Origin of the sequence: Microbulbifer sp. ALW1 (assembly GCF_009903625.1) — a bacterium.
GTDB lineage: Bacteria > Pseudomonadota > Gammaproteobacteria > Pseudomonadales > Cellvibrionaceae > Microbulbifer.
Genome location: NZ_CP047569.1, coordinates 3,540,665 through 3,585,000, shown reverse-complemented (window position 1 = coordinate 3,585,000; position 44,336 = coordinate 3,540,665). Strand labels below are relative to the sequence as shown.

General features: G+C 55.4%; 38 protein-coding genes (2 of these 38 running past the window's edge). 27 read left to right on the top strand and 11 right to left on the bottom strand.

Annotated features, from left to right (window positions below; all coding sequences use genetic code 11):
• The 7 genes from GRX76_RS14915 to GRX76_RS14885 all read left to right on the top strand — a co-directional run.
• Positions 1-123, top strand: partial view of a TolC family outer membrane protein gene (locus GRX76_RS14915; protein ID WP_236250388.1) — the end only. It extends 1,116 nt beyond the left edge of the window; 123 of the gene's 1,239 nt are visible here — the last part of the coding sequence; the start codon falls outside the window, past its left edge; it ends in the stop codon at positions 121-123.
• On the top strand, positions 120-2,393 hold the full coding sequence (locus GRX76_RS14910) for a type I secretion system permease/ATPase (RefSeq protein WP_160154037.1): 2,274 nt from the start codon (positions 120-122) through the stop codon (positions 2,391-2,393). Before GRX76_RS14915 ends, GRX76_RS14910 begins: the two co-directional genes overlap by 4 nt.
• Positions 2,393-3,685, top strand: coding sequence for an HlyD family type I secretion periplasmic adaptor subunit (locus GRX76_RS14905; protein ID WP_160154036.1), 1,293 nt, complete (start codon positions 2,393-2,395; stop codon positions 3,683-3,685). The genes GRX76_RS14910 and GRX76_RS14905 overlap by 1 nt, the downstream gene beginning before the upstream one ends.
• 137 nt (positions 3,686-3,822) lie before the next feature.
• Entirely contained in the window at positions 3,823-4,035 is a 213-nt protein-coding gene (locus GRX76_RS14900) for a hypothetical protein (RefSeq protein WP_160154035.1), read from the top strand.
• Between the two features lie 29 nt (positions 4,036-4,064).
• Positions 4,065-6,173, top strand: a complete 2,109-nt coding sequence (locus GRX76_RS14895) for a CapA family protein (RefSeq protein WP_160154034.1) — start codon at positions 4,065-4,067, stop codon at positions 6,171-6,173.
• A 122-nt stretch (positions 6,174-6,295) separates the two neighbouring features.
• A complete protein-coding gene (locus GRX76_RS14890; RefSeq protein WP_160154033.1) occupies positions 6,296-7,300 on the top strand; it encodes a hypothetical protein in 1,005 nt (334 codons plus the stop codon).
• Positions 7,301-7,441: 141 nt separating this feature from the next.
• A complete protein-coding gene (locus GRX76_RS14885; protein ID WP_160154032.1) occupies positions 7,442-8,557 on the top strand; it encodes a serine hydrolase in 1,116 nt (371 codons plus the stop codon).
• Between the two features lie 25 nt (positions 8,558-8,582).
• Here GRX76_RS14885 and GRX76_RS14880 read toward each other — a convergent pair whose 3' ends face one another.
• The 3 genes from GRX76_RS14880 to GRX76_RS14870 form a co-directional block, all read right to left on the bottom strand.
• The gene (locus GRX76_RS14880; RefSeq protein WP_201276831.1) at positions 8,583-10,919 is read right to left on the bottom strand and encodes a hypothetical protein; all 2,337 of its coding nucleotides are present in this window, start codon (positions 10,917-10,919) and stop codon (positions 8,583-8,585) included.
• A gap of 243 nt (positions 10,920-11,162) precedes the next feature.
• Positions 11,163-13,193 (bottom strand): NADPH-dependent 2,4-dienoyl-CoA reductase, encoded by a 2,031-nt coding sequence (locus GRX76_RS14875; protein ID WP_160154990.1) that lies wholly within the window; start codon positions 13,191-13,193, stop codon positions 11,163-11,165.
• Between the two features lie 328 nt (positions 13,194-13,521).
• Positions 13,522-14,412 carry a LysR family transcriptional regulator gene (locus GRX76_RS14870; protein WP_160154031.1) on the bottom strand — a complete coding sequence of 297 codons (891 nt, stop codon included), beginning with the start codon at positions 14,410-14,412 and terminating at the stop codon, positions 13,522-13,524.
• Between the two features lie 196 nt (positions 14,413-14,608).
• On the opposite strand from GRX76_RS14870, the gene GRX76_RS14865 reads away from it, so the two are divergent.
• From GRX76_RS14865 to GRX76_RS14825, 9 genes are all read left to right on the top strand, one after another.
• A complete protein-coding gene (locus GRX76_RS14865; RefSeq protein ID WP_160154030.1) occupies positions 14,609-15,280 on the top strand; it encodes a histidine phosphatase family protein in 672 nt (223 codons plus the stop codon).
• Between the two features lie 27 nt (positions 15,281-15,307).
• On the top strand, positions 15,308-16,522 hold the full coding sequence (locus GRX76_RS14860; RefSeq protein ID WP_160154029.1) for an acyl-CoA dehydrogenase family protein: 1,215 nt from the start codon (positions 15,308-15,310) through the stop codon (positions 16,520-16,522).
• Positions 16,523-17,572 carry a phosphotransferase gene (locus GRX76_RS14855; RefSeq protein WP_160154028.1) on the top strand — a complete coding sequence of 350 codons (1,050 nt, stop codon included), beginning with the start codon at positions 16,523-16,525 and terminating at the stop codon, positions 17,570-17,572.
• Positions 17,573-17,664: 92 nt separating this feature from the next.
• Positions 17,665-18,441 (top strand): SDR family oxidoreductase, encoded by a 777-nt coding sequence (locus GRX76_RS14850; RefSeq protein WP_160154027.1) that lies wholly within the window; start codon positions 17,665-17,667, stop codon positions 18,439-18,441.
• 2 nt (positions 18,442-18,443) lie between these two features.
• Positions 18,444-19,238, top strand: a complete 795-nt coding sequence (locus GRX76_RS14845; RefSeq protein WP_160154026.1) for an SDR family NAD(P)-dependent oxidoreductase — start codon at positions 18,444-18,446, stop codon at positions 19,236-19,238.
• 46 nt (positions 19,239-19,284) lie between these two features.
• Complete coding sequence (locus tag GRX76_RS14840) at positions 19,285-19,743, top strand: MaoC family dehydratase (protein WP_160154025.1); 459 nt, start codon at positions 19,285-19,287, stop codon at positions 19,741-19,743.
• 55 nt (positions 19,744-19,798) lie between these two features.
• A complete protein-coding gene (locus GRX76_RS14835) occupies positions 19,799-20,725 on the top strand; it encodes an SDR family NAD(P)-dependent oxidoreductase (protein WP_160154024.1) in 927 nt (308 codons plus the stop codon).
• Between the two features lie 27 nt (positions 20,726-20,752).
• Entirely contained in the window at positions 20,753-21,934 is a 1,182-nt protein-coding gene (locus GRX76_RS14830) for an acetyl-CoA C-acyltransferase (RefSeq protein WP_160154023.1), read from the top strand.
• Between the two features lie 29 nt (positions 21,935-21,963).
• Positions 21,964-22,947, top strand: a complete 984-nt coding sequence (locus tag GRX76_RS14825) for an NADPH:quinone oxidoreductase family protein (RefSeq protein ID WP_160154022.1) — start codon at positions 21,964-21,966, stop codon at positions 22,945-22,947.
• Positions 22,948-23,078: 131 nt separating this feature from the next.
• Here the strand turns inward: GRX76_RS14825 and GRX76_RS14820 are convergent, their stop codons facing one another.
• The 4 genes from GRX76_RS14820 to dinB form a co-directional block, all read right to left on the bottom strand.
• The gene (locus GRX76_RS14820; RefSeq protein WP_160154021.1) at positions 23,079-23,534 is read right to left on the bottom strand and encodes a hypothetical protein; all 456 of its coding nucleotides are present in this window, start codon (positions 23,532-23,534) and stop codon (positions 23,079-23,081) included.
• Complete coding sequence (locus GRX76_RS14815) at positions 23,531-24,268, bottom strand: RNA polymerase sigma factor (protein ID WP_160154020.1); 738 nt, start codon at positions 24,266-24,268, stop codon at positions 23,531-23,533. Before GRX76_RS14815 ends, GRX76_RS14820 begins: the two co-directional genes overlap by 4 nt.
• A 151-nt stretch (positions 24,269-24,419) precedes the next feature.
• Entirely contained in the window at positions 24,420-24,740 is a 321-nt protein-coding gene (locus tag GRX76_RS19210) for a DUF6116 family protein (RefSeq protein ID WP_201276830.1), read from the bottom strand.
• 188 nt (positions 24,741-24,928) lie between these two features.
• Positions 24,929-26,014, bottom strand: coding sequence for a DNA polymerase IV (dinB, locus tag GRX76_RS14805; RefSeq protein ID WP_160154019.1), 1,086 nt, complete (start codon positions 26,012-26,014; stop codon positions 24,929-24,931).
• A gap of 91 nt (positions 26,015-26,105) precedes the next feature.
• Here dinB and GRX76_RS14800 point away from each other — a divergent pair, with 91 nt between their 5' ends.
• The 4 genes from GRX76_RS14800 to GRX76_RS14785 all read left to right on the top strand — a co-directional run bounded on the left by GRX76_RS14800 (position 26,106) and on the right by GRX76_RS14785 (position 31,503).
• A complete protein-coding gene (locus GRX76_RS14800; RefSeq protein ID WP_160154018.1) occupies positions 26,106-26,630 on the top strand; it encodes a hypothetical protein in 525 nt (174 codons plus the stop codon).
• Between the two features lie 243 nt (positions 26,631-26,873).
• Positions 26,874-28,901, top strand: coding sequence for a protein-disulfide reductase DsbD (locus tag GRX76_RS14795; RefSeq protein WP_236250387.1), 2,028 nt, complete (start codon positions 26,874-26,876; stop codon positions 28,899-28,901).
• Between the two features lie 55 nt (positions 28,902-28,956).
• Positions 28,957-29,583 carry a thioredoxin family protein gene (locus GRX76_RS14790; protein ID WP_160154017.1) on the top strand — a complete coding sequence of 209 codons (627 nt, stop codon included), beginning with the start codon at positions 28,957-28,959 and terminating at the stop codon, positions 29,581-29,583.
• A 222-nt stretch (positions 29,584-29,805) separates the two neighbouring features.
• Positions 29,806-31,503: a glycoside hydrolase 43 family protein gene (locus tag GRX76_RS14785; RefSeq protein WP_160154016.1), complete on the top strand. Its 1,698-nt coding sequence runs from the start codon at positions 29,806-29,808 to the stop codon at positions 31,501-31,503.
• 12 nt (positions 31,504-31,515) lie between these two features.
• On the opposite strand, the gene bioA is transcribed toward GRX76_RS14785, so the two are convergent.
• The 3 genes from bioA to GRX76_RS14770 form a co-directional block, all read right to left on the bottom strand.
• Entirely contained in the window at positions 31,516-32,787 is a 1,272-nt protein-coding gene (gene bioA / locus GRX76_RS14780) for an adenosylmethionine--8-amino-7-oxononanoate transaminase (RefSeq protein WP_160154015.1), read from the bottom strand.
• Positions 32,788-33,002: 215 nt separating this feature from the next.
• Complete coding sequence (locus GRX76_RS14775) at positions 33,003-35,456, bottom strand: ABC transporter permease (RefSeq protein ID WP_160154014.1); 2,454 nt, start codon at positions 35,454-35,456, stop codon at positions 33,003-33,005.
• Entirely contained in the window at positions 35,456-36,208 is a 753-nt protein-coding gene (locus GRX76_RS14770) for an ABC transporter ATP-binding protein (RefSeq protein ID WP_160154013.1), read from the bottom strand. Before GRX76_RS14770 ends, GRX76_RS14775 begins: the two co-directional genes overlap by 1 nt.
• Before the next feature lie 55 nt (positions 36,209-36,263).
• On the opposite strand from GRX76_RS14770, the gene GRX76_RS14765 reads away from it, so the two are divergent.
• The 7 genes from GRX76_RS14765 to GRX76_RS14730 all read left to right on the top strand — a co-directional run bounded on the left by GRX76_RS14765 (position 36,264) and on the right by GRX76_RS14730 (position 43,984).
• Positions 36,264-36,980 carry an arylesterase gene (locus GRX76_RS14765; protein WP_160154012.1) on the top strand — a complete coding sequence of 239 codons (717 nt, stop codon included), beginning with the start codon at positions 36,264-36,266 and terminating at the stop codon, positions 36,978-36,980.
• Positions 36,981-37,238: 258 nt separating this feature from the next.
• Complete coding sequence (gene ttcA / locus GRX76_RS14760) at positions 37,239-38,180, top strand: tRNA 2-thiocytidine(32) synthetase TtcA (RefSeq protein WP_160154011.1); 942 nt, start codon at positions 37,239-37,241, stop codon at positions 38,178-38,180.
• A 796-nt stretch (positions 38,181-38,976) separates the two neighbouring features.
• Entirely contained in the window at positions 38,977-40,452 is a 1,476-nt protein-coding gene (gene putP / locus GRX76_RS14750) for a sodium/proline symporter PutP (protein ID WP_160154010.1), read from the top strand.
• 14 nt (positions 40,453-40,466) lie between these two features.
• Positions 40,467-41,030, top strand: a complete 564-nt coding sequence (locus GRX76_RS14745) for an O-acetyl-ADP-ribose deacetylase (protein ID WP_370463928.1) — start codon at positions 40,467-40,469, stop codon at positions 41,028-41,030.
• Positions 41,031-41,285: 255 nt separating this feature from the next.
• The gene (locus tag GRX76_RS14740; RefSeq protein WP_160154008.1) at positions 41,286-42,845 is read left to right on the top strand and encodes an HNH endonuclease; all 1,560 of its coding nucleotides are present in this window, start codon (positions 41,286-41,288) and stop codon (positions 42,843-42,845) included.
• A complete protein-coding gene (locus GRX76_RS14735; protein WP_160154007.1) occupies positions 42,845-43,366 on the top strand; it encodes an SMI1/KNR4 family protein in 522 nt (173 codons plus the stop codon). The genes GRX76_RS14740 and GRX76_RS14735 overlap by 1 nt, the downstream gene beginning before the upstream one ends.
• 153 nt (positions 43,367-43,519) lie before the next feature.
• Positions 43,520-43,984, top strand: coding sequence for a DUF962 domain-containing protein (locus tag GRX76_RS14730; protein ID WP_160154006.1), 465 nt, complete (start codon positions 43,520-43,522; stop codon positions 43,982-43,984).
• 39 nt (positions 43,985-44,023) lie between these two features.
• Here the strand turns inward: GRX76_RS14730 and GRX76_RS14725 are convergent, their stop codons facing one another.
• On the bottom strand, positions 44,024-44,336 hold the 3' end of the coding sequence (locus GRX76_RS14725) for an efflux RND transporter permease subunit (RefSeq protein WP_236250386.1). The gene runs 2,879 nt beyond the window's last position; 313 of the gene's 3,192 nt are visible here — the last part of the coding sequence; the start codon falls outside the window, past its right edge — the gene reads right to left on this strand; the stop codon is at positions 44,024-44,026.

Genomic DNA, 44,336 nt, shown 5'->3' with positions numbered 1-44,336 from the left:
AAAAGTAACACTCAGTATGACCTTTATCGGTTACACGTTGACTGTCTTTATACCGTAGGGCAAATCCGTAACGCGTTTGACCTGGAGGGGCGCGCCATTCAGGGCGTCGAAGTGCTGCCATGATAGAAACCGATCAGCAAACATCTGCGCCACAAGGACAGAAGCAACCTATTCAAGGTGATCCAACTGAGCCTCGAGAATACAAGCTGTGGCTGAGCGCCATTGTAACCGTGGCAAAATTCTACCGGCTTGAGTTCTCTGAGGAGAATGCCCGTATTGCTTCCGACAGGGGAGGTGATGAGCCGGTAGAAAATGTGGTGCGCAGTATGGCCCGTCAGGCTGGCCTGGTCGCAAAATTCTGTGATTTTGAACCGGATATGTTGAGTCCCTGGCGGTTGCCGATTGTGGTGCAACTTCGCGACGGTCAAGTCGGTGTAATCGAAACCACGGATAATAAAGGTTTGTTATCAGTATCTTTCAGCGGCGACCGTGGTGCGGCATCGCAGGTTAAGGCGGAGATACTGATCCGCCATGTGACTTCCGCGGTCATTTTACGCCCTGCGCATAATGTGGCGGATGCACGGGTTGATGACTACGTAAAACCACAACAAAAGCACTGGTTCCGCTCCATCATCCTGCGAGATCTCAGGCCTTATGGTCATGTGATGATCGCTACTGTCGTCGCAAATATTCTCGCCCTCGCCGGCATCTTATTTTCAAAGCAGGTCTATGATCGGGTAATTCCCGCAGAGTCATTGCCGACGCTCTATGTGCTGTTCAGTGGTGTCATGATTGCGGTGCTGTTTGATTTTTTCATGCGTATTAATCGTATTCGGGTGACCGATCTACTGGGCAAGCGCGCAGACATTCGCGTATCTGACCTCGTATATGGGCACGCGGTTCGCTTGCGTAACAGTGCACGTCCGAAGTCGACTGGCGCATTTATATCCCAGATCCGCGAGCTGGAACGTGTGCGGGAAATGGTAACTTCCAGCACCATTCTCGCCCTAGCAGATCTACCGTTCTTTTTTCTCTTCCTGTTTGTTATGTGGTACATCGCCGGGCCCTTGGCTCTGGTACCGCTGGGTGCGCTTGCTGCACTGATTATCCCGGGACTGCTTGCCCAGCAAAAACTGGCGCGATTAGCCGGGGAGTCCATCCGCGAGTCCTCGCTGCGCAATGCGATGCTGGTGGAAACAATACAAGGTATGGAAGATATCAAGACACTTCAGGCAGAACAGCGCTTCCAGCAGCAATGGAATCACTACAACGCCGTTACTGCGGAGTCTAATTTGCGTCTTCGTGGCCTGATCGGTCGGCTTGTAACCTGGACACACAACGTGCAGTCATCGGTATTCGCACTGATTGTATTGTTTGGCGCCCCGATGGTGATGGCTGGGGATATGACAACTGGTGCATTGGTGGCTGCCTCCATTCTTGGTTCCCGAATGATGGCGCCAATGTCGCAGATCACGCAGGTTCTGAGTCGCTGGCAGCAGGCTAAATATGCTCTAAAGGGGTTGGATCAGATAATGCAGCTGCCTGTTGATCACCCCGAGGGACGACGCCGGGTACATCTGTCCTCCATTGATGGTAACTACCAGCTCCGACAAACCGCGTTCAAGTACGCTGGATGCGATGGGTCGCCCGCGCTGCAGGTGGAATCCCTGGACATCCGCGCAGGGGAAAAGATTGCAGTACTCGGCCGTAATGGTGCGGGCAAGTCAACGTTGCTGCAGGCCCTGTCTGGATTTATGGAGGCTAGTGAGGGAGAGATCACCCTGGACGGGGTGAGCATGGAGCATATCGATCCCGCGGATACACGCCGGGACATCGGCTTACTCACCCAGAATGCCAATCTCTTTCACGGTACCTTACGTGAAAACGTAACGTTGGGCGCGCCCGGTGCTACCGATCGGGAAATTATTGCCGCGTTGGATATGTCTGGTGCGATGGAATTTGTACGCAAGCTACCGAAAGGTATGGATCACCTGATATTGGAAGGCGGCCTGGGATTGTCCGGTGGTCAGCGACAATCACTGATGCTGGCTCGTCTATTTATCCGCAACCCCCAGATCATTCTGCTGGACGAGCCGACCGCATCCCTGGATGACCTCACAGAAAAACGATTTATCGGAAAGCTAAAGCGCTGGGCGACAGGGAGAACACTGATCGTAGCCACCCATCGCAGCAGTACTCTGCAGCTGGCGGACCGTATTCTGGTGGTTGAGAACGGAAAGCTGATTCTGGATGAACCCAAGAACATAGCGCTAGAGAAACTGGCGCAAGCCAGCTCCAGGGCCAACACGGGTACTAGCGAGAGTGCGGGCGAGAGTGTCGGTCAGGCAGCGGCGTCCGCGCGGGATGTCAGTAAAGATGAACGGGTGAACTAATGGCAGATTCACAGCAGCATCGGAATAATCTCTTGGCCCTTCAGGAATCGGCCATCTCTCGGAGAGCGCGTGCACCGAAAGTCGCTGCTAACGTGGCTATTCTGGAAGCAGATTTTCACAATGCTGGAGCCTACTACAGTGAGGACTCGGACGACAGTGAGCTGACCAAGTCGAGACGTGTTATCTGGATTTTCTTCATGCTGCTGGTGTGCTTTATCGCCTGGTCTTACTTCGCCAAGGTAGATGAGGTTTCAAAGGGGGCTGGAAAGGTTGTTCCCACTTCGCGCGCACAGATTATTCAATCTCTTGAAGGTGGTATTTTGGCGCGTCTCAATGTGTCAGAAGGGGATATTGTTGAGCGCGGGCAGATCATCGCCCAACTGGATCCCACTAAAATACGCTCCAATGTGGAAGAGAGCGAAGCGCGGTATCGGGCGGCGTTAGCCAGTGTCGCGCGTTTGAGTGCAGAAGTGAACGGCACCGCTCTTGAGTTTCCCACGGCACTTGATAAATACGAAGAGCTGCTGGCAAAAGAACGCAAGCTGTACCAGACCCGTCGTAAGGGCCTGCAGGATTCTCTAAGCAGTCTTGAAGAAGCGAGGGAGCTGGTACAAAGAGAGCTATCAATTACCCGATCTCTTGTGAACTCCGGAGCGGCGAGTAATGTCGAAGTACTACGTCTCAGTCGTCAGAAGTCCGAGCTGGATCTGAAAATCAAGGATGTACGCTCCGAGTATATGGTGCGCGCACGTGAAGAGCTTGCCTCCGTGAGCTCGGAAGTAGAAGCGCTGCGCTCGGTCATTGAGGGGCGTGCGGATTCCCTGACAAGGCTTACTCTGAAATCACCGGTACGCGGTATTGTCAAGGATATTGAAATAACGACGATCGGTGGTGTGCTGCCGCCCAATGGTCGTTTGATGGAGATAGTCCCTCTGGATGATCGTCTGCTGATTGAAGCAAAAATTTCCCCGAGAGACATTGCATTTATTCACCCTGGACAAGAAGCCAAAGTAAAAATTACTGCGTATGAATATTCGGTCTATGGAGGGCTGGATGGCAAGGTCACAACAATTTCACCTGACACCATCCAGGATGAAACACAACCTGGTGAGTACTTCTATCACGTGATGATTCTGACGGACTCTGATGCGCTCATCAACCGTGCCGGTAAACAGTTTCCTATTGTGCCAGGGATGGTAGCTACCGTGGATGTTCGCACCGGTTCGAAAACCGTATTCGACTATCTGGTAAAACCTTTTAATCAGGCCGGTGAGGCGTTACGCGAACGTTGAGTGATATTTTGGATGGCCATTGATCAGGCCCTTTGCGTTGTCTTTTGGGCTGGTGAAATATTTGGCGCAGGCCTTATCGAGGCTTCTCTTTAATTGTGATTTGTAAAACGGCCTTGTTTAGTAAAAAGGAATAATCGATGGCTAGAAAAATTTATGATGTAGAAATACCTCTCGGGACCTACTCCGATCGTGAAGGTCGGCAAAAAACGCGCTGGCAAAATGTTGGCGCGGTAATGGAAGGCGATAAGGGACCCTATCTTTTACTAGATCGCTGGTTCAACCCTGCCGGGATGCCCAATCCAGACGATCGCACCAGCGTAATTCTCTCGCTCATAGAGCCAAAGCGCTGAAGCTTCACTGTTTATAGGTGGCTCATTTCATGACGGCCAATTTTGATGCTCTCGCTGTCGCTCAATCTGGTGCATTGCGCTTGGCAGCACTTACCGGAAAGGATGGTCGACTCCGGTACCGTTACGACTCAGAGTCAGATAGAGATCGGACTGGTTATAACGTACTTCGCCATGCTGGAACGATCTGGGCAATGCTGGATGTTTACTGTACGACTCGAGATTCGGCGTTACTCACCTCGGCAAAACGAGCCACTGCGTTTCTGCTTGACGAGTATCTTCGATTTTACAAGGATGTGCGGGGAGCATGCATCTGTGAAGACAATAAGATAAAGCTCGGCGGAAATGCACTGTCTGCGCTTGCACTACTAGAAGTCCATAGGCTGACAGGTGACAATTTTTTGCTCGCTGTTGCAGAAAGGCTCTGTCATTTTATGCTTGATCAGAGGCGTGAGCATGGAGACTTCGTACACAAGCGATATTATAAATCGGGAAAAATTTCGGATTTCACTTCTGAGTACTACGTGGGAGAAGCATTACTGGCATTAATTTCCTGTTATGAATTGACGGGAAATGCTGAAATTTTGAATGAGGTGAAGTCGGTTGAAGCGGAATTGGCGAAACAGGATTATGGGGTAAAGGAGCATTCTCACTGGATGCTCTATTCATTGGAGAAGCTTCAGCGCCATGATGACTCCCCGCACATTTACCATCATGCCGCCAAAATTTCTCGTGAGATCATTTTCGACCCCAAGTATATTCACTGGGGCCGAAGTACTCCTACCGCCTGTCGCTCTGAAGGATTACTCGCCTTTCTGCGAATGGATCACGAAAGCAACCATGATGGCGAGCTTGTTCGAGCAGCGAGAGAAAGAGTCGAGGCGAACCTAGTTGAGCAAATGAACTTCTTTCTGGAAGATGGCAGCTTCGTTCGGGGTGGTGGTGATCGCAGGGATAGGGAAGTTAGAATCGACTATATACAGCATAATATTTCGTCTTTCTTGCACTACGCGAGAATGGCGCCAGCAGAAAAGCTTGATTGTAAGGTTGAGGTTGATTCTGCCAGTGGTGGCTACTCGAGTAATAAGTATGTGTTAACTATTTGTGGTGATACCAATCCAGGAGATAGCTATCAAGAGCGCCAAGCACTTAAGGGCAAAAGTAATATTCTTGCCGATCATGGGCACGCATATAGCTTCACAAATTTCAGAAGAATGCTCGCGGATTCAAATTATTGTGTCTTGAACCTGGAAGTTAGCATGACCCAGCAAAGAGAGTCATGTTTGTCTGGGATTAAGCCCTACTTAGATTGGACTGATCCCGATGAAACGATAACCGTGCTGAGCGATCTTTCGGTGGATGCGGTATGCCTATCGAATAACCATACGATGGATTTCGGCGAATATGGCCTCGTAGACACGCTGGAATACCTTGATCGAGCGGGCATCGGTCGCTTTGGCGCCGGAAGAAGCCCGGAAGAGGCATTGGCAGTACAACATATATACCCGGACGACGACTCGCAGTTGGAACACATCATATTCGTTGGTGGTTTCGAGTACAGGGCTAATCATGTTGAATGGGGCTATTACGCAACTGCCGAAAATCCGGGTGTCAATTGCTGGTCAAGCCAGAAAGCATTTGATCAGATAAGTTCACTTAGAGCGCAATATCCCAAGGCATTCATCGTGGCATTTCCTCATTGGGGGAGTAACTATGCCCATGTAAAAGACAAGCAGCGACGGATAGCCGAGAAAATTGTAGAGGCTGGCGCCAATTTGATTTTGGGGCATGGATCCCATGCATTGCAGGAGGTTTCCCGGTGTCGCGATGTTTGGGTTTGTTACAGTCTTGGAAACTTTGTTTTCAATTCTCCGGGACGTTTCTCGCGAAGTGATGTGCTGCCCTATGGGCTAATTTCACAGCTTTGCGTGCCAAAGGAGCTGGGCGAAAGCGTGCAACTCAAGTTATACCCAATACAATCGAACAATCTCAAGACGAATTATTTGCCGGACTTTGTTGAGGAGAGCGAGTTTCGGGCAGTGATCGAGTACCTATTGGCCGCCTCCCGCGAACAGGAACTGGCTGACATATCTTTTTCGAAAGACCAATACGGATATTTTTGTGCGATCGATTTAACCTGAATTAATTGATCGCTATGAATTGCATGTGAATTAAACGTATATAATTGAAAATTGATGCTTTTTTTAAATTAGTTTGTATCGGATATCGAATAGTCGAAGCGTATTCCGGAAGGTGAATGCATATGACGGAGCTAGTAAGAAACGAATTTCCAGCGGGTGACTATCTTTCACAAGCACAACTGTTCCGTAAGCACTTCAAGAGCAAGGGTTGTTCTGTAAAGCGAATTGGCCGTCTTCTCGAGGTTGAGTATAACGGTAGAGTCTGCCACATGCTTGAGACGGAAACTACGAATACCTCTCTTCTTGCTTACAGAATGCTCAAGGATAAGCGTGTAGCAAGGTCGTTGTTTGAGCGAATTCGTGTAAATACCGCGGTCGGTGCCGCATTCAGTTCGCAAGACCGTTCTGCCGCGCTAGAAAAGGTAAAGGAGCTAGGACTTGCAGTAATAAAGCCGGCTGATGGAAATAAGGGGCGTGGTGTATCGGTCGGGGTAACCGCTGAAAATTTTGATGATGCGTGGCGATCTGCCGTGGCGGCTACGCATTCACAGGTCTTGGTGGAGCAGTGTTTTGAAAATGGTGTCGAGGCCAGATACTGCGTGATCGATGGAGAGTGTGTCGCGGTGCATTCTAGGATGCCTCCGTCTGTGACCGGCGATGGCGTAAGCTCTATACAGGAGCTTAATGACAGGCGCAACGAATTGCTCTTGAAACTTAATCCTAGCCGGCGCAACACTGAAGCAATAATCGATGAACATCGAAAGAATCTACTGGCTGGTTTGGGTTTTAGTCTCGATAGCGTGCCAGCTTTTGGTGAGAAGGTTTTATTGGACTGGAAGGCTGGCATTTCTACCGGTGGTGATGCTCAGAACATCACGAGTCAAGTACACCCTGAAATGATTCGGATCGCTGAATCGATCGCGCTTGCCATTCCGGGATTGGATATATGCGGCGTAGATATTCTCGCAAGAGATCATGCGATTAAACCCTCAGACGAAAATTACATTGTGTTGGAGGCTAACACGCGTCCAGGTCTTAGTGGTCATCAGTACCCTGACTTTGGAGAACCGATTGACGTAAGCAAACTGGTTGTGGAATCGGTGATGCGTCGCATGCGTATCGGATAGATCGTGTGTGCCGGATGGATCATGTGTATTGGAAGGATATGGACGCTTTGATTATCTGGACAGAATAAGTGATTTTTATTTGGCTTATTTTTAAATGCTGAGAAATTGGTTTGTGGAGGCGATTATTGGAGGTCTCTCCGATTGATTATAAGTTGGGCGGCGATATGTCTCATTGCGGGCTCGATCCTTGCGCTACTTTCGTCAGGATCCTATGCCGATACTGCATCCGGCGCGGCGACTGAGTGGTTAGAAAACTACGATTCGACTAAGCACTATTATCCTGGAGCGCGCTGGCAACAGCTGCGCGATCCAGATTCGGCTGGGTGGAATGGTGCACACCTTGCAGAGATCCGGAATATACACAAACAAATAGGTACCGATGCCGCCTTGATTGTACATCGCGGTATCATTATCTACAGCTTCGGTGAAATAAGCAGTAAATATCAGTTGTATTCCATTAGAAAAAGTATAATGAGTCTCTTGATTGGTACTGAAGTTGACGCCGGCCGACTGAGAATTACTCAAACTATTGAGGACCTGGGAATAGAAGATAAACCAGCGCTGACTGCTTCAGAGAGGTCGGCATCGGTTGAACATTTACTGACTTCGCGTTCCGGTGTGTATCACCCCGCCGCTTTTGAGACCCCTAGGATGCGTGAGAGGCGGCCTAAGCGTAGCTCTGCAAAGCCAGGCGAAAGATGGTATTACAATAATTGGGACTTTAATGCGCTGGTGGCAGTATTCAATCGGAGTAGTCCGCAAGATTTTTTTGAGGCTTTTGAGGCGAGAGTTGCTGATTCTTTAGGTATGGAATACTTTTCGGTAAAAGATACTGAATACCGATATGAACTCGAAAAGTCTCAGCACCCCGCATATCTCTTCAGAATGTCAGCTCTCGATTTGGCTCGAATAGGGTTGCTTTATTTGAGGGGTGGTAGGTGGATAAAAGATACAGTTGTATCCAAGCGTTGGATCATGGACAGTACTCGCGTATCTCATGCTTGGAATAATAGCGATCCTCGCTTTGGATATGGTTATACGTGGCACGTGAAAGATTATGGTTACTATGCTGCGGGGAATGGTGGCCAACGAATTTACGTATTTCCGGATTACGACCTGGTGCTCGTTCATCTGGTGGACAGATCTTCAGGAAAAAGAGTGGATGGCAAACAGTTGCGCCGCATCAATGGTTTGCTTCTTCGGGCACATCCGGATAGGTCATGCACTGAAATTTCTGTGTGTAGAAAGGTCCAATAAAATTTCAGTAGGTCGGGTGCAAGTATTATGGCATTTCGACAGGCTCTTCTTTATTCACCAATAAGAGAGGTTTGATCTGTTCGAGCTTTGGTGGTTCGTTTAGTCCCATCAAGAGGTGCACCCGATTTTTGTTGTCGGGGTCTAAATTGGTTGCCCTGTGCTCTACGTCCACCCTGACCAGCCATGCTGAGCCGTCAGCCGGCAAGTGTACGCGTTCTATGCTTCCATCTTTTCTGCGCCACTCAAAATAGGATTCTGGGTTGGTGTTGATTGGAATGTGTAATCTCCAGGCCTCTTTCTTCTCATCCACGTGAAATGGCATTTCTTTACCGTTACTTTTCAGTTGCATTATTCTCGCACGGTAAGGTTGTAGGTTCTTGCTTTTTATCGATTGTAAAACTTCATTGAGATATCCATTGCAAATTTTGGTTTTTTCTTTTCCGCGCTTGTTGTTTTTGTCATTCGATGATATGCGCCTGACACCGTCATTTAGTGACCCGTCTCTGCTGGTTACTGCCCAGCCGATATATTCAATGTTGTTATCCCGATAAGGTGTCGATGGTTCATTGGAAATGTTATCGTTAAATTGTTGTTGTAATTTTTTTATATCAACATGAAAATTCTTTACTTTTGCAAACATTATTTCATTTGTTTCGCTTTCAATGTATGGGAGATTTTTACTTTCACTCTTTGATATTTTGTGTTCATTTTCTAGAAGGTACTTCCTGTAGGCCACAAATCCAGACAGGTAGTGCTCCACATCGTCAATGCGTACCCGAAAGGCGTGGTGTCGAATATAAAAGCTGCCGACAATTTTTTCCGGGTTTTTAAAGTACATGGCATACTCGGGCCAGAAGTAGCCGTTGAGTAGATACATGGCCCGCGTGTGTAGAGCTCGGTAGAATTTTGGTAGGTCCAGCTGATTCAGAAGATAGGAAAATGCCTTTTCCTGGCGCAGGCGGCTGACCATCCGCTCTGCGGCCATCATCAACTCCAGCAGAGTAGGGAAGGTGGTGATGCGTTCAATGATGAAATCCAGATGACCGATCACATTCTGAATGCCAAACTGGTAGTAGCGCGCTGAAGGTCTGTACAGGGTCAGCTCGTTGACACAGTAGCTCAGCCAGTGGTCGTGCGCTTGCCAGTGGTTGTTGGCAATAAAGTACTCGAAGGCTTTCTCAACAATGTTTAGCCAACGTTCATCCTTTGTCAGACCGTACAGCCGCATCAGGCCGAACGCGGCTTCGCCATCGTAATAGATGATCCGGAACTCCTCTTTCAGCGTGAGCTCAGGGTACTGCAGGACATGCACAAATTTCCCGCTTGCCTGATCCTGCATAAAGCGGATGCCGAGCGCCAGTTGCTCCATCAAACCATCGTAGTTGTCGCTGCCAGTGAGCTCGCAGTATTTCACCAGTGCCAGCAGGCAGACGGCGTTACCTCCGAGTTTTATTTCACCGTTGGCCTCCACCAGGAAAGCGCCTTCTTCGCCGGAGGGAAGCTGCACCTTTTTGATCAGCTTTTCCGTGAGGTGTGCCAGCGCCCGATCGATAGCGCGTTTGGTGGCTTGGTCGCGGGTCACTTCCCAGCCTTCCGTCATGGCGTAGGTGGAGCTTGCGTGGCGCAGGGTGTTGTAGGTGCCAATGGCGCGGTCGAAACAGCAGTGCCAGCCGTACTCGAAACGCCCATTCTTTAGTACTTGAGAAGCCAGGTAGCGGCTGCTGGTGTCTACCAGGTGGAAGGCTATCGGCTCATCCAGTGCCTCTATGACACGACGTCCTGCATTTCGCCCGGGTCCGTAGAGTAGCTGTGGATTCGTTTTTCTATCGAGGAAAATGCCTTTTGTGTGCAGCACCTCCACCGTGGCTTCTTCCGTAAAATTTAGTGGTGTATTGGGGCCGAATCGACGGTCGGTGTAACTGCGAAACTGACTCTCATTGACCACAACATGGGCAACAGTGCTGCCACCATAGAGCATGGCGTTGCCATTCAGTTCCTGTTCGAGGAAGGCGACTTTCCGTTGGCTGTCGAGGGCCAGTCCGTAGCGGAAGTATCCGCGCTTGGTATTTTTGAACCGCTCGAGCAACGCTGCCCAGTTCATGGGCTCGCTGTCGGTGACCCAGTCAATCCGCAACCACTGGCCTTGTATTTTTGCGCCGGTCAGTAATTTTCGTGACTGATTGGCAAGTTTCAGCCACAGGGCGCGCAGGTCTTGTCCACTCGCGTGGCATACCTTTGCACGCTGTTTACCGTCGCTGACGGAAAAAAACAGAGTATAGGGCGGCGTCAGGTTTTGCAGTTCCCGTTCCACCATGGGACGCGCGCGCGAAAATAGATCAGACAGCGGGTTGGAGTTGGCCATGGCGCTAGAGCTTTCCTGTCGGTCATTATTGTGACGTGCAGGGAAGGCGGGGATGTGGCGTGAAAACGCTGGAAAACGAGGTATCGACGCACTTCCCTGGCAGGCGATTCCGTACCAACGAGTATAGATCTGTGATGGGGTTATCGTGGGCTAGCAGCGGGGGAATCTGCGCCATGGGTGGCCCGTGAAGAGCCACCCGTGAACACAGACTTGGGGGTTAGACCGGAGTGATACCCGATCTATTTAAAGTTCTGCCGCCAGGCGTGATCCCTGGTCAATCGCGCGTTTGGCGTCCAGTTCTGCCGCCTCGAAGGCGCCACCGATCAAGTGGCTGGATTGACCGCGTGCCTGAAGCTGGTCGTGGAGAGCGCGCAGTGGCTCCTGACCGGCACAGATGATCACATTGTCCACTTCCAGCAGCTTCTGCTCGTCGCCCAGGCGGATGTGCAGGCCCTGGTCGTCGATCTTCTCGTAGGTCACTCCCGCCAGGTTCTGGACCTTGCGGTGCTTCAGGCTGGTGCGGTGAATCCAGCCGGTGGTTTTGCCGAGGCCAGCGCCCACCTTGGAGGCTTTACGCTGCAGCAGGAATATCTGGCGCGGGCTGGCGACTGCCTGTTGCGGCTTGAGTCCTGCGCGGTGTTCCAGGGCAATATCAACCCCCCACTCATCGAAGAACTCCTGCTTGCTGCTGGCGATCAGTTCGCTGGCGTGGTCATCGCTGTGGGTGAGGTACTCGGCTACGTCGAAGCCAATGCCACCAGCACCGATGATGGCCACGGTTTTACCAACGGGCTTCTTGTGTTTCAGCACGTCCAGGTAGGTGAGTACCTTGGCGTGCTCGATACCCTCGATGGGCGGAGTGCGCGGAGAAATCCCGGTAGCAATGATCACCTCGTCGAAATCCGCGAGGTTCTCTTCTGTCGCTGTGGTATTCAGGCGTACTTCCACGCCAGTGAGTTCCAGCTTGCGCTTGAAGTAGCGCAGGGTCTCTTCAAACTCCGCCTTGCCCGGGATTTGCTTGGCGATATTGAACTGGCCGCCCACCTTGTCGCCGGCTTCAAACAAGGTCACCTGATGGCCGCGTTCTGCGGCGACGGTAGAGGCGGCGAGGCCGGCGGGGCCAGCACCGACAACTGCAATTTTCTTGGCCGCTGATACCGGCAGGTAGTTCAGTTCCGTCTCATGACAGGCGCGCGGGTTCACCAGACAGGAAGTGAGTTTGAGCTCGAAGGTGTGGTCCAGGCACGCCTGGTTACAGCCGATACAGGTATTGATTTCATCTGCGCGGTTTTCTGCCGCCTTGTTGACGAACTCCGCATCTGCCAGAAACGGGCGTGCCATGGACACCATGTCGGCCTTGCCTGCCGCCAGTACATCTTCGCCCACCTGGGGCATATTGATGCGGTTACTGGTAATGACCGGCACGCTCAGGTGCTGTTTAACCTTGGCAGTGATATCCGCAAACGCTGCGCGGGGAACACTGGTGGCGATGGTGGGCACCCGTGCTTCGTGCCAGCCGATACCGGTATTGATGATGGTGGCGCCGGCCTTTTCGATCGCCTGTCCGAGGGCGACCACTTCGTCGAAGTCGCTACCGCCCTCTACCAGATCCAGCATCGACAAGCGATAAATGATGATGAAGTCCTCGCCCACCGCTTCGCGAATGCGGCGCACGATTTCAATCGGCAGGCGCGTGCGGTTTTCAAAACTACCGCCCCAGCGGTCTTCCCGGTGGTTGGTACGGGAGACAATGAACTGGTTGATGAAATAACCCTCGGAGCCCATGACCTCGACGCCGTCGTAACCGGCCTCGCGGGCCAGGGTGGCGCAGCGCACATAGTCGTCGATCTGTTGCTCGACTTCCGCGTCGCTCAGCTCTTTTGGAGTAAACGGGTTGATGGGCGCCTGAATGGCCGAGGGGGCGACCAGAGCCGGGTTATAGGCATAGCGACCAGCGTGCAGGATCTGCATGCAGATCTTACCGCCCTCCTTGTGCACCGCGTCTGTAATCGCACGGTGCTCCAGAGCTTCTTCTGCAGTAGTCATCTTCGACGACCCCTGGAAAACCCCACCTTCCTCATTCGGCGCAATACCACCGGTGACGATCAGGCCCACGCCACCTTTGGCACGCTCGCCGTAAAAAGCGGCCAAACGGTCAAAACCGCCGGGATGCTCTTCCAGGTTAGTGTGCATGGAGCCCATCAGAACGCGGTTCTTGAGGGTGGTAAAGCCCAGATCCAGTGGGGCCAGGAGGTTGGGGTAGGCGTGTGTCATGGTGGTCATTCTCTTTCTGTCCGACTCTTGTGTGCCGACGGGGCCTGATAATGCGTCTTGTATGCAATCTCATATGCAAAAAGTTGCATAGTGTTGTCCAAGGATAGCAATTGCCCGAAGGAACCTGCAGTGACCAATTCGACCGATTCCTCTGGCTTTCAGTGCGCCAGAGCTGACGAGAAGGTGCCGCTATCGGGCAAGGCTTTGCGAGACCTTCCGCGAGAGGGACCTTGCGGAAGAGTCCCCATGGATGGGTTCACGACGTGTCTCGCAAAGCCTTGCCCGGTAGCGGGACCGCCGGTTGACTGGAACTGAGCGTCACCGAGAACTAGCCAAATAAATCGAGCACTTGCTCCCGCAACCACCGATTGGCCCCTTCCTCATCCTGGCTGCGGTGCCACAGCAGGTGCCAGTCCATCTGGGGAATCTGAAAGGGTAGTTCGAAACACTTCGCCGGGTACTGTCGTGCCAGACTTACCGGTACCGTCAGCGCTAGGTCCGTCTTCAGCACCACCAGTGGCGCCACCCGGTAATGCTGCACCCGCAGCTTCACCTTGCGCCGGCGCCCCAGCTTGTTGAGGGCCATATCCGCGATGCCCGGGCCACTGCGGCGGCTGGAGACATGGATATGCTCAAGCTCCAGATATTGCTCCAGCGTCAGGCTGGCTTCCCCGGCCAGGGGATGGTCCGGGCGCAACATACACTGGTAACGGTCCGCCGAGAGGCGGTGCTGATTTAGCTGGGTGGCGGAAACCATCGGCACATCCAGCGCAAAATCCAGGCTGTTGGCCGCCAGCTCCTTCACCAGCTGATCCCGCGGCACATAGTAAGACTCCACACTGATCCCCGGCGCCACCTCCTGCAAGTGCTCCAGCAACCGCGGTAATACGAGTGTCTCCGCCATATCGTTCATGGAAACCCGCAGGGTCTTCTGCGCGCTGGCGGGTTCAAACCGGTGATGCTCCGTCACACTGCTACCCAGCAACGCCAACGCCTGCTGCACCTTGGGCATGATGCCTTCGGTCAGGGGCGTGGGGCTCATACCGTTGGGCGTACGGATAAACAGCTGATCGTCCAGAGCCCGGCGCAAGCGGGCGAGGGCATTGCTCACCGCGGGTTGGGTGATGTGCAGGCGCTCGGCAGCGCGGGTCAAGTTGCGGGTGTTGTAGATGGCATCGAGTACCGGGAAGAGATTCATGTCGATTTGTTGTAACTGCACGGTCACGTCGCTCCTGATCCGGGTCCCCCCGATTGGTATCACTGCTGTGAATGTTTGGATATTTACATAATAAACTTTGATGATCCACACGGAATCGCTAGCTTTATCTCCCAGCAAAGGGCGCGAGTGAATAACCCGCGACGTAATTCGAAACCTTTCCGGCATCGTTTACTGTGCCGTCAACGGGAGAGAGGCCGTGCCAGAAATATTTGTTGTGCGCCACGGACAGGCGTCATTTGGCAGTGACAACTACGACCAGCTGTCAGAGCTCGGCTGGCAGCAGGCGCGCTGGTTAGGGGAGCACTGGGCGCAGGAGGCGGCGCAGTTCGACCATATCGTCAGCGGCGATCTGCAGCGCCATCGGGAAACCGCCCAGGGTATTTGCGAAGGCCTGGGACTGGATCGCCACCGTGTGGAAGAGCTGCCGCAGCTGAATGAATTTGACTTCAAGCGGGTGATGACCGCCTACGGTGAAAAAAATCCGCAGGCTGCCCCGCAAACCGGCGCCACACGGGCGGACTATTACCGATTTCTGAAAATGGCCATGCACGCCTGGTCCGCGGGCGAAATTGTTGGCGCGGAAAGTTGGCAGCAGTTCGAACAGCGCATTGAAGAAGTGTTGGGCGTTTTGGCTGCCGGTGCCAAGGGTGGAAAAACCCTGGTGGTGAGTTCCGGTGGCGCCATTGCCATGATGGTGCGGCAGATACTGGGGGCGCCGTCCCACAGCGTGACGCAGCTGAATATGCAGATAAAAAACACCGCAGTCAGTCATTTCTTTGCCGGCCGCAGCGGTGTCAGTCTACACAGTTTCAATCACGTTCCGCACCTGGATAACACCAAGCGCCGCGAATTCATTACCTACAGTTAACGCAAGATAATAAAACGGGAAAGCAACATGAATTTTGAATATTCCCCGAAGGTACAGGACCTGCTCTCACGCCTGAAACAGTTTATGGCGGAAGAGGTCATTCCTGTCGAGCAGACCTATTACGAGCAGCTCGAACAGGATCGCTGGGGCGAGCCGCCGATCATGGAAACCCTCAAGCGCAAGGCCAAGGATGCCGGCCTGTGGAATCTGTTTTTGCCCGACACCAAATGGGGTGCCGGCCTCTCCAATCTCGAATATGCACCGCTGGCCGAAGAGATGGGGCGAGTGGGCTTTTCTTCCGAGGTCTTCAATTGTAGCGCGCCGGATACCGGCAATATGGAAGTGTTGACCCAATACGGGTCACCGGAGCAACAAGAGCGCTGGTTGAAGCCTCTGCTCGAAGGCGAGATCCGCTCTGCCTTCGCCATGACCGAGCCCAAAGTGGCTTCTAGCGATGCCACCAATATTGAAACCGAAATCGTGCGCGATGGTGATGACTACGTTATCAACGGCCACAAGTTTTATATCAGCGGTGCCCTGAACAAGCGCTGCGAAATTCTGATTGTGATGGGCAAGACGGCACCCGACAGTGAAGACCGCTACCGCCAGCAATCTCAGATTCTGGTACCGATGAACACGCCGGGAGTAAAGGTCGTCCGCCCCATGACCGTATTTGGTTATGACGACGCGCCGGAAGGCCACGCAGAAATTATTTTCGACAATGTCCGGGTACCGAAAGAAAACCTGATTCTCGGCGAGGGTCGCGGATTTGAAATTGCCCAGGGCCGCCTAGGCCCGGGTCGCATCCACCACTGCATGCGCCTGATCGGCCAGGCCCAGCGTGCACTGGAAATGATGTCAGTGCGGGCAGAAAGCCGGGTAGTCTTTGGCCGCCCGATGATCAAACAGGGTTCCGTACGCGAGGATATCGCCAAATCCGCCTGTGACATCGAACAGGCACGTCTGCTGACCCTGAAGGCCGCCGATCAAATGGATCGCCACGGCAACAAAGCCGCGCGAGACCTGATTGCGATGATCAAAATTGTCGCACCGCAAATGGCCTGCAATGTGATTGACCGCGCTATCCAGATTCACGGTGCCGCCGGCCTCGGTCAGGATTTCCACTTGGCCCGCGCCTACAGTTACGCGCGCACTATCCGTCTCGCGGATGGTCCGGACCAGGTGCATATGATGCAACTGGGGCGCAACTTGGCGGCGGCCTACGCTGCGGAGGAGGGCTGAATGTCGGCAGTAGATAGTCCCTCTCATGTCCTGCTGGATACGGAAAAACTCTCCCGCTACCTGAATGGCAAAGTGGCCGGGTTTGACGGTGAGGTACGCGCGAGCAAATTCTCCGGTGGCCAGTCCAACCCCACTTTCAAAGTGGAAACCAGCGCGGGCACTTACGTGCTGCGCCGCCAGCCGCCGGGAAAATTGCTGAAGTCTGCACACGCGGTAGACCGGGAATATCGTGTGATGCAGGCACTGGCCGGCAGCGATGTACCGGTACCCAAAGTGCTGCACCTGTGCGAAGACCGCGAAGTGATCGGCTCCATGTTCTATTTGATGGAGTATTGCGAGGGGCGGATTTTCTGGGATGCAGCGCTACCGGAATTGAATAACGGTGAGCGCAGTGCCTTTTACGAAGAAATGAACCGGGTACTGGCCGCATTGCACAGTGTGGATCTGGACGCGGCAGGGCTTACCGATTACGGGCGCCCGGGCAACTATTTCGAACGCCAGTTCGAGCGCTGGCAGGGACAGTATCGGGCTTCGGAGCTGCAGGCGATTACGGCCATGGATCAGTTGATCTTGTGGTTGGGTGAGAATCTGCCGGAAGACGATGGCCGCGTATCCCTGGTGCACGGTGATTACCGTCTCGACAACATCATGTTTCACCCGACAGAGTCGCGTGCGATCGCGGTGTTGGATTGGGAGCTTTCCACCCTGGGGCATCCATTTGCAGATCTCGCTTACCAGTGCATGCAGCTGCGTATGCCCGCAGATAGCGGCAATATTTCCGGATTGATGGGAGTAGATCGCCGCAGCCTGGGAATCCCGAGTGAGCAGGAATACGTGGCGCGCTACTGCGAGCGGATGGGAATAGACCGTATTGATAATTGGGCGTTCTATCTCGCGTTCAGCTTTTTCCGCCTCGCCGCCATTATCCAGGGCGTCGCCAAGCGCGCCCATGATGGCAATGCATCCAGTAAAGATGCGGCCAAACTCGGGGCCTTTGTGGGGCCACTGGCGATGTTGGCCCTGGATGTCATCGAAAAAGAATCGAATTAAACGTCTACATAAACATCCACATAAATATCGACATAAACAACGATATAAATAACGACATAAACAGCGACAAAAACGACTGTTGGGAGAACACTATGGCGACCAATCTTTTTGATCTGAGTGGAAAAATTGCCCTGGTTACCGGGGCCAGCCGCGGAATCGGTGAGGCCATTGCCAGGTTGCTGGCGGAGCAGGGGGCCCATGTTCTGGTTTCCAGTCGCAAAATTGAGGGCTGCCAGGTCGTAGCCGATGCCATCAATGAGGCCGGAGGCAAGGCCGAAGCTTTGCCCTGTCATATCGGCAATATGGAAGATATTACGCAGGTGTTCAGCCATATCCGCGATCAGTACGGCAAGCTCGATATCCTGGTGAACAACGCCGCGACCAATCCCTATTTCGGACACATCCTGGACACGGATCTCGGTGCCTTTGAAAAAACCGTAGCGGTAAACATCCGTGGCTATTTCTTTATGTCGGTGGAAGCGGGCAAGCTGATGCGGGAAAACGGCGGAGGTTGCATCGTCAATACCGCCTCCATTAATGCACTGCAGCCGGGTGTGGGGCAGGGTATCTATTCCATTACCAAGGCAGCAGTGGTCAACATGACCAAGGCGTTTGCCAAGGAGTGCGCCCAATTCAATATCCGCGTCAATGCGCTGTTGCCGGGTCTGACCAAAACCAAATTTGCCGGTGCGCTCTTTTCCCACGAGGAAATCTACAAAACCGCTGTTAGCCATATTCCCATGCACCGCCACGCGGAGCCGGAAGAAATGGCCGGTACCGTGTTGTATCTGGTTTCCGATGCCGGTAGCTACACCAACGGCGAATGCGTGGTGGTAGATGGCGGCCTGACTTCCTGCGGGGGGCTGTGATCATGGTGGAATCTAACAAAGACCCGATGCTGGATTTCACTGGCAAAGTCGCTTTGGTCACCGGTGCCGCAAGTGGCTTCGGTGCGCTGATTTCCGAAGAACTGGGCCGCCGCGGTGCGCGCCTGGTACTGGGCGATATCAACGAAGCGGGCCTCGAGCCAGTTGTGGACAAACTGACGGCACTGGGCGTGGAAGTGCAGGCCGTGGCCTGTGATGTGTCCTCGGAAACCGACTGTGCCGCCATGGTGGCACTGGCTCGGGAGAATTTTGGTGGGCTGGATATCGCCATCAACAACGCCGGCATCGCGCCGCCGTTGCAATATTTCGAAGAGGTGGATGAAGAAACCTTTGATCTGCAACACCGGGTGAATGTGAAAGGTGTTTTCTTCGGTATGAAGCACCAGCTGAAAGTGATGCGCATCCAGGGCAGTGGTGTGATCCTCAATGTCAGTTCCATGGCCGGCCTCGGCGGTGCGCCCAAGGCCTCGTCATACTCTGCCGCCAAGCACTCGGTGGTTGGCCTGACCCGCACTGCAGCAGTGGAGTATGCCCGTCACAACGTGCGTGTTAACGCCATCTGTCCTTTTTACACCCTGACACCGATGGTCGCGGATATGCAGGCGCCGGAAGGTGCCACAGTGGAACAGGTACATTCCATCTTTGCCGCAGGTTGCCCGATGAAACGCTTGGGTAAACCGGAAGAAGTGGTCAGTGCCATGTTGATGCTGTGCTCTCCGGCGCTGACTTATGTTACCGGACAGGCACTGGCAGTAGACGGTGGTGTATCCGCATTCTGATTTTGAATTGAAGAATAAATTTAACACTTTGCGATAGGGAGTTCCCATGCCAACCATTATTTCCCCCAGCGATTACGCGCGTGCCATCGGCAGTGAAACCCAGGCTACCGACTGGTTCCAGATTGACCAGGAACGTATTAACGCCTTTGCCGACTGCACCCTGGATCACCAGTTTATCCACGTGGACCCGGAAGCTGCAGCCAAGTCTCCTTTTGGTAGCACCATCGCCCACGGCTTTCTGTCCCTGTCCATGTTGTCCTACTTCGCCGAGCAACTGGAAGTGGTGATGGAAGGGGTAAAAATGGGAGTGAACTATGGCCTGGACAAGGTGCGCTTTATTAACCCGGTAAAGGTGGATCAGCGTGTGCGGGCCCGCGCCAAAGTACTGGATATTCTCGAAAAAAATCCGGGCCAGTTCCAGTTGAAACTGGAGGTCACCGTGGAGATTGAAGGCCAGGAAAAGCCCGCGCTGATCGCCGAGTGGCTGGTGATGCAATTTGTATAAATAGTATTCCAATCAAAATTTCGTATTCAAATAACAAGCGTTAATGGAGAGAACCATGTCTATTTCATTTGACGGCAAGGTGGCGATTGTCACTGGTGCGGGTAACGGCCTCGGCCGCTCCCACGCACTGGAATTGGCGCGCCGGGGTGCCAAAGTGGTGGTGAACGATCTTGGCGGTGCCCGTGACGGTTCCGGCGGGTCCCTGAGTGCCGCGGAAACCGTGGTGCAGGAAATTATCGCTGCCGGTGGCGAAGCCATTGCCAACGGTGCCAACGTTACCGACTACCTGCAAGTACAGGAAATGGTAAGGGAGGCGGCAGAGCGCTGGGGGCGAGTGGATATTCTGGTAAACAACGCCGGTATCCTGCGCGACAAATCTTTCGCCAAGGCACCCATGGACGATTTCAAACTGGTCGTCGATGTACACCTGATGGGCAGCGTCAACTGTACCAAGGCGGTGTGGGAAATCATGCGCGAGCAGCAGTATGGCCGCATTATCATGACCACTTCTTCTTCCGGATTGTACGGCAACTTCGGGCAGTCCAATTACGGCGCGGCCAAGACCGGTGTGGTGGGTTTTATGAATACCCTGTGTCTGGAAGGCGAAAAATACGGTATCAAGGTCAACTGCCTGTCGCCCACTGCGGCTACCCGCATGACTGAAGACGTTATTCCCGACCCGAAAGCACTGGAACTGCTGACACCGGAGTCTGTAACCGCGGGACTGGTTGCACTGGTGGCAGAAGATGCGCCCAATCGCTTTATTCTCTGCGCCGGTGCCGGCGCTTATGCTAAGGCCCGCATTCTCGAAACCGAAGGCATTTATCTGCCGCCGGAACAGCAGACGGCAGAAAACGTGCTTTCTAACCTCGATGCAATTGCCGATGAGCGGGGCCAGCAAGAACTGGTGGGCGGTTTGAACCAGACCGTGAAATTTATCCAGAAAGCGGCCCAGGGTATGGGCGTCAAGCTGGACGGTTGATCGAAGGGATATTCGGGAGAAATTCTTATGAAAGAAGCAGTGATTGTTTCCACCGCGCGTACACCAATCGGTAAGGCGTATCGCGGCGCATTCAATAATCTGGAAGGCGCCAGCCTCGGCGCCCACGCGGTACGCGCAGCGGTAGAACGCGCAGGTATTGCACCGGGTGAAGCGGACGATTGTATTTTCGGGGTGGCACTGCAACAGGGTACCACCGGTACCAACGTTGCCCGCCAGGTCGCGCTGCGTGCGGGGCTTTCCCCCACGGTTGCGGGTATGACCATCGATCGCCAGTGTTCTTCCGGTTTGATGGCAGTGGCGACCGCGGCCAAGCAGATCACTCAGGACGGGACCCCAATCGCCATTGCCGGCGGCATGGAGTCTATCTCGCTGGTACAGAACCAGACGATGAACAGCTTCCGTGTGGCTGATCCGGCATTGTTGGACATGCACCCGGCGGTGTATATGCCAATGATCGATACCGCGGAAATTGTCGCAAAGCGCTACGGTATCAGCCGCGACCTGCAGGATGAATATTCGCTGCAATCACAGATGCGAACGGCTGCGGCCCAGAAAGCGGGTTTGTTTGCCGATGAAATTATCCCGGTCACTACCCGAAAAATTGTGGTGAACAAGGAAACCGGCGAGCAATCGGAAGAAGAAGTTACCCTGTCGCTCGACGAAGGCAACCGTCCGTCAACTACCATTGACGGTCTGCGCGGATTGAGCCCGGTACGCGAAGAGGGCGTGATTACCGCAGGTAATGCATCCCAACTTTCTGACGGCGCCGCTGCCATGGTACTGATGGACAGCAAACTGGCGGAGCAGCGCAATCTCAACCCGCTGGGTATTTACCGCGGCATGGCGGTGGCCGGTTGTGAGCCGGACGAAATGGGTATTGGTCCGGTATTTGCCATTCCCAAACTACTGCAGCGCACCGGTCTCAGTATCGACGACATTGGCTTGTGGGAGCTGAACGAAGCCTTCGCGGTACAGGTTCTCTATTGCCGCGACAAACTCGGCATCGATAACGAAAAACTCAACGTCAACGGCGGAGCCATTTCCATTGGTCACCCTTACGGCATGAGTGGCGCGCGTATGGTGGGCCACGCCTTGCTGGAAGGTAAACGCCGGGGCGTAAAGTATGTGGTGGTCACCATGTGCGTGGGTGGCGGAATGGGCGCAGCCGGCCTGTTTGAAGTCGTTTGATCCATTGATTCGGTAACAGGAGGGCAGCGATGCAAGCTCTGGTATGTGAGGCCTTTGGCCCGGTAGAAAATCTGAAAATCCGCGATTGGCAATTGCCCGCTCTGCAGCCTCACGAGGTACGGCTGGAAGTGCACGCCGCGGGCGTGAACTTTCCCGATGGCCTGATGGTGCAGGGAAAGTACCAGGTGAAACCCGAGCTGCCGTTTGTGGCCGGTGGCGAATGTGCCGGTATTATTCGCGAAGTAGGCGAATCGGTGAAGGGTTTCAAGGCTGGTGATCGGGTAATTGCGATGCCGGGGCTTGCGGCCTTTGCGGAACTGGTCAACGTGGATCACAAGTTACTGATGCCGATGCCCGAGCAGCTGGACTTCCCGCAGGCGGCGGGATTCTGCATTACCTACGCCACTTCCTACTATGCGTTTAAACAGCGCGCGCAGCTGAAACAGGGCGAAACCCTGGTGGTGCTGGGTGCAGCCGGTGGTGTCGGTGTAACCGCGATCCAACTGGGTAAACTGATGGGGGCTCGGGTTATCGCCTGTGCTTCCAGCGCTGAAAAGCTGGCTTTTTGCCGCGATGTGGGCGCCGATGAGGTAATCAATTACAGCGATGAAAACCTGAAGGACCGTATTCGCGAGTTGACGGATGGCAAGGGTGCTGATGTGATCTACGATCCGGTGGGGGGCGCCTTCACGGAAGAGGCCTATCGTTCAATAGCCTGGGGTGGTCGCTATCTGGTGATCGGTTTTGCGGCCGGGGATATCCCCAAACTGCCGTTGAACCTGCCCCTGCTGAAGGCCGGTGATATTCTCGGAATTTACTGGGGCGGCTGGGCTGCGCGGGATCCCAAGGGGAATATGCAAAACTTTGCCGAACTATTGGGATTTGTCGCGGAGGGACGCCTTCAACCGATGACCACGGAAGTCTACGCACTGAGCGAATTTTCCCGTGCCTTCTCCGCCATTGGAGAACGCAAGGCCCGGGGCAAGGTAGTACTGACCATGGATCACGCTTAAGCGGTTGTTGTTGTAAATATCGGTGGAGTTTTCCCGGAAAGGAATATCCGGTAAACGAGAAAGGGGATACTGTCCGCGACAGTATCCCCTTTTTTAATCTGGTAACTAATCTGGTAACTACCTTAAAGGATTTAAGGCAAAATTCGACAGTGTTGCCGTGCTTTTGCGGTTAGATCTGCAGGCAGTTGCTCGCTGCCACTGGATCTCTGTACACGGCGCCATTGGGCGCAGAGCTCGATATAATTTCCCGCCTCGACCTCTGTTCTCAACCCGTGCCATGCATCCGTTTTCGGCGTGATCAGGCTCGGCTTGGGCCGGTATCGATCCAGTCCGGATGCCTTGTCCTGTGGAGTCAATTGCCCCGGTGCGGCACCGATATACTGGGCGGGGTGCAGCAGCACAATGGCGAGTGCTACGGCACTGAATCCGGATGCCACTTTCGACAGCAGGCGATTACCTGGCGCTGCAGAAGGCTTGATGGGTTTTATCCCTTTTAATCCGGATAGAACTTTTTCGTCCAGTGGCTTTGGCGAGTGGATTCGCTCGGCGGCCTGCCGGTACGAAGATTCCCAATGATTGCTGTTCATGCTTGTGCTACCTCAACAGAACCTTGTGCAGTCGCGGGCTTTGCCGCCGAAATCGTTGGACGCGTTTCCCGATGGCCCCAGGGTCGCACCGGCTTGGGTGCGTCTGTGGTTTGCGGCGCAACCACTGCTGTGCCAGTTTCTGTCTCTGCTGCTGCCTGTGCCGCTGCAGCCTCGGCCGCGCGGGTTGCTGCAGATTTCCAGGGTTTGCGGGCACTGCCGTTCAGCGTGAATTCTATCGCTTGTCTGCTTCCGTCGAGTGCCTGTCGGCACTGAGCCAGTGTCAGCCTTTCGATATCGGCCACTGTCGCCAGGGAAAGACCGCATTCCGTGAACAGCAAAAACACGTTGCGTTGCTGGCGCGGAAGCTGCTGGATGGCACTCAGCGTATCGGAGCCTTCCAGCGCGGAACGCAGTTCAATTCCCGGTTCTACTTCAGACGTGCTGGAGCCCGGATTTGAGGTCGGGGGAGCAGGGTTCCGGAGCAATTTATTGATCTGGATGTAGAGCCAGTTTTTCAGGTGGCGCCCGTGCAGTGTTGGTGGCTGCTCCAGTAGCAACCCCCAGAGTGTCTCCATAACCTGGATGCAATCACGGGGAGTCATTTGCGCACAGTAGCGAAACAGCGCGTCTTTGTAGCGCTGATAGATTTCCCGAAAGGCTTTTTGACTGCGCGTCTGACAATAGAGACTGAGTAAGTCTTCATCACTGAGACTGCACAACTTGTCCGCAAACATGGGATTTGCCTCCTTGGCCTTAATTCCCATTGTCACTTACCCGGTTGCACATCCTCCTGGAAATTCCTTTCCCGAGGTAATTCGTTGAACGAGTAAATTGTCTGTTAACGTTATTTCGCTGAATACTACCGAGCGAATACCACTCTCTGACTCAGTGTTTACCGTGTCCGGCTTGGGAGCCCGGATGTTTTTCTGTATCGACCACTTTTTCCGCGTGGCCGGTTACCACTTTTTCCTGCCTGGTTTGATCGTCCTCAGGGAAATCCGGTACTGCCTTGGCGTGTTTTTTCCACGCCGCCAGGAATAAAGTGGCGAGCCCCAACAAAATTTCATCCACAAAGGGAACCAGGTCGGGAATGAGCAGGTCAATCAAGAAGAGGGCGCAGATCCACTTGAACAGCTGTGGGTGTTTTAGCCGGCGGGCATAGTTCAGAAACCAGCCAACTAGGGCGCTGGGGAGTACGCGCTTCATAATCTCGCTTGAAAACCGCTTTCAGTACCGTGTTGGGAGTATAGTCCGCGGCATAAAACCCGAGTGTCAGGCCGCTGGGCTTTGGGTGTGTTTTGGGCGTGAAAAGGCGCTCTCACAGCGGATGCTGTCGCTTAAATTTTGATCTGTTTTGGGGCGCTCGGCGCGGTTGTAGTCCGAAAAGTGAGCAATTATCGAGGGGTGGAGCGTGTTTTGCCCTTGAAGGGAAGAGGGAGTTGTTCTGGGTCCAATTCGGCGCGTAAATCCCTGAGTTTGACCCCAACCCCCAGCAATCGAATGGGGTCTCTGCGCTTTTCCCAACACTGTTCAAGCAGTTGTTTGAATTCACTGATGCGGGCGGCTTTACTTCCTCTCTCCTGGGTGGACTGAGTGAAATCTGCGTACTTGATTTTGACGACAGCGCTACTAATCGCATAGCGGTCTCCCAATTGCTCCAGACGCTCGTGCAGCCGACCATAGAGTGTTGTCATTTCTTCCAGCCATTTTTCCTTTTCGTGCAGATCCTGGGTAAAGGTGTGCTCCACACTGACACTTTTGCGCGAGCCGTCGCCACTGACGGGCCGGTTGTCGATACCCCGGCACAGTTGATACAGCCGTTCGCCAAATTTTCCGTATTTTTGCACCAGCTCGATTAAGCTAAAACGCCGCAGGTCACTGCAGGTCCGGATACCCTGGCGGTGCATTTTCTCTGCGGTCACCCGCCCCACGCCATGTATCTTGTTAACCGGCAGGCGCAGGGTGAAATCTTCCACCGCGTCAGGGTTTATGACTGTCAGTCCATTAGGCTTTTGCCAGTCGCTGGCAATTTTGGCCAGGAACTTGTTCGGGGCGACCCCGGCAGAAATGGTGATCTGGAGCTCTTTCTCAACACGGGCGCGAATTTCGCGAGCGATCAGGGTTGCACTGCCATTGCAGTGGGGGCTGTCAGTGACATCGAGAAAGGCCTCGTCAAGGGATAAAGGCTCTATAAAATCGGTGTACGATAGAAAAATTTCCCGGATTTGCGCGCTGACCTCCCGATATTTTTTCATGTTACCCGGTACTACAATCAGGTCAGGGCAGAGCTTCTTTGCCTGCGCTGTGGGCATGGCCGAGCGCACGCCAAAACTGCGCGCTTCGTAGTTACAGGTGGAAATCACCCCGCGCCGGTCACTGGCGCCGCCCACGGCGATGGGCCGCCCCCGCAAGTTGGGGTCGTCCCGCATTTCTACCGAGGCGTAGAAACAATCGCAGTCGCAGTGGATGATTTTTCGCATGCTGGGATTATATCCAGTATTTTGGGTGGCCAACCACATTTGATTGGTCTCGATATAAGCCAAGGCCGGCTCCGCAACGCTGGAGGTCAATATGAGCAGAATCCCCCTGGTAGAAGTACCTTCCGATGAAGCGGTCGTCACTACATTGAGCGAAGTCCGTACCCAGCTGGGGTTTGTTCCGGCGGTGTTTCGGGCTTTTGCGAATAATCCGACGCTTCTTACCCAGCTGTGGAACAGGTATCAGCACGTGATGTTGACCGGCTATTTGAGACCTCAATTAAAAGAAGGAATTGCGCTGATGGTTGCCGCTGATGAGCACAGTGATTACGGCATCCGCCTGCACAGTAATGCCCTGGAGAAATTGGGGGTAGATCCCCACGAGGTGCTGAAGATCCGCACGGATCCGGATCATGCGCACTACAACCCAAAAGATCATGCCCTGTTGGAAGTGGCTCGTCATGGCAACAGCACACCTTACGATCACGGTGACAAAGTTCTGGACGCGGCTAGAAGTGCCGGCGCGGAGGATGCCGAGATTATAGAGGCGCTGGCAGTGGCTGGATTGGCGTCGGAGATTAGTCATATCTCGGCCATTCTGAATCTTCCCGGTGACTGACGCCGAATTGACGTGTCACTGTGACTTGATGCACTTCCGTTATCAGCATGCCCCCTGAGCGGTTGCGAACTGCGGTATCCGACTTGCAGCCGCAGACGTAATCCATTTGAATGAATGCCATCGTAGAAAACGGTATTTCAGGCTTTCGGCTCAGGCGAGGATTGCGTGCTAACGCGGACATTACCCCCAAACTCTTTTAACCGTGCACTGCTGTGGCTGGTGTATTGCTGCGCGGCATTTTTATTGAGTCAGGCTCAGGCTTACGCTCAGGAAACCGCCAGCGGGGATCATGTCCGCGTGCGCTGGCTGGCACCGGAGCAATTTGGCCCGGCAACCGAAACCATCGGTTTCTATTTTGAAGTCGACCCCGGTTGGCATGTGTACTGGCGCAATGCGGGTGATTCCGGTGCCGCACCGCGTTTCGATTTCGTTGGTGCCAGTGGTGAGGTCGGGGAAATCCTGTGGCCGTCGCCCGTGCGCCTGCCCATCGAGCATCTCACCAACCTCGGCTACGAAGGTGACGTCGCCTACCTGTTCCAGGTAACACCCGATGCACCGCGCATGGAGCTGGTGGTGAATCTGGAATGGCTGGTGTGCAAGGTGGATTGCATTCCGGGCTACGGCAATATGTCCTTGTCGCGCGCAGTTGCAGACGAGGTGCAGTGGGTGCCAAAGGATCTCGCGCTGCGCGACCGGTTTGCGGCGCAGGTACCGCAAACCGCAACTTCCGCCAGCTTTCCCTGGTCGGTGCAGCGGGTTACTGCGGCCGCCGAGCAGGACACGCTGCAACTGGAATTGGCCGCGGGCAGCGACGGCGCAGAACCGACGCCTCCGGAAGTATTCCCTCTCGATGGCGCTCTGCTGACCGCAAAGGCGCCGCAGATAGAACAATCGGGTAACACCCTTCGCTATACATTCGAGCGCGTGCCCGGGGCACCGCTCCTGCCAGCAGCGTCGCCGACCACCGGGTTTGTCGTCAGCGACGGCACACGCGCCTGGCAGCTGGACGACCTCGAAATCCAGTCCGTCGCCAGCGCACCACTGGCGGTCGACGGCGGTCAGCCTCTCTGGTTATTGATACTGGCCGCCATTGCCGGCGGCGCCATTCTGAATCTGATGCCCTGCGTATTTCCGGTGTTGTCGATCAAACTTTTCGGCCTGATGGGGCCCGGCACAGGCCCGCAGGAGCGGATAAAAGCGGGCGCGCTCTACGGCGCGGGTGTGCTGGTGACCTTTGCTTTGCTGGGCGGGCTGCTGCTGGCGCTGCGCGCCGGTGGTGCGGCCATCGGCTGGGGTTTCCAGTTGCAGTCGGCACCGGTGGTACTAGCGCTGATCCTGCTGTTTTGGCTGATGGCGTTGTCGTTCAGCGGGGTTTACGAGTTCGGCCACCGACTGATGAACCTCGCCGGGCACAGTCGCGGCGGCAGTTTTGCCACCGGTGTGTTGGCGGTGTTTGTCGCTGCACCCTGTACGGGGCCATTTATGGGCGCTGCGTTGGGTGCGGCAACCCTGTTGCCAACCCTTTCGGCCATGGCGATTTTTATCGGCCTGGGTATCGGCCTGGCACTGCCGTTTGTGTTGTTGTGTGTTTTCCCCGCACTGCTCCAGCGCCTGCCACAGCCGGGACCCTGGATGGAAACCCTGCGCCAGTTTCTCGCTTTTCCGTTGTATGCCACGGTGATCTGGCTGCTGTGGGTACTGGGTCGCCTGGTGGGTGAAGATGGCTGGCTGCTGGGCAGTCTGGTCATGCTGGCCGTGGTGCTGGCCCTGTGGCTGGCACAACACCTGCACCGGTTTGGCAAACTGTTCGCCTGGCTATCGGTGCTGGCGGTAATTGTCCTGGGGTTGTTTGGCGCCAGATATCTGCAAGATCACCAGTCACCGCCAGAGGCCAAGGTCAGTTCCGCGGCGGGTGCTTGGCAACCCTACGACAAGACCGCCATCAACCAAGCGTTCACGCAGGGGCAGGGCGTGTTTATTGATTTCACCGCCGCCTGGTGCATCACCTGTCAGGTGAACAAGAAGCTGGTGCTGGATACCGATGCGGCGGCTGCACTGTTTGCAAAGAATAATGTCTACCTTGTACGGGCGGATTGGACCGATCAGGATCCGGCGATCACCGCGGCGCTGGCCCAGCTTGGACGCAATTCGGTTCCGGTGTACGCCTGGTACGCGCCGGGAGAGAAAACCCCGGTGTTGTTGCCGCAGATTTTACAGCTGAGCATGATCGAGGCGCTGTTTGCCAGCAATTTAGGCTCAGACGTTGAGTAGTCCATTGACAGGTAAGTGATCGCAAACAAGAAATAACAGGAAAGAGGACGGTTTTATGAAGATGCAAAAAGTTCGAGTAAAACGGCTGTTGAATACCCTGGGCGCATTGTTGATTACCGCCCCGGCACTGGTCATGGCCGCGGCCACCCCGGGCGAAAAAGCCCCGGCTTTCTCCGAGATAGATGCGGTCGGTAAAACCCACAGCCTGGAGGATTACAAGGGCCAGTGGCTGGTGCTGGAGTGGTTCAATAAAGATTGTCCCTATGTGAAGAAACACTACGGTAGCGGCAATATGCAGGCGCTGCAGGAAAAGTACACCGGCCAGGACATTAACTGGCTGACGGTGATCTCTTCCGCGAAAGGCAAGCAGGGTTACCTGGAGCCAGCGCAGGCGGTGGCCGTGGCGGAGAGCCACAAACTGAAGGCCAGCGCGCCTTTCCTGCTGGATGTCGATGGCAGCATGGGCCGAGCTTACGGGGCCAAGACCACTCCGCATATGTTTATTATCAACCCCGAAGGGCAGGTGGTTTACGCGGGTGCGATCGACGATAACGACTCGGCAAACCCTGCGGTAATCCCCCAATCCGCCAATTACGTGGCTGCCGCGTTGGATGCGTCTATGACTGGCGGTGCGATTGAAGTGGCTTCCTCCCGCGCTTACGGTTGCAGCGTTAAGTACTGATTTTCTTAGCAAAGGGTCGCCACTCAATATTTGAGCGGTGACCTCTCTCCCTACGCACCTCCACGCCTTTTCTGTGCGCTATTCACATCTCTTATTTCCCTGATCCTGCATCGCGATGATATTGGGGTTTTGGCCTGACCAAAGATAAGATGGTCGACCAATTTCTGAGGCCGTCTTGGCCCAGCTCTCCAGCATAAATAGCGATAAGAAGACGGGAAGACCATGAAGTTTGATGTGAGCCTTGTGCGGCCGGCGCTCTCGACGTTGCTCTTAGTTTTTACACTCAGCGGTTGTGATAACAACGAAAAAGCCAGAGATCACGAATCTGATCTGGCCAGTGAGCGCAGTGCTCCGTGGCAGGCGGATCTTGGCAATGGCCGCTATAAAAACCCGGTGTTGTACGCGGACTATTCCGACCCGGATGTGGTGGCGGTGGGGGACGATTTTTATATAACCGCGTCTAGCTTCAATGCCTCACCGGGCCTGCCGATACTGCACTCAACAGATCTGGTGAACTGGGAGCTGGCCGGGTACGCGGTGGACAAAAATGTGCCGGCCGACGTATTTGCCAGGCCGCAACATGGCAACGGTATCTGGGCACCAAATATCCGCTACCACGATGGAAAAGTGTGGATCTTCTTTCCCGACCCGGATTTCGGCATTTACATGATCAATACCACCGATCCGAAGCTGGGCTGGAGTGTGCCGGAATTGATCCTGCCCGGTAAGGGACTTATCGATCCGACACCGTTGTGGGACGACGATGGCCAGGCTTATCTATTGCACGGTTGGGCCAAGAGCCGTGCGGGCAAGAACAATATTCTGACGCTGCACAAGATGTCCGCGGACGCCACCGAAGTGGAGCCGGAAGGACAGGTCGTCATCAATGGCCACGAGCTGGAAGGCTACCGCACTCTGGAAGGCCCGAAGTTTTACAAGCGCGGAGAATACTATTACGTGTTTGCGCCGGCCGGTGGTGTGCCGGTGGGCTGGCAGTCGGTTTTCCGTGCAAAGAATATTTACGGTCCCTACGAGGATCGTATTGTGATGGAGCAGGGTGACAGCATCACCAATGGACCGCACCAGGGTTCCTGGGTGCACACCCCGGCCGGTGAGGACTGGTTTGTGCATTTCCAGGCTCGGGGACCATACGGGCGTATCGTGCACCTTCAACCGATGCAGTGGAAAGATGGTTGGCCGGTGATCGGCGCGGACGAAGATGGCGATGGCGTGGGTAACCCGGTGACCAGCTATCGCAAACCCGCAACGGCCAAGCCCGGCCCGGTAAAAACTCTCCCATTCGCGGATGATTTCTCGGGTGAGGAACTGGCATTGCCGTGGCAGTGGAATGCCAACTACGAGGATCGCTGGTATTCCCTCAGTGCGCGCGAAGGCTATCTGCGGCTATTCGCGCAACAGAATATAGCCCCGGGCAGTGACAATCTCTGGATGCAGCCGTCACTGCTGTTGCAGAAGCTTCCGGCACCGGAGTTTATCCTGCAGGCCACGCTGGAAATCCCCGCAACCCTGGGTGAAGCAGAGGGCGGCCTGTTGATGTTTGGCGAGGACTACGCCTGGATTGGTTTCAGAAACCTGCCGGCTTCGGGCGAAATCGAAATTGGCGAAGTGAGCTGCCGCGATGCCCGCATGGGCTGTAGTGAGCACTTTCAGCCGCACACCCGGATCAAAGCCGAGAAGTTAACGCTGCGCATGACGGTGAGCCAGGGCGGGCAAACGGTGTTCAGTTATCAAAAGCCCGACGGACGCTTCCGTACGCTTGGGGAGTTGTTCCAGGCTCGTGCCGGCCGCTGGGTGGGCGCCAAGGTCGGTCTTTTCCTGCGTAACGATGACGCCGCCCAAGTGAACGCGGAAAACTTTATTGATGTCGATGAATTCCGCTTTATTTCGCCCGCAGGCTGAGTAGCGGAAGCTTCAGAGTCGCTGCAAGGTTTCCACCATGGCCCCCGTCAGGCAACTGAGATCATCGGGCTCGATGATGTAGGGGGGCATGGTGTAAACCAGTTTGCCAAAGGGGCGCAGCCAGATTCCGCGCTCGATCAGACTTTCCTGCAGGGTTTTGTTGTCCACTGGCTGCTTCATTTCCACAACGCCAATCGCACCCAGTACGCGCACGTCGGCAACACTGCTGGCGTCTTGCAGTGGTGCCAGTTCTCTCTTCAGTTGCTGCTCGATGTTGTCGACCTGCTGTTGCCAGTCGCGCTTCATCAACAAGTCAATGCTGGCGTTGGCCACGGCACAGGCCATGGGATTACCCATGAACGTGGGGCCATGCATGAACACGCCCGCTTCGCCGCTGCAGATACCATTCGCGACTTTGTCGGTGCACAGCGTCGCGGCAAGGGTCATGGTGCCGCCGGTGAGTGCTTTGCCCAAGGTGAGAATGTCTGGAGAGATGCCCGCATGTTCACAGGCAAACATTTTGCCGCTGCGGCCGAAGCCGGTGGCGATCTCGTCGGCGATTAACAGCAGGTCGTATTGATCGCAGAGTTCGCGTACGCGGGTTAAATATTCGGGGGAATAAAAGCGCATGCCGCCGGCGCCCTGGACGATTGGCTCGAGGATGACGGCGGCCAGTTGCTGGTGATTCTGCTCGATCAGTCGTTGCAGTTCTGCGGTGTCCTGTTCGCTGCACGGTTCGTCGAATTTGGGCGTTGGCGCCGGGGCGAACAGGTGTTGAGTGAGCTGGCTGGCGAACAGGTGGTGCATGCCGGTGACGGGGTCGCAGGTGGCCATGGCGCCGAAGGTGTCGCCGTGGTAGCCGTTGCGCAGTGCCAGCAGTTTATTTTTTTCCGGTTTGCCCTGGGAGTGCCAGTATTGCAGGGCCATTTTGATGGCGACTTCTACGGAGACGGAGCCGGAGTCGGCGAGGAAGACTTTTTGCAATGGCTCGGGGGTGAGGGCGACGAGCTTTTTGCACAGTTCGATGGCGGGCTCGTGGGTGAGGCCGCCGAACATGACGTGACTCATTTTTTCCATCTGGCTTTGCATGGCGGCGTTCAGTTCGGGAACTTTGTAGCCGTGCAGGGTGCTCCACCAGGAACTCATGCCGTCGATCAGTGCGCGGCCGTCTTCCAGATAAATTCTTACACCCTCGGCTCTTTCGATGGGGTAAACCGGGGGAGGGTTAATCAGGGAGGAGTAGGGGTGCCAGATGTGGTCTTTGTCGAACTGTAAATCCATCATTCGGTATTGTGCTTTGGTCTTGTTTGGTGGCGGCAAAGCACCGGGTATGGGGTTTCAGGACCGCTGTAAACCCATCCCTGGGCGCTGCGGCGCAAACATCCTGTTTGCGACGCTCCTGAAACCCCATCCCCGGCGCTCTGCCTTCGCTTCGTACTTTTGTACTTCGTAAGCGGATTTATAAATCGGGTTGTCGCCACTCCGGCGAAGGCCGGAAATCAGGCCAATTCCCGCAGGACTTTCAACGGTGGCTGGCTAACCGCACTGCGACACGCCAGTGTCCCCGCAGTACCGACCAGCAGTGCGCCCGCGAGCGGGCCAAGCAGCCACAGTCCCGGGTGGAAGCTGAACGGCATATCAAACACTTTTTGGGTGAGCACTGTCAGTGTGGCCTCGGTACCAAAGGCCGCAAGCAGTCCCGCCGCAATACCCAGTAATCCGAATTCAATCATCAGGCTGTTGATCAGCAGCTGTCGGCGGCCACCCAGTGTGCGGATGACGGCGGCTTCCTGCAAGCGTTCGGCGATGCTGGCGCGGACGCCGGCGATCAGTACCAGGATGCCGGCGACCAGCATGAGGGCGAGTACGGATTCTACGGCGATGGCGACCTGGCCGATGGTTTCGCGGATGTTTTCGAGGATTTTATCCAGTTCGATGATGCTGACGCTGGGGAAGTTTTTTACCAGTTCATTGACGAATAGTTTGTCTTCCGGCGGCAGGTAGAAGCTCTGGATGTAGGTGGCGGGGAAGGTGTCGAGGCTGCCGGGGGCAAACAGCATGAAGAAGTTGGGGCGCATGCTGTTCCAATCGAGGGTGCGCAGGCTGGTAATGGTGGCTTCGGTTTCCAGGCCGCCGATGGAGAAGCGCAGGACGTCGCCCATGTTGAGGCCTAGGCGTGCGGCGACTTCGACCTCGACCGAAACGCCTTCGTTGAGTTCTTCATTCCACCATTTGCCGGCGACGATTTTGTTGTCGGCGGGGAGGGTGTCGGTCCAGCTGAGGTTGAGCTCGCGGCGGATGGCGCCGTCTTTCTGCTCCCGTTCCTCTACCGGGGTGCCGTTTACGGCGATGAGGCGGCCGCGGACCATGGGGTAGAACTCGGTACCTTCGAGGTTTTTGCCCTCAATCTTCTGTTTGACGCCGTCGAGTTCGTAGGGCGCGATGTTGACGAGGAAGTGGTTGGGGGCGTTTTCCGGTAGTTGCATCTGCCATTCGTCGATCAGCGCGGTGCGCGCGTAGTACATGGCGAGCATGGCGAGCAGGCCGGTGCCGAAGGCGGCGATCAGCAGGGTATTGAAGCCGGCGCGGCGCTGCAGGCTGCCGAGGGCGATGCGCCAGCTGCCGCCGAGGGTGGCGAGGCGGCCGCGTACCAGCAGGCGATTGATCACCGCAGCGCCGGCCACCAGCAGGCCGAGGCCGGCGAGCAGGGCGAGGGTGATGGCAATGCTGCCGGAGAGCCACCAGATCAGCAGCAACATGGACAGCGGGCCGGGGATCAGGCCTAGCCATTCGCGTTTGTCCGGGTTGCTCCAGTCCTGGCGCAGGGTCTGCATGGGGTCGGTCTGGGCCAGGCGGAACAGGGGTGGTAGGGCAAAGCCAATAACACAGGCGATGCCGGTGGCGAGGCCCACCAGCAGCGGCTGCAGGCCACTCGGGGGTGGGGTGACCGGGAAGAAGCCTTGCAGCAGGTTTACCGCCTGAGACTGGATCAATGAGCCGATGGCGAGCCCCAGGGCGGTGGCGATCAGGGCCAGCGCGGTCATCTGGCCGATATAGATACCGAGGATTTTGTTTTTGCCGGCGCCGAGGCTTTTCATGACGGCGACGTAGTTGGCGTGGCGCAGGCCGTAGCGGCGGGCGGCGAGACCGACGGCGACGCTGGCGAGCAGTACTGCGAGGCTGGCGGCCAGAAACAGGAAACTCTCGGCACGATCCAGGGTGCGGGCAACCCGCGGCTGGCCTTCCTCGAGGTCGATCACCCGCTGGTGGTCGGTGAGCTGGGGTTTGAGCCAGTCGAAGTATTGTTTGAGCGCGGCGTCGTCGCCGGCAAACAGATAGCGGTAGGTGACGCGGCTACCGGGCTGCAGAATGTTGGTGGCGGCCAGGTCGGACTGGTGCATCATCAGTCGCGCACCCATGGAGAAGAGGTTGGCGCCGCGGTCCGGCTCGTGGTCGAGAATGCCGGCCACAGTGAAATCGCTGTCACCCAGTTGCAGGCTGTCGCCAATCGCCAGATTCATCAGTGGCAACAGGCGGGCTTCCAGCCATACCTGGCCGGGCGCAGGACCTTGCTGGACCTCGCGGGATTCTTCGCTGGCGTTAGCGCGCATTTCCAGGTGTCCCACCAGGGGGTAACCCGCCGTCACGGCTTTTACCGAGGCAAACTGGAACTCATCCCCGGCGGAGAGCATGGAGGCGAAGGCGGTGGTCTGCGCCTGCTTCAGGCCCAGTTCATCGGCTTTGGTCAACCATACCTGCGGCACTTCCTTGCTGCTTTGCACCACGCGCTCTGCCGCCAGAAAGCTCTGGGACTGGATGTGCATGGCGCGGGTCAGGCGGTCTGAGAAGTGGGCGATGGCAGTTACGCAGCTCACGGCCAGCACCAGAGCGGTGGCGATCAGTGCCAGTTCGCCGCCGCGCCAGTCGCGGCTCAGCAGTTTCAGCGGCAGCATCAGGCGGATACCTCCGGCTGATTTCCGAAGTAGCTGTCGGGGATGTCTGCGGTGGTGATTTCGCCGGCGGCCATCCGCAGGTGGGCACCGCAACGTTCGGCGAGGCGGTGTTCATGGGTCACCAGGACCAGGGTGGTGCCGGTCTCGGCATTGAGGTTGAACAACAGGTCGATGACCTTTTCGCCATTGTTGGCGTCGAGGCTGCCCGTGGGTTCGTCGGCGAACAGAATACCGTTATTTATCGCTGAGCCGCTGCCTGAACCCTGGTTGGCAATGCTGCAAAATGCGCGAGCAATGGCGACCCGTTGCTGCTCGCCGCCGGAGAGCTGGCGCGGGTAGTGGTGCAGGCGATGACCCAGGCCAACGCGCTCGAGGAATTCTTCCGCGCGTTTGCCAGCGTTGCGCTCGCCGCGCAGCTCGCTGGGGAGCATGACGTTTTCCTGGGCGGTGAGGCCGGGCAGCAGCTGGAAGGTCTGGAACACGAAACCAACGCAACGGGCGCGCAGCGCCGCGCGCTGTTCTTCGTCCATGGCGGTGATTTCTTCACCGGCGAGCCAGATTTTGCCCTCGGTGGGGCGGTCGAGGCCCGCCAGCAGGCCGAGGAGTGTGGATTTGCCGGAGCCCGAGGCACCGGTGATGGCGAGGCTCTGGCCTGCGGGCAGCTGCAGTGAGATGTCGTTGAGGAGTGTCAGGGGGCCCTCACTGGTGCTGACCCGATGGTGAAGGTTTTCGGCTTTGAGCATCACTGACATGGCAAGTCCCTGTAATTCCTGCAAAATGTGCGCATTAAGAAGTGGAGAGTATGACATGGCGGCAGTTTTTTTCCGGTATCTCGCCCCCGGTTTTATCGCGCGTGGTTTGCTGTTGATCGTGTTGTTATACGCAGCGGCGCTTAAGGCGGATGAACACAGGGCGGATCAACAGAGTGCGGGTGGGCAGAAGACGCTGCTGGTGCTGGGGGACAGTATCAGTGCGGCTTACGGTATTGATGAGCGCGAGGGCTGGGTTCAGCTGTTGCGCGACCGGCTGGCGGAGCAGGAGCTGGCGGTGAAGGTGGTGAATGCCAGTATCAGTGGGGAGACGTCGGCCGGTGGTCTGGCCCGGTTGCCGCGGCTGTTGAGTGAGCATGGGCCTGACTGGCTGGTGGTGGAGCTGGGTGGTAACGATGGCCTGCGGGGCTATCCGCCGCGGGCGTTGCAGCAGAATCTGGTGCGGATGGTGCAGTTGGCCCGGGAGGGCGGCGCTGAGGTGCTGTTGTTGGGGATGCAGATGCCGCCGAATTACGGCAAGGCGTATACCCGGGCGTTTGCGGCGGTGTATCCGAAGGTGGCTGAGGAGCAGGGGGTGCCGCTGGTGCCTTTCTTCCTGGAGACGGTGGCGCTGGTGGAGGGGGCGATGCAGCGGGATGGGATTCACCCTACGGCGAATGCACAGCCGGCGCTGCTGGATCATGTGTGGCCCTGCCTGGAGACGATATTGAAAGGCAATGTGGACACCCGGTCCGATAGCTTGTGCACTTCTTGAGCGGAAAGCGTACAATCGCCGCCTGAATTTTGGGGTCTCATCTGGTGGTGGGGCTCCGTAGATGGTTCCGGGGCGGCACTGCCACCGGGGAAGCCATTGCGGGACACGCTACGAGTTCATCCCTGAACGCTCGGCTGTGGCCATCCATGGCCACAGACGGTCCCGCAATGGCTTCCCCGGTGCCAGCGCCTTCGCATGGTAGATTTCTCTACTACCTGACCCGCGCGTAATACCTCAAGTTTTTTTCGAGATTTACCCATGTCTGATCTGGAAAACCGCCGCGAGCGGCTGGAATTCAACAAGCTGCAAAAACGTCTGCGCCGCAATGTGGGCAAGGCGATCGCTGACTTCAATATGATTGAAGAGGGCGACAAGGTGATGGTGTGCCTGTCCGGGGGCAAGGATTCCTACGCGATGCTGGAAATCCTGATGAACCTGCAGAAGACCGCTCCGGTGCACTTTGAGCTGGTGGCGGTGAATATGGATCAGAAGCAGCCGGGTTTCCCGGAGCACATTCTGCCGGAGTACCTGCAGTCCATCGGGGTGCCTTATCACATTGTGAATAAGGACACTTACAGTGTGGTGAAGGAGGTGGTGCCAGAGGGTAAGACGACGTGTGGTCTGTGCTCGCGCCTGCGCCGCGGAACCCTGTATGGTTTTGCGGAGGAGATCGGGGCGACCAAGGTGGCGCTGGGCCATCACAAGGATGATATCGTCGAGACGTTATTCCTGAATATGTTTTACGGCGGTCGCCTGAAGGCGATGCCGCCGAAACTGCGTGCGGACGATGGGCGCAATATCGTGATTCGCCCGTTGGCCTATTGCCGCGAGACGGATCTGATTGCGTTTGCGGATCACAAGCAGTTCCCGATTATTCCGTGCAACTTGTGCGGTAGTCAGGAGAACCTGCAGCGGCAGGCGATCAAGGGGATGTTGAACGAGTGGGATCGTAAGTTTCCCGGTCGCAGTGACAATATTTTTGCCGCGCTGACACGGGTGTCACCGTCGCAGTTGGCTGACCGGGATCTGTACGATTTCGAGAGTCTGGAGCTGGATCGTTCTAAACCCGCGCCTGAGGTGGACGCGCGTGCGATCGAGCAGTACGTGGATTCCTGGATTCCGGAAGATGCTCGCGAGGAGGGTCCGGAAGTTGAGGAGAAGGCTGCGCAGCCGATGTATATCGAGGCGCGCAATCTGTAGCCCCGTCATCCCCATCCTCGATCAGTAGCGTGTCGGTGTTCGCACTGCTGACGTCTTTGACAGCCGCGGTTTTTACTGCGGCTGTTTCGTTTTCGGCCGGGGTGTTTTCGAGCGGGTTGATCAGTTTGCAGTAGCTGTCGACAAAGTCCCGCAGCTTGGCACTGGGGCCGTGGTGGAAGTGTTTTTTCCAGAGTTTGGCCATGCGCGGTAGGTCTCCGCTCTCCACTTTCTCTACACCGGCGGCGCGGTAAACCAGCCAGGCGATGGCGGTGGCGTAGCGCAGGTTGGTGGCAAGTTCGGCGTGGGGGTGTTGCAGGAAGTCGCGCTGGCTGGCGAGTCCGCGTACTTTGGAGGCGAGCGGGGGGAAGTTGATGAGGTATTTATCCCAGATCTGTCGGTGGGTACTGGGCAATATCTGGAAGATGCCCATGCCGTGGCGGCGGCCCTGCTTGAGGTGGAATCCCAGTTCGGATTCCTGGGCTGCGGTACCCAGCAGCAGGGCTTCCATCCCCGGTGACCAGGCACGCAATTGCTTTAACGTGGGACGAATCACCAGTACCCGGAGTTCGTCTAAACAAATACCCATAATGTCTCGATATTCCCTTACTGCTTGGTATGGATACGCCGATCCGTGGCATCTTCCAATATCTGTACTCTCACCCTTGGTTTAGTTTGCCGATTGAGCAAACGCCAGCAAATGGGTAGATTTACGCGCAATAAAGACCAATAACGACGGATTCAGCCTATTCTTTCGCCAAAGAGGGCTTTATCTGCCAAATCTGACGGGGAATCCCACATGCCTGGACAATGGCTTGTCGCTCTTACTTTCATCGCCTATCTGGCACTTATTCTGGCGATTGGTGTTTACGCTTACCAGCGCACCAAGAATGCCAGTGATTATTTTCTTGGTGGCCGTTCACTGCCACCGGCGGTTGCGGCGCTGAGTGCCGGCGCCTCTGACATGAGCGGCTGGTTGCTGCTGGGGCTGCCGGGTGCGGCTTATGCGACCGGGTTGTCGTCCGGGTGGATTGCGATTGGCCTATTCAGCGGCATTGTGCTCAGCTGGACTACCATGGCGCGGCGTTTGCGCATTTACACCTATGCGCTGGATGACGCCCTTACCGTGCCGGCCTACCTGCATCGACGGTTTAACCTGGCGCACCCTTATCTGCGCACGGTGTGCGCCATCTTCATTTTGCTGTTCTTCTTGTTCTATGTAGCGTCCGGCCTGATCGCCGGTGGCAAGCTGTTTGAGACGGTATTTGGCTGGGATTACCAGTGGGCAGTTGTTATCGGCGCCATCGCGGTGATTTCCTACACACTGTTTGGGGGCTTTCTTGCGGTTTCCTGGACGGACGTTTTCCAGGGGCTTTTGATGAGTTTGGCGCTGGTCATTGTTCCCGTGATGGTGATTTCCGATGAGGGAGGATTTAGCACCGCCTGGGCCTCCATGGAGCAGCAGCACCCGGAGCTGATGCACTGGATGTCGGACAATACAGGCAAGGCGCTCTCTGTTGCAGCCATTCTCAGTTCCCTGGCGTGGGGGCTTGGCTACTTCGGTCAGCCGCATATCCTGGCGCGCTTCAAAGCACTGCGGCACCCGGATGATATGCCGGCCGCGGCAACGGTTGCTGCGGTCTGGTCTTTGGCGGGCTTTCTTGGCGCCATGGCGGTTGGGCTCTTTGGGCACCTGGAGCTCGCGCAGACGATTCCGGATGGTGAGCGTATTTTCATGGCGCTGGTAGAGGCGCTGTTCCACCCGCTGGTGGCGGGAATTCTGCTGGCGGCCATCCTGTCTGCCATTATGAGTACTGCGGATTCACAGTTGCTGGTGTCGTCCGCTGCCCTGGCGGAGGATATCTATCACGTTTGGTTCGGCCGCGCGGTTTCTTCCGAGAGCCTGGTGCAGGTGGGTCGCTGGGCAGTCGTGGCGCTGTCGCTGATTGCGGTAGGCGTGGCCATGGACCCAGGCTCCAAAGTACTGGATGTGGTGGCCTATGCCTGGGCGGGATTGGGTGCCGCTTTTGGTCCGGCGATTCTGATCAGTCTCTACTGGTCGCGGATGACTGGCGCCGGAGCCATCGCCGGTGTCTTGGTGGGGGGTATAACCGTTGTGATCTGGAAACAGCTGTCAGGTGGCATCTTTGATCTATACGAGCTGTTACCGGGCTTTGTGCTCTCCGCAGCTGCTATTGTTTTAGTAAGTGCTGTGACGCATTGCCCTGAGGAAATATCAACGCGCCACCGTCAGTTGCTGGGGCAAAAGCAGTAGCCTGATCACAGTGCGTGCGCAACGTTGCGCAATTGAACGGTGGTGCCGCGGCTGGAGTAAATAGAGTGATCGAAGTACACCTCGGTGATATCACTCGGTTGCACGTAGATGTAATCGTCAACGCAGCCAACCAAAGGCTCCTGGGCGGTGGTGGTGTAGATGGCGCCATACACCGCGCCGCCGGCCCCGAATTGCTCGAAGCCTGCCGCCAGATCGGCGGCTGCCCCGTAGGAGATGTACGCAGCACTCCTGGATTCCGTTTGCCGGTCAAACGTATCTACCACACCGTTGGTCCGGTGTGGCGAGGCGGCAATCTGGGTGAGCCCGAACTGCTTGCCACTTGCTACCGCCAATGCCTGGCCCTGGCCCGCCGAGAGAATGTTCATTCAATTGCGTTTCCTGCCATCAGTTGCGGCGTCTACGATTACCCCCCTGAACTTGCTGTTGAGATTGCGGTAGAACAGGTGCAGAACCACCTGGATCGCGAAGGCGGCCCCCGACACGTTATTTTCTGTTGTATGGACGAAGACATGGCAGAACTCTACCGGATGCAGCTGGACGCCTGCGTGCGCCGCTAAAGCGTACCAATTAGCGGGTGTCGATCGCGCAGATTTTTATTGGCTGCCCTGAAAAACTGACTGCTAATTGGCACTGCCGTAACAGTCAGCAAGGGCACACCGCGTTTTTCCAGAAAAATTCCCGAATTAACGCAATTCATCACAGCCCTTGGCTTTGCCGGGCTGTGCACTTCTTTTAGAATTTCCCTCTTAAGGATTCACGCCAGTGGTACTCACCGGGCCACGGCGTACTGTGCGTTATGAAAGGGAAAATTCATGCAGATTTACGTTGAGAACCAGCGCGGCGACCGCTATCGGGTAAGTGCTGGTTGGTCCAGTGCGCCGACCATTTTTGAAAACGATCTGTCCGCAGAGCTGCTTGCCTCATTTCCCACCTCCGCGCTCGACCAGATTTTTGAGCAATTTCTGGCGAAAGCCACCCTCAGCCAATCGCTTGATCAGGCATTCTCTGGTCAAGACCTGCTGCACACCCACCAGTACCCCGCCGCGCCCGGGCATTTTAGCGACGAGCACCGGGCGGTATATCTCGCCGTCAAGCAGCACCGACTGCTGATCGAAGAAGCCCCCCACGGCGAGGGTGTACTGGACGAGCGGCAGACAAACCTGCGCGGCCGTATTCGCATGGGGCTGCAGAAAATTATTGCCGAAGAGCGGGCAGAAGCCGCGCGAATTGAAGCGGTACACAGCAAGCGTAGCAGTCTGGAAAAGGCCGGCGCTTATGTGGGGAAATTTGGCAGTGCACTCGGGCAGGGCGCGTGGGACTTGGCGGTGTGGACCAAGGACATTGCCGAAGTGGCAATGCTGGTGAATCCCATTCGCCAGCAGACCCAAATGCTGAGCGCCACCTACGACTATTACGTTCACGACAAAAGCTTCGAACAGTCCTCGAAAGAATATCTCGGCAAAGTTAAAAAAGAGTTGGTGGATGTTCTGGGGTTTGATCCGAGCACCATTACAGCAGAGCAGCTGCAGCAGGCTTTTGAAGTCGCGCATCTGATATACGACGACAGCGCATTGCGCAGTGATATAACCCGCTTTGCCAAAGACTACGTCAAGGCGCAACACAGCCTGGAAATGACTGAATTTGCCGGTGGTGGTGTATTCGAAATCATCCTAACCATCGTCCTGGCCGCCTTCACTGGCGGTGTCGGTGGCGTTACGGCCATGGCGAAGAATGGCCGCTTACTGGCCCGTTTCAAAGACGTTGGCGATTTGATGCTGGATTTTGCCAAATACCAGAAGCGTCGCAATGCGTTGAAGAAGGCGCGTGGTGCCAAGTCGGAAGCGGCATCATTTTCGAAATTTGAAACTATAGAAGTCTCGGCACCTGAAGCACCGATAAACCAGGCGGCTACACAAAGGGCCAGCCCTCCCAGAGGTAGGAGCAGTGATAGTAACGTCCCTAGTAATCCAAAACTTAACCCAAAAACTAGATTGCCTAGAACGAATGGCAGATGGGACGGGGAGCCAGGTAATGGCTTTTGGCATTCAAATATTGATGAGGTTAATGAAATTACTGGCGGCAAGCCCATTGAATTTGCTAATGGGCGACCTGTGTTTACTCCCTGGGCTAAAGGTCAAGTTAAGTTTAAACCAGGCCAATTGGATGGAAGTAAGGCAGATTTTGATGCGGTTTATGAGTATGTCGCTAAGCAAAAGGGCTTATCAAGCCCAAATGCCGCCAAGAATTACTTAAAGGAGGCCGGTTTAACGCCGCATCATTTAGATAACGAAACAATACAGTTTGTGCCTTCAAAGTTACATGGCAATATACCGCACATCGGGTCTGCATCTGACCTTAGAGGAGGTTTTTAATGTTGATAGAAAGTTTAAAAAGCCTTGGGGCGAGGTCTTTAAAAGATGGCTCTCAAGATAAGTTGTCCATTTCTCAGGTTGAATCTGAATTAAATGTTAAGTTTTCGGATAGTTATAGGTCAGTATTAGAGAGTTATGAAAACTCAATAGTTTTTGACCATGGTGCAATATATAAGCCGGTAGAGAAATCACCAGTAGATAATACTGACGGCTTTCAGTCTTTAGAAATGCTGTATGGACTGCAAGGTGATTCAAACCTTGTTAGTCGAAATAAAATGTATAAGGGGCAGATACCCAAGGAGTGCGTTGTTATTGGTGAGTCTGTTGGGGGAAACCAAGTATGTTTATCGCGCGCGTCTGGAAAAGTTTACTTTTGGTTTCACGAAGCGGAAATTGAAGATCATTCTTTGTTTGAGGTTGCGGAGAGCGTTAACAATTTTATCGAAGGACTTCTGCCCGATGATATGCAAAATTCAGATAAAAGAGAAATCGATGAGTCGGGTTCATTTCTGGATTTTTAATACAGATGCCCAGTGTTCCGTGTAACCGCCTTTTTTGCGCTTTTCACAAACTTGGAATAAGGGAATTTACGAGTTTGTGACTGTTTGGTCTGGGCTGGTTCTACTGTACCATCCCAAAAGCCAACCCAATAACAACCAAGGCGAGATCAAACCATGCGAACAGCAGACCAATGGTTCAGTGAATACGGTGAGAGCCACCAGAATTCCACCAACAAGGCCATCCACTGGGTGGCGGTTCCTCTTATTTACCTCACCGTTGTCGGTCTTTTCTGGTCCATTCCCCAGCCCGAGTGGATGGCGTCCTTGCCCTGGCTGAACTGGGCAATTGTTGCGCTGATCCCGACCATCCTGTTCTATATGGTGATGTCCTTCCCACTGGCGCTGGGGATGGTCGCGCTCTCCTTGCTTTGCCTCGGGGCTTGCAGCTGGCTGGAGCGGGCAGGCCAGAGTGTGCTCTGGTGGTCTGTGGGGGTTTTTGTGGTGATGTGGGTGTTCCAGTTTGTTGGTCACCATATCGAGGGCAAAAAGCCTTCGTTTTTTAAAGACCTGCAGTTCCTTTTGATTGGCCCAGCCTGGGTGATCGGCTTCCTGTACCGCAAGCTGGGTATCAAGTACTGAGTTTGCCTGGCGTCTGTATCTGACAGTTTCGCCTGGTCGCTATTCCGCAGCCTTGCCGTGACTGTGCTGAGGATTGTCCCGGGGCGGCTGCGAGCCGGATGATCCTGTCTCTCCCCTGTGTACCTTTTCACGCAGCCCCTGCACGATTTTGAAGAAAATGGGCACCAGCAGTGTGCCCGCGATACAGGCCATGATGGTACCTCCCATCACGGCCGTTCCCAGGGATACGCGGCTGGCGGCGCCGGCACCGGAAGCGATGACTAGCGGAATGGTCCCTACCACGAAGGAGAGGGTGGTCATGATGACGGGGCGGAAGCGCAGTTTTGCTGCGGTCACCGTCGAATCGTGCAGT

Coding starts and splice junctions, on each gene's coding strand:
- GRX76_RS14910 (WP_160154037.1), top strand. CDS start 120: ATGATAGAAACCGATCAGCAAACATCTGCGCCACAAGGACAGAAGCAA.
- GRX76_RS14905 (WP_160154036.1), top strand. CDS start 2,393: ATGGCAGATTCACAGCAGCATCGGAATAATCTCTTGGCCCTTCAGGAA.
- GRX76_RS14900 (WP_160154035.1), top strand. CDS start 3,823: ATGGCTAGAAAAATTTATGATGTAGAAATACCTCTCGGGACCTACTCC.
- GRX76_RS14895 (WP_160154034.1), top strand. CDS start 4,065: ATGACGGCCAATTTTGATGCTCTCGCTGTCGCTCAATCTGGTGCATTG.
- GRX76_RS14890 (WP_160154033.1), top strand. CDS start 6,296: ATGACGGAGCTAGTAAGAAACGAATTTCCAGCGGGTGACTATCTTTCA.
- GRX76_RS14880 (WP_201276831.1), bottom strand. CDS start 10,919: ATGGCCAACTCCAACCCGCTGTCTGATCTATTTTCGCGCGCGCGTCCC.
- GRX76_RS14875 (WP_160154990.1), bottom strand. CDS start 13,193: ATGACACACGCCTACCCCAACCTCCTGGCCCCACTGGATCTGGGCTTT.
- GRX76_RS14860 (WP_160154029.1), top strand. CDS start 15,308: ATGAATTTTGAATATTCCCCGAAGGTACAGGACCTGCTCTCACGCCTG.
- GRX76_RS14855 (WP_160154028.1), top strand. CDS start 16,523: ATGTCGGCAGTAGATAGTCCCTCTCATGTCCTGCTGGATACGGAAAAA.
- GRX76_RS14850 (WP_160154027.1), top strand. CDS start 17,665: ATGGCGACCAATCTTTTTGATCTGAGTGGAAAAATTGCCCTGGTTACC.
- GRX76_RS14845 (WP_160154026.1), top strand. CDS start 18,444: ATGGTGGAATCTAACAAAGACCCGATGCTGGATTTCACTGGCAAAGTC.
- GRX76_RS14840 (WP_160154025.1), top strand. CDS start 19,285: ATGCCAACCATTATTTCCCCCAGCGATTACGCGCGTGCCATCGGCAGT.
- GRX76_RS14835 (WP_160154024.1), top strand. CDS start 19,799: ATGTCTATTTCATTTGACGGCAAGGTGGCGATTGTCACTGGTGCGGGT.
- GRX76_RS14830 (WP_160154023.1), top strand. CDS start 20,753: ATGAAAGAAGCAGTGATTGTTTCCACCGCGCGTACACCAATCGGTAAG.
- GRX76_RS14825 (WP_160154022.1), top strand. CDS start 21,964: ATGCAAGCTCTGGTATGTGAGGCCTTTGGCCCGGTAGAAAATCTGAAA.
- GRX76_RS14820 (WP_160154021.1), bottom strand. CDS start 23,534: ATGAACAGCAATCATTGGGAATCTTCGTACCGGCAGGCCGCCGAGCGA.
- GRX76_RS14815 (WP_160154020.1), bottom strand. CDS start 24,268: ATGTTTGCGGACAAGTTGTGCAGTCTCAGTGATGAAGACTTACTCAGT.
- GRX76_RS19210 (WP_201276830.1), bottom strand. CDS start 24,740: ATGAAGCGCGTACTCCCCAGCGCCCTAGTTGGCTGGTTTCTGAACTAT.
- dinB (WP_160154019.1), bottom strand. CDS start 26,014: ATGCGAAAAATCATCCACTGCGACTGCGATTGTTTCTACGCCTCGGTA.
- GRX76_RS14800 (WP_160154018.1), top strand. CDS start 26,106: ATGAGCAGAATCCCCCTGGTAGAAGTACCTTCCGATGAAGCGGTCGTC.
- GRX76_RS14790 (WP_160154017.1), top strand. CDS start 28,957: ATGAAGATGCAAAAAGTTCGAGTAAAACGGCTGTTGAATACCCTGGGC.
- GRX76_RS14785 (WP_160154016.1), top strand. CDS start 29,806: ATGAAGTTTGATGTGAGCCTTGTGCGGCCGGCGCTCTCGACGTTGCTC.
- bioA (WP_160154015.1), bottom strand. CDS start 32,787: ATGATGGATTTACAGTTCGACAAAGACCACATCTGGCACCCCTACTCC.
- GRX76_RS14775 (WP_160154014.1), bottom strand. CDS start 35,456: ATGCTGCCGCTGAAACTGCTGAGCCGCGACTGGCGCGGCGGCGAACTG.
- GRX76_RS14770 (WP_160154013.1), bottom strand. CDS start 36,208: ATGTCAGTGATGCTCAAAGCCGAAAACCTTCACCATCGGGTCAGCACC.
- GRX76_RS14765 (WP_160154012.1), top strand. CDS start 36,264: ATGGCGGCAGTTTTTTTCCGGTATCTCGCCCCCGGTTTTATCGCGCGT.
- ttcA (WP_160154011.1), top strand. CDS start 37,239: ATGTCTGATCTGGAAAACCGCCGCGAGCGGCTGGAATTCAACAAGCTG.
- putP (WP_160154010.1), top strand. CDS start 38,977: ATGCCTGGACAATGGCTTGTCGCTCTTACTTTCATCGCCTATCTGGCA.
- GRX76_RS14740 (WP_160154008.1), top strand. CDS start 41,286: ATGCAGATTTACGTTGAGAACCAGCGCGGCGACCGCTATCGGGTAAGT.
- GRX76_RS14735 (WP_160154007.1), top strand. CDS start 42,845: ATGTTGATAGAAAGTTTAAAAAGCCTTGGGGCGAGGTCTTTAAAAGAT.
- GRX76_RS14730 (WP_160154006.1), top strand. CDS start 43,520: ATGCGAACAGCAGACCAATGGTTCAGTGAATACGGTGAGAGCCACCAG.